The organism is Yoonia sp. 72 (genome assembly GCF_034652275.1).
GTDB lineage: Bacteria > Pseudomonadota > Alphaproteobacteria > Rhodobacterales > Rhodobacteraceae > Yoonia.
The window spans coordinates 1-55416 of record NZ_JAXIWG010000001.1; the positions used below are offsets into that span (position 1 = coordinate 1).

General features: G+C 61.7%; 60 protein-coding genes and 1 pseudogene (1 of these 61 only partly in view). 44 read left to right on the forward strand and 17 right to left on the reverse strand.

Features of this window, described 5'->3' with window-relative positions:
• The first annotated feature begins 22 nt into the window (after positions 1 to 22).
• The 3 genes from VCK47_RS00005 to VCK47_RS00015 all read left to right on the forward strand — a co-directional run bounded on the left by VCK47_RS00005 (position 23) and on the right by VCK47_RS00015 (position 1733).
• On the forward strand, positions 23 to 514 hold the full coding sequence (locus VCK47_RS00005) for a hypothetical protein (protein ID WP_322891275.1): 492 nt from the start codon (positions 23 to 25) through the stop codon (positions 512 to 514).
• A 328-nt stretch (positions 515 to 842) separates the two neighbouring features.
• The gene (locus tag VCK47_RS00010) at positions 843 to 1199 is read left to right on the forward strand and encodes a hypothetical protein (protein ID WP_322892032.1); all 357 of its coding nucleotides are present in this window, start codon (positions 843 to 845) and stop codon (positions 1197 to 1199) included.
• 63 nt (positions 1200 to 1262) lie between these two features.
• Complete coding sequence (locus VCK47_RS00015; protein WP_322892033.1) at positions 1263 to 1733, forward strand: DNA starvation/stationary phase protection protein; 471 nt, start codon at positions 1263 to 1265, stop codon at positions 1731 to 1733.
• Positions 1734 to 1735: 2 nt separating this feature from the next.
• Here the strand turns inward: VCK47_RS00015 and VCK47_RS00020 are convergent, their stop codons facing one another.
• The 6 genes from VCK47_RS00020 to VCK47_RS00045 all read right to left on the reverse strand — a co-directional run bounded on the left by VCK47_RS00020 (position 1736) and on the right by VCK47_RS00045 (position 7903).
• Positions 1736 to 1984, reverse strand: coding sequence for a DUF1289 domain-containing protein (locus tag VCK47_RS00020; protein ID WP_322892034.1), 249 nt, complete (start codon positions 1982 to 1984; stop codon positions 1736 to 1738).
• Positions 1985 to 2048: 64 nt separating this feature from the next.
• A complete protein-coding gene (locus VCK47_RS00025) occupies positions 2049 to 3005 on the reverse strand; it encodes an ABC transporter permease (protein WP_322892035.1) in 957 nt (318 codons plus the stop codon).
• Entirely contained in the window at positions 2998 to 4005 is a 1008-nt protein-coding gene (locus tag VCK47_RS00030; protein ID WP_322892036.1) for an ABC transporter permease, read from the reverse strand. The genes VCK47_RS00025 and VCK47_RS00030 overlap by 8 nt, the downstream gene beginning before the upstream one ends.
• 124 nt (positions 4006 to 4129) lie before the next feature.
• Positions 4130 to 5854, reverse strand: a complete 1725-nt coding sequence (locus VCK47_RS00035) for a peptide ABC transporter substrate-binding protein (protein WP_322892037.1) — start codon at positions 5852 to 5854, stop codon at positions 4130 to 4132.
• A gap of 23 nt (positions 5855 to 5877) precedes the next feature.
• Complete coding sequence (locus VCK47_RS00040; RefSeq protein WP_322892038.1) at positions 5878 to 6906, reverse strand: dipeptide ABC transporter ATP-binding protein; 1029 nt, start codon at positions 6904 to 6906, stop codon at positions 5878 to 5880.
• Positions 6899 to 7903 carry an ABC transporter ATP-binding protein gene (locus VCK47_RS00045; RefSeq protein ID WP_322892039.1) on the reverse strand — a complete coding sequence of 335 codons (1005 nt, stop codon included), beginning with the start codon at positions 7901 to 7903 and terminating at the stop codon, positions 6899 to 6901. The genes VCK47_RS00040 and VCK47_RS00045 overlap by 8 nt, the downstream gene beginning before the upstream one ends.
• Positions 7904 to 8111: 208 nt before the next feature.
• Here VCK47_RS00045 and argE point away from each other — a divergent pair, with 208 nt between their 5' ends.
• From argE to VCK47_RS00065, 4 genes are all read left to right on the forward strand, one after another.
• Positions 8112 to 9272 carry an acetylornithine deacetylase gene (gene argE, locus VCK47_RS00050; protein WP_322892040.1) on the forward strand — a complete coding sequence of 387 codons (1161 nt, stop codon included), beginning with the start codon at positions 8112 to 8114 and terminating at the stop codon, positions 9270 to 9272.
• A gap of 18 nt (positions 9273 to 9290) precedes the next feature.
• A complete protein-coding gene (locus VCK47_RS00055) occupies positions 9291 to 10454 on the forward strand; it encodes a M20 aminoacylase family protein (RefSeq protein ID WP_322892041.1) in 1164 nt (387 codons plus the stop codon).
• Positions 10454 to 11065 carry a class I SAM-dependent methyltransferase gene (locus VCK47_RS00060; protein ID WP_322892042.1) on the forward strand — a complete coding sequence of 204 codons (612 nt, stop codon included), beginning with the start codon at positions 10454 to 10456 and terminating at the stop codon, positions 11063 to 11065. The genes VCK47_RS00055 and VCK47_RS00060 overlap by 1 nt, the downstream gene beginning before the upstream one ends.
• A gap of 61 nt (positions 11066 to 11126) precedes the next feature.
• Positions 11127 to 12362, forward strand: coding sequence for an META domain-containing protein (locus tag VCK47_RS00065; RefSeq protein WP_322892043.1), 1236 nt, complete (start codon positions 11127 to 11129; stop codon positions 12360 to 12362).
• On the opposite strand, the gene moaA is transcribed toward VCK47_RS00065, so the two are convergent.
• Positions 12359 to 13363 (reverse strand): GTP 3',8-cyclase MoaA, encoded by a 1005-nt coding sequence (moaA, locus tag VCK47_RS00070; protein ID WP_322892044.1) that lies wholly within the window; start codon positions 13361 to 13363, stop codon positions 12359 to 12361. The genes VCK47_RS00065 and moaA overlap by 4 nt on opposite strands.
• A gap of 86 nt (positions 13364 to 13449) precedes the next feature.
• Between moaA and VCK47_RS00075 the strand changes: the two genes are divergently transcribed.
• A complete protein-coding gene (locus VCK47_RS00075) occupies positions 13450 to 13893 on the forward strand; it encodes a D-galactarate dehydratase (protein ID WP_322892045.1) in 444 nt (147 codons plus the stop codon).
• Here the strand turns inward: VCK47_RS00075 and VCK47_RS00080 are convergent, their stop codons facing one another.
• From VCK47_RS00080 to glmU, 4 genes are read right to left on the reverse strand one after another with little or no spacing between them, the layout of a single operon-like run.
• The gene (locus tag VCK47_RS00080; protein ID WP_322892046.1) at positions 13894 to 14568 is read right to left on the reverse strand and encodes a DNA alkylation repair protein; all 675 of its coding nucleotides are present in this window, start codon (positions 14566 to 14568) and stop codon (positions 13894 to 13896) included.
• Positions 14565 to 15107, reverse strand: a complete 543-nt coding sequence (locus tag VCK47_RS00085) for a pyridoxamine 5'-phosphate oxidase family protein (protein ID WP_322892047.1) — start codon at positions 15105 to 15107, stop codon at positions 14565 to 14567. Before VCK47_RS00085 ends, VCK47_RS00080 begins: the two co-directional genes overlap by 4 nt.
• Entirely contained in the window at positions 15107 to 16927 is a 1821-nt protein-coding gene (glmS, locus tag VCK47_RS00090; protein WP_322892048.1) for a glutamine--fructose-6-phosphate transaminase (isomerizing), read from the reverse strand. The genes VCK47_RS00085 and glmS overlap by 1 nt, the downstream gene beginning before the upstream one ends.
• A 1-nt stretch (position 16928) precedes the next feature.
• Positions 16929 to 18272, reverse strand: coding sequence for a bifunctional UDP-N-acetylglucosamine diphosphorylase/glucosamine-1-phosphate N-acetyltransferase GlmU (glmU, locus tag VCK47_RS00095; protein WP_322892049.1), 1344 nt, complete (start codon positions 18270 to 18272; stop codon positions 16929 to 16931).
• Positions 18273 to 18393: 121 nt separating this feature from the next.
• Between glmU and VCK47_RS00100 the strand changes: the two genes are divergently transcribed.
• From VCK47_RS00100 to VCK47_RS00210, 23 genes and pseudogenes are all read left to right on the forward strand, one after another.
• Positions 18394 to 19056, forward strand: coding sequence for an HAD-IA family hydrolase (locus VCK47_RS00100; RefSeq protein WP_322892050.1), 663 nt, complete (start codon positions 18394 to 18396; stop codon positions 19054 to 19056).
• Between the two features lie 90 nt (positions 19057 to 19146).
• Positions 19147 to 20310, forward strand: coding sequence for an isovaleryl-CoA dehydrogenase (locus VCK47_RS00105; RefSeq protein WP_322892051.1), 1164 nt, complete (start codon positions 19147 to 19149; stop codon positions 20308 to 20310).
• Entirely contained in the window at positions 20307 to 20789 is a 483-nt protein-coding gene (locus tag VCK47_RS00110; protein WP_322892052.1) for a lysozyme inhibitor LprI family protein, read from the forward strand. Before VCK47_RS00105 ends, VCK47_RS00110 begins: the two co-directional genes overlap by 4 nt.
• 8 nt (positions 20790 to 20797) lie before the next feature.
• Positions 20798 to 21079 carry a hypothetical protein gene (locus VCK47_RS00115; RefSeq protein WP_322892053.1) on the forward strand — a complete coding sequence of 94 codons (282 nt, stop codon included), beginning with the start codon at positions 20798 to 20800 and terminating at the stop codon, positions 21077 to 21079.
• Entirely contained in the window at positions 21076 to 22638 is a 1563-nt protein-coding gene (locus VCK47_RS00120; RefSeq protein WP_322892054.1) for a carboxyl transferase domain-containing protein, read from the forward strand. Before VCK47_RS00115 ends, VCK47_RS00120 begins: the two co-directional genes overlap by 4 nt.
• Positions 22638 to 24548: an acetyl/propionyl/methylcrotonyl-CoA carboxylase subunit alpha gene (locus VCK47_RS00125; protein ID WP_322892055.1), complete on the forward strand. Its 1911-nt coding sequence runs from the start codon at positions 22638 to 22640 to the stop codon at positions 24546 to 24548. The genes VCK47_RS00120 and VCK47_RS00125 overlap by 1 nt, the downstream gene beginning before the upstream one ends.
• A gap of 78 nt (positions 24549 to 24626) precedes the next feature.
• A complete protein-coding gene (locus tag VCK47_RS00130; protein ID WP_322892056.1) occupies positions 24627 to 25484 on the forward strand; it encodes a hydroxymethylglutaryl-CoA lyase in 858 nt (285 codons plus the stop codon).
• Positions 25481 to 26260 carry a crotonase/enoyl-CoA hydratase family protein gene (locus VCK47_RS00135; RefSeq protein WP_322892057.1) on the forward strand — a complete coding sequence of 260 codons (780 nt, stop codon included), beginning with the start codon at positions 25481 to 25483 and terminating at the stop codon, positions 26258 to 26260. Before VCK47_RS00130 ends, VCK47_RS00135 begins: the two co-directional genes overlap by 4 nt.
• Positions 26261 to 26330: 70 nt before the next feature.
• Entirely contained in the window at positions 26331 to 27254 is a 924-nt protein-coding gene (locus VCK47_RS00140; protein WP_322892058.1) for a hypothetical protein, read from the forward strand.
• A 150-nt stretch (positions 27255 to 27404) separates the two neighbouring features.
• Positions 27405 to 27737, forward strand: coding sequence for an NADH-quinone oxidoreductase subunit A (locus tag VCK47_RS00145; RefSeq protein ID WP_416236658.1), 333 nt, complete (start codon positions 27405 to 27407; stop codon positions 27735 to 27737).
• Positions 27728 to 28258 carry a NuoB/complex I 20 kDa subunit family protein gene (locus VCK47_RS00150; RefSeq protein ID WP_026352491.1) on the forward strand — a complete coding sequence of 177 codons (531 nt, stop codon included), beginning with the start codon at positions 27728 to 27730 and terminating at the stop codon, positions 28256 to 28258. The genes VCK47_RS00145 and VCK47_RS00150 overlap by 10 nt, the downstream gene beginning before the upstream one ends.
• 11 nt (positions 28259 to 28269) lie before the next feature.
• Positions 28270 to 28884 (forward strand): NADH-quinone oxidoreductase subunit C, encoded by a 615-nt coding sequence (locus tag VCK47_RS00155; protein WP_322892060.1) that lies wholly within the window; start codon positions 28270 to 28272, stop codon positions 28882 to 28884.
• Positions 28884 to 29780: a sulfotransferase gene (locus tag VCK47_RS00160; protein ID WP_322892061.1), complete on the forward strand. Its 897-nt coding sequence runs from the start codon at positions 28884 to 28886 to the stop codon at positions 29778 to 29780. The genes VCK47_RS00155 and VCK47_RS00160 overlap by 1 nt, the downstream gene beginning before the upstream one ends.
• Complete coding sequence (locus VCK47_RS00165; protein ID WP_322892062.1) at positions 29777 to 31015, forward strand: NADH-quinone oxidoreductase subunit D; 1239 nt, start codon at positions 29777 to 29779, stop codon at positions 31013 to 31015. Before VCK47_RS00160 ends, VCK47_RS00165 begins: the two co-directional genes overlap by 4 nt.
• Complete coding sequence (locus VCK47_RS00170; protein WP_322892063.1) at positions 31012 to 31227, forward strand: hypothetical protein; 216 nt, start codon at positions 31012 to 31014, stop codon at positions 31225 to 31227. The genes VCK47_RS00165 and VCK47_RS00170 overlap by 4 nt, the downstream gene beginning before the upstream one ends.
• A gap of 13 nt (positions 31228 to 31240) precedes the next feature.
• On the forward strand, positions 31241 to 31537 hold the full coding sequence (locus VCK47_RS00175; protein ID WP_322892064.1) for a hypothetical protein: 297 nt from the start codon (positions 31241 to 31243) through the stop codon (positions 31535 to 31537).
• A gap of 41 nt (positions 31538 to 31578) precedes the next feature.
• Positions 31579 to 31917, forward strand: coding sequence for a hypothetical protein (locus tag VCK47_RS00180; protein WP_322892065.1), 339 nt, complete (start codon positions 31579 to 31581; stop codon positions 31915 to 31917).
• Between the two features lie 117 nt (positions 31918 to 32034).
• Positions 32035 to 32952 (forward strand): annotated as a pseudogene (gene nuoE, locus VCK47_RS00185) (NADH-quinone oxidoreductase subunit NuoE); the annotation flags it as partial.
• A gap of 185 nt (positions 32953 to 33137) precedes the next feature.
• Positions 33138 to 33788, forward strand: a complete 651-nt coding sequence (locus VCK47_RS00190) for an NADH:ubiquinone oxidoreductase (protein ID WP_322892066.1) — start codon at positions 33138 to 33140, stop codon at positions 33786 to 33788.
• Positions 33789 to 33796: 8 nt separating this feature from the next.
• Positions 33797 to 34027, forward strand: a complete 231-nt coding sequence (locus tag VCK47_RS00195) for a DUF5337 domain-containing protein (protein ID WP_322892067.1) — start codon at positions 33797 to 33799, stop codon at positions 34025 to 34027.
• The gene (nuoF, locus tag VCK47_RS00200) at positions 34027 to 35313 is read left to right on the forward strand and encodes an NADH-quinone oxidoreductase subunit NuoF (RefSeq protein WP_322892068.1); all 1287 of its coding nucleotides are present in this window, start codon (positions 34027 to 34029) and stop codon (positions 35311 to 35313) included. Before VCK47_RS00195 ends, nuoF begins: the two co-directional genes overlap by 1 nt.
• A complete protein-coding gene (locus VCK47_RS00205) occupies positions 35310 to 35720 on the forward strand; it encodes a hypothetical protein (RefSeq protein WP_322892069.1) in 411 nt (136 codons plus the stop codon). The genes nuoF and VCK47_RS00205 overlap by 4 nt, the downstream gene beginning before the upstream one ends.
• A gap of 255 nt (positions 35721 to 35975) precedes the next feature.
• The gene (locus VCK47_RS00210; RefSeq protein WP_322892070.1) at positions 35976 to 36518 is read left to right on the forward strand and encodes a hypothetical protein; all 543 of its coding nucleotides are present in this window, start codon (positions 35976 to 35978) and stop codon (positions 36516 to 36518) included.
• Between the two features lie 77 nt (positions 36519 to 36595).
• Here VCK47_RS00210 and VCK47_RS00215 read toward each other — a convergent pair whose 3' ends face one another.
• Positions 36596 to 37144 (reverse strand): hypothetical protein, encoded by a 549-nt coding sequence (locus VCK47_RS00215; RefSeq protein WP_322892071.1) that lies wholly within the window; start codon positions 37142 to 37144, stop codon positions 36596 to 36598.
• A gap of 469 nt (positions 37145 to 37613) precedes the next feature.
• Between VCK47_RS00215 and VCK47_RS00220 the strand changes: the two genes are divergently transcribed.
• The 13 genes from VCK47_RS00220 (at position 37614) to VCK47_RS00280 (ending at position 51402) form a co-directional block, all read left to right on the forward strand.
• Positions 37614 to 38021, forward strand: a complete 408-nt coding sequence (locus tag VCK47_RS00220; RefSeq protein WP_322892072.1) for a DUF5333 domain-containing protein — start codon at positions 37614 to 37616, stop codon at positions 38019 to 38021.
• 135 nt (positions 38022 to 38156) lie between these two features.
• Positions 38157 to 40175, forward strand: a complete 2019-nt coding sequence (nuoG, locus tag VCK47_RS00225; RefSeq protein ID WP_322892073.1) for an NADH-quinone oxidoreductase subunit NuoG — start codon at positions 38157 to 38159, stop codon at positions 40173 to 40175.
• Between the two features lie 10 nt (positions 40176 to 40185).
• Complete coding sequence (gene nuoH / locus VCK47_RS00230) at positions 40186 to 41226, forward strand: NADH-quinone oxidoreductase subunit NuoH (RefSeq protein ID WP_322892074.1); 1041 nt, start codon at positions 40186 to 40188, stop codon at positions 41224 to 41226.
• 3 nt (positions 41227 to 41229) lie between these two features.
• Positions 41230 to 41730 (forward strand): NADH-quinone oxidoreductase subunit NuoI, encoded by a 501-nt coding sequence (gene nuoI / locus VCK47_RS00235; RefSeq protein ID WP_322892075.1) that lies wholly within the window; start codon positions 41230 to 41232, stop codon positions 41728 to 41730.
• Entirely contained in the window at positions 41727 to 42125 is a 399-nt protein-coding gene (locus VCK47_RS00240; protein ID WP_322892076.1) for a carboxymuconolactone decarboxylase family protein, read from the forward strand. Before nuoI ends, VCK47_RS00240 begins: the two co-directional genes overlap by 4 nt.
• Entirely contained in the window at positions 42122 to 42727 is a 606-nt protein-coding gene (locus VCK47_RS00245) for an NADH-quinone oxidoreductase subunit J (RefSeq protein WP_322892077.1), read from the forward strand. Before VCK47_RS00240 ends, VCK47_RS00245 begins: the two co-directional genes overlap by 4 nt.
• 85 nt (positions 42728 to 42812) lie before the next feature.
• A complete protein-coding gene (gene nuoK, locus VCK47_RS00250) occupies positions 42813 to 43118 on the forward strand; it encodes an NADH-quinone oxidoreductase subunit NuoK (protein WP_007205169.1) in 306 nt (101 codons plus the stop codon).
• A gap of 4 nt (positions 43119 to 43122) precedes the next feature.
• The gene (nuoL, locus tag VCK47_RS00255) at positions 43123 to 45192 is read left to right on the forward strand and encodes an NADH-quinone oxidoreductase subunit L (RefSeq protein WP_322892078.1); all 2070 of its coding nucleotides are present in this window, start codon (positions 43123 to 43125) and stop codon (positions 45190 to 45192) included.
• Positions 45192 to 46742, forward strand: a complete 1551-nt coding sequence (locus tag VCK47_RS00260) for an NADH-quinone oxidoreductase subunit M (RefSeq protein ID WP_322892079.1) — start codon at positions 45192 to 45194, stop codon at positions 46740 to 46742. The genes nuoL and VCK47_RS00260 overlap by 1 nt, the downstream gene beginning before the upstream one ends.
• 2 nt (positions 46743 to 46744) lie before the next feature.
• A complete protein-coding gene (gene nuoN, locus VCK47_RS00265) occupies positions 46745 to 48190 on the forward strand; it encodes an NADH-quinone oxidoreductase subunit NuoN (RefSeq protein WP_322892080.1) in 1446 nt (481 codons plus the stop codon).
• Positions 48180 to 48941 carry a biotin--[acetyl-CoA-carboxylase] ligase gene (locus tag VCK47_RS00270; protein WP_322892081.1) on the forward strand — a complete coding sequence of 254 codons (762 nt, stop codon included), beginning with the start codon at positions 48180 to 48182 and terminating at the stop codon, positions 48939 to 48941. Before nuoN ends, VCK47_RS00270 begins: the two co-directional genes overlap by 11 nt.
• 11 nt (positions 48942 to 48952) lie before the next feature.
• Positions 48953 to 49726, forward strand: a complete 774-nt coding sequence (locus tag VCK47_RS00275; RefSeq protein WP_322892082.1) for a type III pantothenate kinase — start codon at positions 48953 to 48955, stop codon at positions 49724 to 49726.
• Entirely contained in the window at positions 49723 to 51402 is a 1680-nt protein-coding gene (locus VCK47_RS00280; RefSeq protein ID WP_322892083.1) for a ribonuclease J, read from the forward strand. Before VCK47_RS00275 ends, VCK47_RS00280 begins: the two co-directional genes overlap by 4 nt.
• Before the next feature lie 75 nt (positions 51403 to 51477).
• On the opposite strand, the gene VCK47_RS00285 is transcribed toward VCK47_RS00280, so the two are convergent.
• From VCK47_RS00285 to VCK47_RS00305, 5 genes are all read right to left on the reverse strand, one after another.
• Complete coding sequence (locus VCK47_RS00285; RefSeq protein WP_322892084.1) at positions 51478 to 51780, reverse strand: DUF962 domain-containing protein; 303 nt, start codon at positions 51778 to 51780, stop codon at positions 51478 to 51480.
• 82 nt (positions 51781 to 51862) lie between these two features.
• Positions 51863 to 53374, reverse strand: a complete 1512-nt coding sequence (locus VCK47_RS00290) for a DEAD/DEAH box helicase (RefSeq protein WP_322892085.1) — start codon at positions 53372 to 53374, stop codon at positions 51863 to 51865.
• A 117-nt stretch (positions 53375 to 53491) separates the two neighbouring features.
• Positions 53492 to 53971: a hypothetical protein gene (locus VCK47_RS00295; RefSeq protein WP_322892086.1), complete on the reverse strand. Its 480-nt coding sequence runs from the start codon at positions 53969 to 53971 to the stop codon at positions 53492 to 53494.
• A 42-nt stretch (positions 53972 to 54013) separates the two neighbouring features.
• Positions 54014 to 54496, reverse strand: coding sequence for a glycosyltransferase family 2 protein (locus VCK47_RS00300; RefSeq protein ID WP_322892087.1), 483 nt, complete (start codon positions 54494 to 54496; stop codon positions 54014 to 54016).
• Positions 54493 to 55416, reverse strand: the 3' portion of a protein-coding gene (locus VCK47_RS00305) for a peptide chain release factor 3 (RefSeq protein WP_322892088.1). It continues 672 nt past the right edge of the window; 924 of the gene's 1596 nt are visible here — the last part of the coding sequence; its start codon lies off the right edge, out of view; its stop codon occupies positions 54493 to 54495. The genes VCK47_RS00300 and VCK47_RS00305 overlap by 4 nt, the downstream gene beginning before the upstream one ends.

Sequence of the window (55416 nt, forward strand, 5' to 3'; positions counted from 1 at the left end):
GTAACGGACGGGAGAGACCGCCATGTCACTTTGGAAATCATTTTTCCGAAAATCTGGGCCACCAGATTTTGCTGGCCCCGACCAGAGTAGTCCAGAAGCCTTCATACGAAGTTACTGTGCCGATTACACATTGTGGAACAATTATTGCAGCTACTTGGCAGAAGATGCCAAAGCATCCGCGAGGAAAACCCCGTTTAGCGAGTGTTCTCAGCTCTACGAGCTTTTTTTATCGCCCTTCATTACCAACGGCGTAAAGCTACAGCTTGTTGCATTCGGTTCAGACTCAAATTTCGACCCAAATAGGCTCTCGTTTGGCGATGCCGTAAATGAAGGCAGACTGCTCAAACAGCCATTTTTCATCACACGACCGGCACACCTATCTGGCAAAGATGAATACTATGCAGAACTTGAACCAAACCTTTTAGGTGGGTTCAGGCTAAAACAGATCTATTACATTGATCCGTTTCCGGAGGATCATGCAGACGGTAAAGATCTGATCTTACCTTGCCTCTAAACAGCAGGTTGCCCGCTCTCAAAAACCACCGTTTGTTTAACGGTTCGTCAGACCGGACATTGACGCACTTGCAGCGAAGGTCTGAAAAGTCCCGCAAACCGGACATCAGCTAGGCCCAAGAAGAGGCCCTCGTCAGCAACCACGGAACGACTCGCTGGTATCCAGATGCTGACCCTCATTACGCACACCCCCCATCCGCACACGCCACCGCCCACCGCACCGGCCCGCCATCACGGCTGGCCTTTTGCGTATTGGGCCAAGGGACAGGCGGGTTCCGGTTGCTATTGCGGATTTGACTGACTATATTTGTCGGGAATAGGAGTCGCTCATGTCATCCACCGCCCGCCGTCAGTCGCCCCCCGATCCTGCGCAGCATGTCGTGCGCACTGCAGGCCGTAAGGCGCGGCTCAGCGGCGTGACGACGGGTGACCCGATGCAGGACCTGCTGGCGGCCCTGCCAGAAGCGCTGGGGCGCAGGATGAAGTTCCACGAACCGGCAGCCTCCGAAAAATCGTTCGACGAAATCTGGCTGGAAAACCTGTTCGACGCCGTGCGCAAGGGTGACGAGGCGCGCTACCGCTTTGCGCTGCTCAGCCGGATGTCGCGCGAAAGGGCGTCGCGTCTGCATTTTCTTGTCTGCAAGGCTGCGCATGCGACGGGCAGCAATCCCGATGCAGACGGTTGAAGACCTATCAAGGAACGTTACCTAACAAGCAACGTTAGTCACACGACAAACAGGAGACCACCGATGACACAAACCGCCACAGACCTCAGCCCCTCTGCCCAGACCGCCATTGCGGACGCGCTCAACCAATGCGTCGCCGAAACCGCCGTCACCACGATGCTGGCGCAGAATTTCCATTGGAACGTCAAGGGCATGGCCTTTGGGTCACTGCATGCGCTGTTTCAGACGATCTATGAGGACCATTTCACTGGGCAGGACGATCTGGCCGAACGGATCAAGGCGCTGGATGCCCATGCCGAAGGCACGCTGGCCGGCATGATCAAACGCTCCAAGGTGGCGGAATTCGAAGGCCACGCCGACGACCGCACCATGGTCAAGACGCTGCAACTGGCCGAAGAAACGCTGGCCGCAACGCTGGCCGCGGCGGGTGAACTGGCCGCCGAACATGGCGATTCACTGACCGAGGATCTGTGCATCGCGCGCGGTCAGACACACGAGAAATTCGCCTGGATGCTCCGCGCGCATCTGGCCTGATCTCAACCGACCTCTTCGGGAAAAGATGCGCCTTTTTTGGCGCATTTTTTTTGATAGGCGCGCCGCCAGTGGCTGTATTTGCCCATGATCGCCTGCTGCGTCATCAGCATTGTGACAAAGGCCGACTTATGCGCGGGTTTCTTCAACCCCTTAAACATGGATTTCTGCGCCTTGGTCATCGAGCAGCCGATGCAATGGCCTTCGCGGCGGAATTTGCACACGTCGATACAGGGGGACGGGGTCTTGGCCATAAGATACTCGCTGCTGATAGCGAGTATCTGATAATTTCTGTCGGACTTGTCAATCGCCCCGCGGTCACAAACCCCTGATCTTGGGGTCAAGCGCGTCGCGCAATCCGTCGCCGATGTAGTTCACCGCCAGCACTGTCAGCGAGATCGCAAGACCCGGCCAGATCACCCGTTCGGGGAAGGCGGTCATGCGGTCCACGCTGTCGAACAGGATCTTGCCCCATGTCGGGAAATCCGACGGAAAGCCGAGCCCGAGGAAGGACAGTGCGCTTTCCGTGATGATCGCCGTCGCAAGGCCGAGGGTGGCCGAAACCATGATCGGCGACAGCACGTTAGGCAACAGGTGCCGCGTGATGATCCGGCGCGAGGGCGTGCCGATACTGCGCGCGGCCAGCACGAATTCACGTTCCTTCAGCGCCATCACATCGCCCCGCACGATCCGCGCGGTCTGCATCCAGCTGGTGATACCAATGCCTACGACGATCAGGATGAAAATCCCCTCTTCAGGACCGAAGGTTGCGCGCAGCGGATCGCGGAACAAGAGCATCATCACCAGCAGCAAAGGCAGCAGCGGCAGCGCCAGCACCAGATCGGTGAACCGCATCAAAAGCCCGTCGGCCTTGCGGAAGTACCCCGCCAGCACGCCGACCAGCGTGCCGATGAACACTGCCAAGATCATCGCGGTCCAGCCCACGGCCAATGAAATGCGCCCGCCCTGCATGATATTGGCCATGATATCGCGGCCCAGATTGTCGGTGCCCATCGGATGCGACCAGCTGACCTTGGCGTTGGCGTCGAACAGGATCTGGTAGATCGGCCGCACATCCTTGTTGCGGATGTCGAGCTTGCCGGGGTCCACCGTCCAGAGCCACGGGCCAATGGCGGCAAACAGCGTGATAAAGATCAGAAAGCCCAGCCCGAACACGGCGCCCTTGTGGGTGCGGAACTGCGCCCAGACGTCAAGCCACTGGCTGCGCGCCTTTGGGGCGGCCTCTGGCAGGGTGGTTTGTGCGGCATCAGTCATAGCGAATCCTCGGGTCCAGAATACCGTAAAGCACATCGGCGATCAGGTTCATCAGCACGATCAATACGGCCAGAAGGAAGGTGATGGTCATGACCATCGGAATGTCCGACCCCTGCAGCGCAAGGATCAGAAGCTGGCCCAAACCGTTCACCTTGAAAATCTGTTCGGTGATGATCGCGCCGCCAAAGATCGACGGGATGCCAAGTGCGATCACCGTCACGACCGGAATCATCGAATTGCGCAGCACGTGCTTGAGCACGACGGTGCTTTCGCTCATCCCTTTGGCGCGGGCCGTGCGGACATAATCCTGTGACAGGTTGTCGAGCATGGACGCGCGCATATAGCGGCTGACCTGTGCTGTGGTCTGCAAGGCCAGCACCATGACGGGCATCACCATCTGCATCAGTTGCTGTTTGAACGTGTCCCATGAGTTGACCACCAGCGTGGTGTCATAGATCGAGGGCAGCCAGCCCAGTTGCACCGAAAAGATCACGATCAGCAGCACGCCCGAAAAGAACGGCGGCACCGAAAAGCCGATCATAGAAACGAAGGTACCCGCTTGGTCAAAGACCGAATATTGTCGGTAGGCGCTGATGATCCCGATGGGCAGCGCGATCAGCACGCCCACGACATAGGACATGCCCACCACCCAGAGCGTCTGCGGCAGGCGCTGTGCGATGGTGTCGAACACGGGGCTGCGGGACTGAAAGCTGATGATGCGCTGCTTGCCATCGGCGAAATTGGTGCCAAAGGTCTGGTCGATCCAGTATTGCGGCTCCACGATGAAAAACTGGTTCAGCCAGAGCGGAAACCGCACATACCACGGCTCGCCCAGACCCAAGGCTTCGCGCATGCGTTCCTTGACCTCGGGCGGGATGGTCAGGGGCATTTGCGACATCGGATCGCCGGGGGCCAGTTCGAGCAACATGAAGATCACAAAAGCGATGAACAGAAGCGTCGGGATGGATATCAGCAATCTGCGAAAGGTGTAGATCAGCATTGCAACGCCTCGGGTCAGTGCTTTGGGGGAAATGAAAGAAGGGCGCGTCCCGGACTTGCTCCGGGACCTCTGTGCCTGACGGCGGCAGAGGCCCCGGAGCGGGGTCCGGGGCGCGCGTTAGCGCTTATTCGGTGATGCGGAACCAGTCAGCGACGTTCCACAGCTCGCTGTCCCATGTGTTCAGGACAACACCGCCGAGGCTGTTGGCATGGGCCGACACGCGACCACGGTCCACCAGCGGCACGATGACCATGCTGTCCTTGGTCAGCATGTCGTTGAGCTGGCGGGCAATCCGGCCACGCTCACCGATATCGGCGGTCTGCTGCAGTTCAGCGACCAGCGCATCATAGGCCGGATCACAGAAACGGTTGATGTTCTCGCCCTGCCACTGCGTTTCGGGACGTGGAGCCTTGTCGCAGGTGTACGCTGCCAGATAGGCCTGTGGATCGGTGCCGTCGAAGTTGTTGGCGTACATTTCCACATCGGCATAGAACTTTTCGAACGTGTCGGGCGAACCCGGGTCACCGCCGAAGAACACGGACGCGTCGATGTTGCGCAATTCGGTTTCAACGCCGATCTGGCTCCACATGTCCTTGATCAGGGCCTGGAAATCCTGACGCACGGCGTTGGTGGAGGTCTGGAACAAGATGTTCAGCTCCACGCCGTCCTTGTCGCGGATGCCGTTGCCGTTGCTGTCAACCCAGCCTGCTTCGTCCAGCAGGGCGTTTGCACCGTCAATGTCCTGCACGAGGCAGCCTGTGTTGTCGAGCGAGGCATAGATTTCCGGCCCGGGCACGAGGTTACAGGTCGCGCGGCCAGCCTGGCCGTAGCCCACCTCGACCAGCAATTCACGGTCGATCGCCATGGACAGCGCGCGGCGCACGTTTTCATCCGACAGGAACGGATGCGGATGCATCGCTGTCGAGCGTTCGCCTTCGGGCAGGGACGGGGACGGGTTGGTCAGGTTCATCTCGATCCGTTCGACCAGCGTGCCGAAGGCAGATACTGGCGTGCCGACACCGGCAGCGGCCATCGACTGGATCACATCGGGGGCAAGTTGCAGGTTCCACGCGTAATCGAATTCGCCGGTTTCCAGCACGGCACGACCCGCTGCTGTCGCATCACCGCCGCCTTTGAAGGTCACGGTCGCGAATGCTGGCTTGGCCGGATCGCGATAGTTGGGGTTGGCTTCCAGCTGGATCACGTCGTTGGTGCGGAAATCCGTCACAACGAAGGGGCCGGTGCCGATCGGGCCAAAGTTGGCCTCGGTGCATTCAGGGGCACGCGCGCCAAGGCAATCGGCAAATTGCGCTGCTTGCAGGATCGGGGACTGGCCACCGACCATCGGGCCGTATGGGTTGGGCTGGGGTCCGCTAAAGGTGATCTGGATTGTCAGATCGTCCAGCGCTTCGACGCTTTGCACGCCGTTGTATTTGGACAATTGCGCGCAGCCGCCTTCGGGATGCATGCAATATTCGGCGGTGAACACAGCGTCAGCCGCTGTCACAGGGGTGCCGTCGGACCACAGCAGGCCCTCTTTCAGCTTCCATGTGATCGTGGTCAGGTCTTCGGACACGCCGCCGTTTTCAACCGTCGGGATGCTTTCGGCCAGATAGGGGACCAGCGCGCCTGTGTTGTCATAGCGTGCCAGCGGCTCGAGGATGATCGAGGAGGCTTCGACATCCTTGGTGCCGCCCGACAGGAACGGGTTCAGGATGGATGGCGCCTGCCAATAGATGATGTTGAGGTGGCCAGAGCTGCCACGGACGCCATCATGCTCTTGGGCATAAGCCAAAGGCGTGAATGCGACCGCTGCGGCGGCACCCATCAGGGCTGTTTTCAGTTTCATTTCGTCTCTCCTTGTTGACGCTCTTAGGCCCCGGTCCCTGCCGTTGCATCGGCAGTGGTCGTGGTTTCGTTATACAGGTGGCATGCCACAAAGCGGCCGGGCTGGACCTGCCTGTAATCGGGTTCGACCTCCTTGCAGAGATCCATGACCGCCGGACAACGGGTGCAGAAATTGCAGCCCTTGGGCGGGTTCGATGGGGATGGCACATCGCCTTGCAACACGATCCGCCCCGATTTGCGCGCAAGCGCGGGGTCGGGTTCGGGGACTGCGGACAAAAGTGCTTTCGTGTAAGGATGCAGCGGGTCACGATAAAGCGCCTCGCGCGGGGCAAGCTCCATGATCTTGCCCAGATACATCACCGCCACGCGTGTCGCGATATGGCGCACCATCGACAGATCGTGGCTGATGAACAGATAGGTCAGGCCGAACTGTTCCTGCAGATCTTCCAAGAGGTTCACCACCTGCGCCTGAATGGACACATCAAGTGCCGCAATCGGTTCGTCGCAGACGATGAACTTGGGGTTCAGGGCCAGCGCGCGGGCGATCCCGATGCGCTGCCGCTGGCCACCCGAAAAGGCATGTGGATAGCGTTTGGCGAATTTGCGGTTCAGCCCGACGGCATCCATCAGATCGGCCACCTTGGCGGTCTTTTCGGCCATGCTCAGGTTCGTGTGTTCATCCAGCGGTTCGCGGATGATCGCCTCGACCGTCATGCGCGGGTTGAGCGAGGCTTGCGGGTCCTGAAATACCATCTGCATCGTGGGCCGGATCGGGCGCAGCTTGGTCTGCGACATCGTCCCGATCTCGCGGCCATCAATCGAAATCTCGCCCGAGGTGATATCGTAAAGCCGCAGCACGGCGCGCCCGCAGGTGGATTTGCCGCAGCCCGATTCGCCGACCAGACCCAGCGTCTCGCCTTCCATGACGTCGAAACTGACGCCATCGACGGCCTTTACCTCACCCACGCGACGGCGCAGCAGGCCCGCATGGATCGGAAAATGCATCTTGAGGTCGCGCACGCGCACCAGCGGTTTGGGTGTGTCGTCAAGCATGGCGCGGGGCCCCCGTGCGAGCGTCATAAAAACAGGCGGCGTCATGGCCGTGGCCCACGTCATAGCGCGGCGGGTTTTCCACCGCACAGCGCGCAAAGGCCACATCACAGCGCGCGCGGAACGGGCAGGCATCGGGGGCGGCCAGCATCAGGGGCGGTTGCCCTTCGATGACCGTCAGCCGTTTGGCGCGTTCGCCGCTGATCGAGGGAATCGTTTTCAACAGGGCGCGGGTATAGGGGTGCTGGGGGTCGCGGAACAGGTCCGCGACGGGCGCATGTTCGACGATCTGCCCGCCATACATGACCAGCACACGGTCCGCGATGCCCGCGATCACACCCAGATCATGCGTGATCCAGATGACTGCCATGCCCAGTTTTTCGCGCAATTCCTGCATCAATTCCAGAATCTGCGCCTGAATGGTCACATCAAGTGCTGTCGTCGGTTCATCCGCGATCAGCACTTTGGGGTCGCAGGCGAGTGCGATGGCGATCATCACGCGCTGCCGCATGCCGCCGGAAAACTGGTGCGGATAGTCGTCAAGCCGACGCTGCGCATCGGGAATGCCGACAAGCTCCAGCAATTCGCGCGCACGGGTGACGGCGGCGCGTTTGCTCAGCCCCAGATGTTTGCGTAAGGGTTCCATGATCTGCATGCCGACGGTGTAGACGGGGTTCAGCGATGTCATCGGGTCCTGAAACACGAATCCGATCTGCCCGCCGCGCACCGCGCGCAAATCCTGCGGCCTGATCTGCAACAGATCCTTGCCGTCGAACATGACGCGGCCATGCCGGATATCGGCGGGAGGCGATGGCAACAGGCCCAACAGCGACATCATCGTCACGGATTTGCCCGATCCGCTTTCGCCGACCACACCCAAAAGCTCGCCCGGTTTCAACGAGAAGCTGACATTATTGACGGCATGCACTTCACCGCCACGCGTTTTGAAAACGGTTTTCAAATCCTGCACATCCAGCACAGGCTGGGCCACATTGGGCATAGAGACCCTCCCCGGGCGGTCCATTTTTTGTTTTTTGCGTCAAGCCCGTAGTGGACCTGCGATTGACAGACGCTATCATTAAATTTTGTTCCCGCAAGTCGCTTTCTGTTTGAAGCCCGCTGCGGCGCGCGCAACAGTGCGGGTGCTGGCCGTTTGCGCGACGCAGGACGCAGATGGCGGATTAATCGGCATGAAAGGAAGGCCCCCGATGACCTTGACCGCACGCGAGCTGATGGACAGGCTGGTCGCCTTTCCCACGGTCAGCCGTGATAGCAATATGGAACTTGTTGATTTCGTTCAGGATTATCTGTCCGGGTTTGGTATCGACAGCACCATCGTGCCCAGTGACGACGGCACCAAGGCATCGCTTTACGCCCATGTCGGCCCTGCGGTCGATGGTGGCGTCGTGCTGTCGGGGCATACCGATGTTGTCCCCGTGGACGGGCAGGCGTGGGACACCGATCCGTTCACCGTGACCGAAAAGGACGGCCGCCTTTACGGGCGCGGCACCTGCGACATGAAAGGCTTTGACGCGCTGGCACTTTGGGCGATGGGGCAGGCGGCAACACGCGGGGTGAAACGCCCGCTGCAAATCGCGCTCAGCTATGACGAAGAGGTCGGCTGCATAGGTGCTCCGCCGATGATCGACCATATGGTCAGCCACGGTTTGCCGCGCGCGGATACTGTCATTGTGGGCGAACCGTCGATGATGAAGATCGTGACCAGCCACAAGGGGGCGGTCGGTTTCCGGATTCATGTGCGCGGATTCGAGGTGCATTCATCGCTCGCCCCCACGGGTGTCAGCGCGATCATGATGGCCGCACGCCTGATCGACTGGGCGAATCAGGTGAACGCCGAAAATGCCGCAGCCGCGCCCAGCGAACTGGCCGCGCAATTCTTTCCGCCCTACACGACGCTGCATGTCGGCACGATCAGCGGTGGCACCGCCAACAACATCACCGCCAAGGACTGCCGCTTCGTGCTCGATTTCCGGCTGGTCCCGGGCGAGGATATTGGCATGTGGGAAACCCGCCTGCACGCCAAGATCGCCGAGATCGAGGCTGATATGCAGGCCGTGCGGCCGGAGACCTTCATCACCGCCGAGAAATTCTTTCATGTTCCGGGCCTTGTCCCCGAACAGGATGGCAGTGCCGAAAATCTGGTCCGTCGCCTGACCGGTGAAAATGCCAGCAGCGTCGTCAGTTACGGCACCGAAGCCGGGCAGTTTCAGGACCGCGGCTATTCTGCCGTGATCTGCGGCCCCGGCGACATTGCACAAGCCCACCAACCCAACGAATATGTCAGCGTGTCACAGTTCCAGCAGGGCGAGGCATTCATGTCCCGCCTTGTCGATCTGCTCGCCGAATAACCCCCCTAGGAGAAGATGATGCCCGTCAAGAACCGCTTTGCCGAATTGCTGCCCGAAATCACCGCCTGGCGACGAGACCTGCACGAAAACCCCGAAATCCTGTTCGAAACGCACCGCACTTCGGCGCTGGTCGCGGAAAAACTACGCGAATTCGGCTGTGACGAGGTGGTCACAGGCATCGGGCGCACCGGCGTTGTCGGCGTCATCAAAGGCAAGTCGGATACCTCGGGCAAGGTGATCGGGCTGCGCGCGGATATGGACGCGCTGCCGATCCATGAGGCGACGGGGCTGCCCTATGCGTCGAAAACCCCCGGTGCGATGCATGCCTGCGGCCATGACGGGCATACCGCGATGCTGCTGGGGGCGGCGAAATACCTGTCCGAGACGCGCAATTTCGACGGGCAGGTCGTCGTGATCTTCCAGCCTGCCGAAGAGGGCGGCGGCGGCGGGCGCGAGATGTGCGAGGACGGCATGATGGACCGCTGGAACATCACCGAGGTTTACGGCATGCACAACTGGCCGGGCCGTCCGGTGGGCAGCTTTGCGATCCGTCCGGGTGCGTTTTTCGCCGCGACCGACCAGTTCGAGATCATCATCGAAGGCAAAGGCGGCCATGCCGCCAAGCCGCAGGAAACCGTCGACAGCACGCTGGTCGCGGCCCATGTCATCACCGCGCTGCAATCCATCGCCAGCCGCAATGCCGACCCCGTGGATCAGGTTGTCGTGTCCGTCACCTCGATTGAATCGTCGTCCAAGGCGTTCAACGTCATCGCCCAGCGTGTGCATATGAAAGGCACGGTGCGCACCATGTCCAAGGGCATGCGCGATCTGGCCGAGGTGCGGCTCAAGGCGATCAGCGAAGGCACGGCAAGCGCGTTTGGTGCTGTGGCCGAGATAAAATACCACCGCGGCTATCCTTGCATGGTCAACCACGAGGACCAGACCGCCTTTGCCGCCGAAGTCGCGCGGTCGGTATCGGGCGGTTGCGAAGATGCGCCCCTAGTCATGGGCGGCGAGGATTTCGCCTTCATGCTCGAAGAACGCCCCGGGGCCTATATCCTTGTCGGTAACGGCGACGGCGCGTCGGTGCATCATCCCGAGTACAACTTCAACGACGATGCGATTCCCGCAGGCTGTTCGTGGTGGGCCGGTATCGTCGAACAACGCATGCCCGCCGCCTGATGTGGGAAGAGCGCTACAGCGCCAGCGATGATTACCTGTTCGGTACCGCCCCTGCGGCGGTGCTGGCGGATAATCCGTGGCTGGCGCTGGCGGGGCAAAGCGTGCTCTGCGTCGCGGATGGCGAGGGGCGCAATTCCGTGCATCTGGCGCAAAGCGGCATGGAGGTGACGGCGTTTGATCTGTCTCCGACTGCTGTGGGCCGGACGAAGGCGCTGGCGGACAGTGCGGGTGTTGCGGTGCAGGCGCATGTGGCGGGCTGGGGTGATTGGGATTGGTCGCAGCAGTTCGACATGGTCGCCGCGATCTTCATCCAGTTCGCGGACCCCACTTTGCGCGCGCGCCAGTTCGCCGACATGACCCGCGCGCTGCGCCCTGGCGGGCGTTTGCTGCTGCATGGCTATCGCCCCGAACAGGTCGGGCGCGGCACGGGCGGGCCGCCTCATGTTGAAAACATGTATACCGAATCCTTGTTGCGTGATGCCTTTGCAGGCTGGCATGTCGAGCGCTGCGCATCTTACGAGCGCGACCAGCAGGCAGGCAGCGGCCATGTCGGGCCTGCCGCGCTGATCGATTTCATCGCCCGCAGGCCAGAGGCGTCACCGCCTGTCTGATCGCGCTTCCTGCGTCATGCCTTTGCCGCTATCTTGCGCCTGTCCCGACCGGAGAGAGCTCATGCGCTATCTACTCGCCCTGCTTGTTGCCACCCTGCCCATGACGGCGCTTGCGCAAGGCAGCCGCACTGTGTCGGGGCAGGTCAGCTATCTTGATCGCATGGCCTTGCCGGATGATGCGGTGCTGCTGGTCGAGGTGCTGGGCACAGACGGCCGCCTGATCGCCGATGCGCGGATGCCCACAGCGGGCCAGCAGGTGCCGGTGCCTTTCGCCATCGATATGGGCGCGCAATCCGATGTGATCCTGCGGGCGGGAATCATGCTGGGTCTCGATCTGGTCTGGCTGGGCGATCCGGTGATGGCCGTGGGCGATGCGGGCGTCGATCTGATGCTACGCCGCTACCAGCCGCTGGGGTTCACGGCCGCTTTCCGCTGCGGCGATCTGATGGTGCGCAGCGGTTTCGCGGATGACCGTTTGGTGATCGATACAGGCGCTGTGCGGAAGGTGCTTGACCCCGTGCCTGCCGCCTCCGGCGCGCGCTTTGAGGCGGCGGATGGTGGCGCGGTCTTCTGGAACCGTGGCGATACCGCGACGCTGACGCTGGACGGCACCGACCTGCCGGATTGCCGGATCGGCCTGCCAGAACCGCGCAGCCCCTATACTGCGCGCGGAAACGAGCCGTTCTGGACCGCTACGATCGATGAAGGTCAGATGACCCTGACCCGCCTTGGCATGGACGATCTTTCGCTGAACGCGACAGACGCGGCCTTGCAACCCGATGGCGCGTTGGTCGTGACCGCGACCGACACCGACCTTGCCCTGCGCGCGGTCCTGACGCGCGACGCGCTGATCTGCCGCGACAGCATGACGGGCCTGCCTTATCCCGAAACCGTCAGTCTCGCGATGGGCGACGAGGTGATCCGTGGCTGCGGCGGCAGCACGGCAAGCCTTTTGCAAAAGCGGACATGGGTTGTCGAAACCGTGCTGGACGACACGGTCCGCCCCAGCGACCGCATCACTCTCGGCTTTGATGCTGCGGGCCGCGTGGCGGGGTCGAGCGGGTGCAACCGCTGGTTCGCAGGCTACCAGCTGACGGGCGAAAGCCTGAGCATCCGCCAGTCGGGGGCAACAATGATGATGTGCAATGGTCCCGTCATGGCGCAGGAGCGGCTGTTCTTTGCGGCCATCGCACAGGTGACGGGCTTTGACCTCGACGACAGCGGCGCGCTGCTGCTGATGGGGCCGGAGGGGCCGGTCATCACTGCCCGCGCTGCCACCGATGGCAGCGCGCCTTAACCGCCTGTGTGACTCATGTGGCGGCTGACCTGCCCGTCGACCTTCTGGCGGGAATAGTCGAAATCGTGACCCTTGGGTTTCAGGGCAATCGCCGCCCGGATCGCGTTTTCCAGATCGTGATCCGCCTCTGACCCGCGTAAGGGCGCGCGCAGGTCGGAATGGCCTTCCTGCCCCAGACAGGTGTAAATCTCGCCGGTGCAGGTGATCCGCACGCGGTTGCAGCTTTCGCAGAAATTATGGGACAGCGGCGTGATGAATCCGATCTTCTGGCCCGTCGCATCCACGCGGACATAACGCGCTGGCCCGCCGGTGCGGTCGGGCAGGTCGGTCAGCGTGCCGCGCTGCGCCAGCCGCGTGCGCAGGTCTTTGAGCGACCAGTATTGCCCGATCCGGTCCTCGTTGCCGATATCGCCCATCGGCATCACCTCGATGAATGTCAGGTCCATGTCGCGGGACGCGCACCAGTCGGTCAGCGTGAACAATTCGTCCTCGTTGAACCCTTGCAGCGCGACGGTGTTGATCTTGACCCGCAGCCCCGCCGCCTGTGCCGCGTCGATCCCGCGCAAAACCTGCGGCAGTTTCCCCCAACGGGTGATCCGCGCGAATTTCGCCTCGTCGAGTGTATCGAGCGACACGTTGATCCGCCGCACACCGGCAGCGTAAAGATCGGTTGCGTATTTCTCTAACTGGCTGCCGTTGGTCGTCAGCGTCAATTCGTCCAGTGCGCCGCTGTCCAGATGCCGGCCCATCGCGCGAAAGAAGGTCAGGATATCGCGCCGCACCAAAGGTTCGCCGCCCGTGATCCGCAGCTTTTTCACGCCAAGCCGCACGAAGGCCGAACACAGCCGGTCGAGTTCTTCCAGCGTCAGCAGGTCCTTTTTGGGCAGAAAGGTCATGTTTTCCGACATGCAGTAAACGCAGCGGAAATCGCAGCGGTCGGTCACCGACACCCGCAGATAGGAAATGGCGCGCGCGAATGGGTCGATCAATGGGGCATTCATGCCACCCAAGCTAGGGGTGGGCGCCCCTTTGCGCAAGCGGCGCGAGAGGCGTTGCACCCCCGATCCGCGCACAATATCGTGGCGGCATGAAAAAACTCCTGATCCTGCCGCTTATCGCGCTTGCCGCCTGTGAAATGCCCGCTGTGGACGAACCTGTCGCAGAGGAGGTCACGACGATCCCGGCGATGACCCTGCCACCGCCGCCACCGCGCACCGCGCGCACGGTTGACCAGTTCGACACCACATCTGCCGCCGAACGGCAGGCGGCGACGCAGGTCTCGGCCGCGGGCGCAGAGATCGGGCGCACCATCGCCACCCTTGGCAGCCCGACCGAACCCGGTATCTGGCTGAAAACGCCGCTGGTGACCGCCTTGACGCAAGGCCGCATCCGCTATCAGGGCCGCACGATCAATATCGAACTGCGCCCCTCGGGCGGGGCTGCGGGATCGGGCAGCCAGATCAGCCTTGCCGCCATGCGGCTGATCGAGGCACCGCTGACAGGGCTGGTAGAGCTGACCGTCCTGCGCTGATTACCCCAGCCTGTGCCGCGCGGATTTGAGCGCGTAGGGCTTCAGCACCGTCGCGTGACGGTCGACAAAAGCCTGCGCTGTGGCGGGATCGTGTTTGGCAAGGCTTGCCAGCCAATCCACCAGTGCGGTCTGGATCACCTTGTGCGGATCACCGGCAAGCTGGCCCGCCCAGTCCAGCGCGCGGTCGCGCAGCGCCAGATCGGTGGCTTTGGGGTTGTTCTGCTTGGTCCATGGCAGGGTCAAGGCCAGCACCGCTGCGCGTGTCCACAGATGATCTGCCTTGACCCAAGGCGCCAGCGCATCAAAGCGGGCAGGGTCCGCGACCAGCCGTTTCTGCCCTGCGATGGCGACCTGGTCGGCAATAGCGGGTCCATCGCACTCCGGCACCCATGAGGCGATCATGTCCCATGCGGCGCTGTCATCCGGCCTGATCCGCGCCTGTGTCAGCAGTTTCGCCGCCGCGATCCGGCCTTCATGCACGTCGCTGGCCCAGAGATCCGCCGCCAGCGCCAACCGTGCCTCCAGGTCCAGCGTCTCGCGCCAGCCTTTGGCGACGGCGTCAATCGCGGGTGTTGTCACCCCCAGATAGGCGCGGTCCACCTTGTGATGGCGCGCCATCTCGGCGGCTTTTGCGGGGTCGGTGCCAAGGACGGCCAGAGCGTCGTCAACGGTCATTCGATCACTTTCGTCGGCAACCCGTCCAAAGTGGACTGGTTGCGGTCTTTCCAATAGGTGGCGATGCCGTCGGGGCCTTTGTCCTCGGTCCAGTGGCGCAATGTGTCGCGTTCGCCGATCTTTTCCATGAACGGGACGGCATAGCCGCAGGAGGTCTGCACCATGTCGATGGTCTGGACATAGATCTGCCGTGCGCCGGGCAGGTCGGGCAGGCAGGCAGCAAAATCGGGCCAATCCGGATCGCGCGGATGGATTGCACGCGCGGTGCCATAGGTGCGCAGGATCTGGGGTTTCTTGTCGAAACTGCACCACATCAGCGTCATGCGCGGATGGTCCAGCAGATGCCCCGCCGTTTCGTTCCCGCTGCCCGTGGCGTTGACATAGGCGATGGTGGTCGCATCCAGCACCCGTAGGCTGTCCATCCCTTTGGGCGAGATATTGACCTTGCCATCACGCGCCGCCGTGCCGGTAAAGAACAGCGGCTGTGCTGCGATGAAGGCCTGATGTGCCTCGGACAATTCCGCGAATTGCTTGCCCATCATTCCACCGTCACGGATTTCGCAAGGTTGCGGGGCTGGTCCACATCGGTGCCTTTGGCGATGGCCGTGTGATAGGCCAGCAGCTGCGCAGGCAGCGCGTAAAGGATCGGCGCAAGGAACGGATCAACGCTTGGCATCAGCAGGGTCTGCCAGACGCCATCACCGGCTTCGGCGGCCCCTTGGCTATCGGTGATCAGCAGCACCTTGCCGCCGCGCGCCATGACTTCCTGCATGTTCGACACGGTCTTTTCAAACAGGCTGTCGCGTGGGGCCATCACGATCACCGGCACATGCGGATCGACCAGCGCGATGGGGCCGTGCTTCAACTCTCCTGATGCATAAGCTTCGGCATGTATGTAGCTGATTTCTTTCAGTTTAAGCGCGCCCTCCAAGGCCAAGGGATACATCGCCCCGCGCCCAAGAAACAGGATATCGCGCGCCTCGGCCAGATCGCGGGACAGCGCGATGGTGCGGTCCTCGATCCCCAGGGCGGTGTTCATCAACCCAGGCAAGCCACGCAGGGCGGCGAGTTTGCCTGCCAAGGCCGCATCGTCGATCCGGCCCCGCTGGCGGGCGGCATGCAGCACCATCGCGGCCAGCGTCGTCAACTGACAGGTGAACGCCTTGGTCGAGGCGACGCCGATTTCCACCCCCGCAAGGATCGGCAGCGCGATATCGCTTTCGCGCGCGATGCTGCTTTCGGGGACGTTGACGACCGACACGATCTTGCTGGCCTTGCCCGCCATATAGCGGAGTGCGGCGAGCGTATCCGCCGTTTCCCCCGACTGGCTGACGAAAATCGCCATGGTGCCGTCGGTCACAGGCGGTTCGCGATAGCGGAATTCGGATGCGACATCGACCTCGACCGGCAACCCCGCCACCTGTTCGAACCAGTATTTCGCGACCATGCAGGCATAAAATGCCGTCCCACAAGCGACCATGGTCAGGCGGTTGACGGCGGTGAAGTCCAGCCCTTCGGGCAGGGTCATCGCGGTCGCATCGGCGTTGATGTAGTGGTTCAAGGCCCCTTGCAGCACTTGCGGCTGTTCGGCGATTTCCTTGGCCATGAAATGTTTATAGCCGCCCTTGTCCACCTGTGCTGCGTCGATATGGATCTGGCGCAGGTCGCGGTTGGCAAGGTTGCCCGCCGCATCGCGGATTTCCAAGCTGTGCCGCGTGATGATCGCCCAGTCGCCTTCTTCCAGATAGGTGATCCGGTCGGTCATGGGCGCAAGCGCGATGGCATCTGAGCCCACGAACATCTCGCCATCACCATGCCCGATGGCCAAGGGTGATCCTTTGCGCGCGGCGATCAGCAGGTCGTCATGCCCTTCGAACAGGAAACACAACGCATAGGCCCCGTGCAGGCGGGCGATGGTCGCCTGTGCCGCGTCGCGGGGCGACATGCCTTGGCCGATGTAGTGATTGGCCAACAACGCCACGGTTTCGGTATCGGTGTCGGTTTCATGCGCAATGCCAAGGGCCGCCAGATCGGCGCGGAGTTCGCGGAAATTCTCGATGATCCCGTTGTGCACGACCGCGACACCGCCCGATTTATGCGGATGCGCATTGCCCGCATTGGGCACGCCATGCGTGGCCCAGCGGGTGTGGCCGATGCCGGCCTTGCCTGCGAGCGGGTCATGGACCAAGAGGTCGGACAGGTTGACAAGCTTGCCGACCGCCCGCCTGCGGTCCAGCACATCGCCGTTGATGGTCGCGATGCCCGCGCTGTCATAGCCGCGATACTCTAACCGCTTCAGCGCTTCGACCAGCAGGGGGGCGGCTTCGTGATTGCCCAGAACGCCAACAATACCGCACATCTTAGTGACCCTTCGTCTTTTTTGCGCGCAGTTTTTCGAACAGCCGCACGGCAAATCCTGCCTTGTTGTCCTGCCGCGTCCGCGCGACGGCCAGATCGCCCGCTGGCACATCGCGGGTGATGACCGACCCGCTGGCCGTCATCGCCGCATCGCCCACGCTGACGGGGGCAACCAGCATGGTGTTGGACCCGATGAACACATCCGCGCCAATCGTCGTGTGGTGCTTGGACACGCCGTCATAATTGCAGGTGATCGTGCCTGCGCCGATATTGCTGCGCGGCCCGATCTCGGCATCGCCGATATAGGACAGATGGTTGACCTTGGCGCCTTCGGCGATCACGGCATTCTTGACTTCGACAAAATTGCCGACGCGGGTGTTCTCGGCCAGTTCCGCACCGGGGCGCAGGCGGGCGTAGGGGCCGACGATTGACCCACGTGAGACATGGCAACCTTCCAGATGTGAAAAGGCGCGGATCGTGGCACCGGATTCGACCGTCACACCGGGGCCGAACACGACGTTGGGTTCGATAATTGCATCGCGGCCGATTACGGTGTCATAGGCGAAATAGACGGTTTCGGGGGCCACCAGCGTGACACCATCGTCAAGCGCGGCCATCCGCGCGGCGTTCTGGAACACGGCTTCGGCCTGTGCGAGTTCGAACCGCGAATTGATGCCCAAGGTTTCCGCCTCGGCGCATTCCACGACAGTTGCGGTCAGACCACGCGCACGGGCGATGGCGATAATGTCGGTCAGGTAATATTCGCCCGCCGCATTGGCATTGCCGACTGCGGCGACCAGATCGAAGAGCGTCGCACTATCGGCGGCGACTACACCGGAATTGCACAGCGTTACCGCGCGTTCATCCTCATTCGCGTCCTTGAATTCGACGATCCGGTCAAGCTGCCCGTCCTTCAGGATCAGACGGCCATAGCGCCCTGGGTCCTCCGCCTCGAACCCCAGCACCACGATGTCATGGGTCTGGCGGGCCTCCATCATCGCTTCCAGCGTATCGGGGCGGATGAAAGGCGTATCACCATAAAGCACCAGCGCATCGCCGTCGAAATCCGAAAGCGCCGCCTTGGCCTGTGCCACCGCATGGGCCGTGCCCAGCTGTTCGCTCTGCACCACGACCGTTGCATCGGGATCATAGGCAAGGGCAGCCTTTTCGACCTGTGCGGCCTCATACCCCGCCACAACGACGCGGCGCGCAGGGTCCAGCACCATCGCGGCCTGCATCGCATGGACCAGCATCGGCGCGCCCGCGATGGGGTGCAGCACCTTGGGCAGGTCCGAATTCATGCGCGTGCCAAGCCCCGCGCCAAGGATAATCACTGCATTCGCCATATCTGCCCCATTCTTTGTTGCCTGCGTTCTACTGGCCTTTTCGATTATCACAAGGGCAGGGGCTTCACATCAGTTTACAGCGCGTTACAGATGGCAGGACCGCAGCATTGAAAGGCCGCCCATGCGCACCGTGATTTTCGACCTCGACGGCACGCTTGCCGATACCAGCGGCGACCTGATCGCTGCGGCCAACCATTGCTTTCGCGGGCTGGGGCATGGCGATCTGCTGACGCAGGCGCAAGATGCGGCCGTCTCGCTGACCGGCGCGCGTGCCATGCTGCGGCTGGGGTTTTCGCGGCTGGGTAACGTCGACGAGACGTTGGTTGATGCGCAATATCCCGTTCTGCTGGCCGCTTACGGCGAGGCGATTGCCACACATACCACGCTTTACCCCGGTGCGATGGACGCGGTTGAGGCTCTGAAATCCAGCGGTTACGCCGTGGGGATTGCCACCAACAAGCCCGCCGCCCTGGCCGAAACCCTGATGCAAAGCCTTGGCGTACGCGACCAGTTTGCATCGCTGATCGGGGCCGATACGCTGAAGGTGCGCAAACCCGACCCCCTGCACCATATCGAGGCCGTGCGCCGTGCTGGCGGTGATCCCGCACGGTCCTTGCTGGTGGGCGATACGATCACCGACCGCGACACGGCGCGCAATGCGGGCGTGCCGTCTGTGCTGGTGACCTTCGGGCAAGGCAGAGAGACTGTGCTCGCACTCGAAGCTGACGCCATCATCGACGATTTCGCCGACCTGCCCGCCGTCGTCGCGCGGCTGATCGGGTAGTGCCCATAAACCGTGCAGAAATGACTCGACACAGCGACGGCGACATGGCTACAACTGAACAAGCGTTCAATTAACCGCAGGAGCAGGCCGATGTTTCACGCCTCCATGAGCTTTGATCTGGGCGAGGATGTGAACGCCCTGCGAGAGATGGTCCATGACTGGGCGCAGACCCGTGTCAAACCGATGGCCGCGCAAATCGACCGCGACAATCTGTTTCCTGCCGCCCTTTGGCGCGAGATGGGCGATCTGGGGTTGCTGGGTGTGACGGTGGATGAATCTTATGGCGGCGCGGGCATGTCCTACCTCGCCCATACGGTCGCGATCGAGGAAATCGCGCGCGCCAGCGCCTCGGTCAGCTTGTCTTACGGCGCGCATTCCAACCTTTGCGTCAACCAGATCAAGCTGAACGGGACCGAAGCGCAAAAGGCGAAATACCTGCCGCGCCTGATCTCGGGCGATCATGTGGGTGCCTTGGCCATGTCCGAAGCAGGGGCAGGGTCCGACGTTGTGTCGATGTCGCTGCGTGCGGAAAAGCGCAACGATCATTACCGACTGAACGGCAACAAATACTGGATCACCAACGGGCCGGACGCCGACACGCTGGTCGTCTATGCCAAGACCGATCCCGCCGCAGGGTCCAAAGGCATCACCGCTTTCTTGATCGAAAAGGAAATGACCGGCTTCAGCACGTCTCCGCATTTCGACAAGCTGGGGATGCGCGGGTCCAACACGGCCGAGCTGATCTTTGACGATGTGGCGGTGCCGTTCGAGAATGTCTTGGGCGAGGAAGGGCGCGGCGTTGCGGTCCTGATGTCCGGCCTTGATTACGAACGCGTTGTGCTGGCGGGGATCGGGCTGGGGATCATGGCTGCCTGTCTGGATGAAATCATGCCCTATCTGGCGTCACGCAAACAATTCGGCCAGCCTATCGGCAATTTCCAACTGATGCAGGGCAAGATCGCGGATATGTACACCGCGATGAACTCTGCCCGCGCCTATGTCTACGAGGTGGCGAAAGCCTGCGACCGTGGCACGGTCACCCGTCAGGATGCGGCGGCCTGTTGTCTCTATGCCTCCGAGGAGGCGATGAAACAGGCGCATCAGGCCGTGCAGGCGATGGGTGGCGCGGGGTTCCTGAACGACGCCCCCGTTGCGCGGCTGTTCCGTGATGCCAAGCTGATGGAAATCGGCGCCGGTACTTCCGAGATTCGCCGCATGCTGGTGGGCCGTGAATTGATGGGGGCGATGGGATGAAAAATGTTGCACTGGTTCTGGCGCTACTGCCCTGTGCGGCTGCGGCACAAACCAACTGGCTTTATGCGCCGATGGTCGAGGCGTGTTTTGACAGCGGTGAAACCAGTTGCACCGGCACTGCCGCGACGATGTGCATGGCGGACGAACCGGGCGGCGACACCACGATGGGGATGACATCATGCCTGATGGCCGAACACGAGGTTTGGGATCAGTTGCTGAATACCCAATACGCGCTGGTGCTGGATTATGCCGCCGAGATGGACGTCAACGCGCAATTTGAAGCGCCCGAATATGCCGTGCGCGCGGATCAGGTGCGCGCGGCCCAACGCGCGTGGATTGCATTTCGTGATGCCAATTGCACCATGCAATACGGGCTTTGGGGGTCGGGTTCTGCGCGCCATGTGGCAAAGGCCGAATGCCTGATGTTGATGACCGCCACGCAAACACGCGCGTTGCACGACTATTACATCATGCCATGAGGCGCTGGATGCTCTTTATCCCCTTTGCGGGGCTGGTCGTGGTGGCAGGCATCATCGGCTATCGCATGGGCCAACTGCCGTCCGAGACGGATATCATCAACCGCTATGCCGCGACCTACCTTGGCATGGCGGGCGAAGGCGCCGCCCTGACCGATTGTGCCGCCACCACCCACCCTGACCCTGCCATCCGGATGGTCATCAACTGCGCTAACACGAATGGGCTGACCACAACCTTCTATGTCGGCCCGCGCGGAGAGGCGCTGCCCCCACCCCAAGGACCCGCCACATGACCGACCGCGCTTTGCATGAAGCAGCCCTTGCGCAGGTGCGTGATGCCGCAGCCGCCGCCGCCTTGGGCGGCGGGCAGGTCGCGCGCGACCGTCATATCGCCCGTGGTAAGATGCTGCCGCGCGACCGTGTGGCGGGCCTGCTCGACCCCGGCTCGCCGTTTCTGGAAATCGGCGCGACGGCTGCGCACGGGCTTTACGACGGCGCTGCCCCCTGCGCGGGCGTGATCGCGGGCGTGGGGCTGGTGGGTGGCGTACAGGTCATGGTCGTGTGCAACGACGCCACCGTAAAGGGCGGCACCTATTACCCTATGACGGTGAAAAAGCACCTGCGCGCGCAAGAGATTGCCCAAGCCTGCCGTCTTCCCTGCGTCTATCTGGTCGACAGCGGTGGTGCCAACCTGCCCAATCAGGACGAGGTCTTTCCCGACCGCGACCATTTCGGGCGCATCTTTTATAACCAGGCGCAGATGTCCGCGCTGGGCATTCCGCAAATCGCCGTGGTCATGGGGTCTTGCACCGCAGGCGGGGCCTATGTGCCCGCCATGGCCGATGTGTCGATCATTGTCCGCGACCAAGGCACGATCTTTCTGGCGGGCCCGCCGCTTGTGAAGGCCGCGACAGGTGAAGTGGTCAGTGCCGAGGCTTTGGGCGGCGGCGATGTGCATACCCGCCTGTCCGGTGTCGCCGATTATCTGGCCGAAGATGACGCTCATGCGCTGGCGCTGGCACGGCAGGCGGTCGCGTCATGCGAGGTACGAAATGTGTGCAACGTCAATCGCTTGGCGTCCGAACCTCCTGCACTTGATCCGGCGACTTTGTTCGACGCGATCCCCGCAGACCTGCGCACGCCTTACGACATCCGCGAGGTGATCCGCCGCATCGTGGACGGATCACGCTTTGATGAATTCAAGGCGCGGTTCGGCGAAACGCTGGTCACGGGCTTTGCCCATATCGACGGCTGGCCTTGCGGGATCGTGGCCAACAACGGGGTGCTGTTTTCGGAAAGCGCGCAAAAGGGCGCGCATTTCGTGGAACTGTGCAGCCAGCGGCGCATCCCTTTGGTGTTCCTGCAAAATATCACCGGCTTCATGGTGGGCCAGAAATACGAGAACGAAGGCATCGCGCGGCATGGTGCCAAGATGGTCACAGCGGTGGCCACAACGAAGGTGCCGAAGATCACGATGGTCGTGGGCGGATCGTTCGGGGCGGGGAATTATGGCATGGCCGGAAGGGCTTACAGCCCCCATTTCATGTGGTCTTGGCCCACCAGCCGGATCAGCGTGATGGGCGGCGAACAGGCCGCAGGTGTGCTGGCGACTGTAAAACGCGATGCGATTGAACGGGCAGGCGGTGAATGGTCGGCAGAGGAAGAAGCTGCCTTCAAGCAGCCCACGATTGACATGTTCACCGAGCAGTCCCACCCTCTCTATGCCTCGGCCCGCCTGTGGGATGACGGCATCATCGACCCGCGCAAATCGCGCGAAGTGCTGGCGCTGTCATTGGCTGCGGCCTGCAATGCGCCCATAGAGGAGACACGTTTCGGCGTGTTCCGGATGTGATGTTTACCAAGATCCTCATCGCCAACAGGGGCGAGATTGCCTGCCGTATCATTCGCACAGCGCGTGCGATGGGCGTGCGCACGGTCGCGGTTTATTCGGATGCCGATGCAGGCGCGCTGCATGTGCAGCAGGCGGATCAGGCGGTCAGGCTGGGGCCTGCGCCTGTCGCGGACAGCTATCTGCGCGGCGATCTGATCGTGCGGGCCGCGCTGGAGACAGGCGCGCAAGCCATTCATCCGGGCTATGGGTTTTTGTCCGAAAACCCCGATTTCGTGGATCAGGTGACGCAGGCGGGGCTGGTGTTCATCGGCCCCTCGGCAGATGCGATCCGCGCGATGGGGCTGAAGGATGCGGCCAAGGCGCTGATGGTCAAGGCAGGCGTGCCGGTCGTTCCGGGCTATCATGGCGCGGAACAGGATGGGGCGTTTCTGGCACAAGAGGCTGCGAAAATCGGCTATCCGGTGCTGATCAAGGCCGTGGCGGGCGGCGGCGGCAAGGGGATGCGGCTGGTTGAAAAGCCTGCCGATTTTGCAGAATCGCTGGCATCGGCGCAGGCCGAGGCGCGCAACGCTTTCGGCAACCCCGCCGTCTTGATCGAGAAATACATCACCACCCCGCGCCATATCGAGGTGCAGGTGTTCGGTGACGGCACTGACGCCGTGCATCTGTTCGAGCGGGATTGTTCGTTGCAACGCCGCCACCAGAAGGTGATCGAGGAAGCGCCCGCCCCGGGCATGACGCCGGAGCTGCGCGAAGCCATGGGGCAGGCGGCGGTGACGGCGGCCAAGGCCATCGGCTATGCCGGTGCGGGCACCATCGAATTCATCGTTGATGGCGCAGGAGGGCTGCGGCCGGACGGCTTCTGGTTCATGGAAATGAACACGCGGCTGCAGGTGGAACATCCGGTGACCGAGGCGATCACCGGCGTCGATCTGGTGGAATGGCAATTGCGCGTCGCGGCGGGTGAACCGCTGCCCTTGCGGCAGGATCAGTTGGCGATCAGCGGCCATGCGTTCGAGGCGCGGCTTTATGCCGAGGACGTGCCGGCGGGGTTTCTGCCCGCGACAGGCAGGCTCGACCATCTGGCGTTTCCTGACGGCGCACGGATCGACAGCGGTGTCGTCGCAGGGTCCGAGATCTCGCCGTGGTACGATCCGATGATCGCCAAAGTCACGGTGCATGGGCCAGACCGCGCGAGCGCTTTGCGCAAGCTGCAGGCCGCCATGGACGCGACCGAGGTGGCGGGAACGGTCACGAACCTTGATTTCCTGCGCCTGCTTGCCCGCGATACGGAATTTGTGGCGGGTGAGGTTGATACCGGCCTGATCGCGCGCGGGCAGGACAGGCTTTGCGCGGCACCGGTGCCGGATGCGCAGGCGATTGCTGTGGCGGCGGTGGTCGCGGCGGATATTCCGCAAGGGCCGCTTGTTGGCTTTACGCTCTGGGAACCGCTGGTGCGGCGGATCGTGCTGGGGCAGGGCGACGCGGTGCATGAGGTGCGCTTGCAGGTGCTTGGCCCCGACAATGTTACCGCCGATGTGGCGAGGGCGCAGGTCACTCTGCGGCGGCATGGGGCCGTTTGGGGTGCACGGGCGCTGCGGCACGGGGTGCGGCAAGTCAGTGTCTTTGGCGCGCAGACAATCACGTTCAGCATCGTCGATCCGCTGGCACGGGGGTCCGATGTCGCAGGTGGTGACGTGGTGCTGGCACCCATGCCGGGGCTGGTGCGCGAAGTTGCCGTGCAGGAGGGCGATCATGTCGTGCAAGGCGACCGGATCATCGTGCTGGAGGCGATGAAGATGGAACATGTGCTGCGTGCACCGCGTGATGGTGTGGTCGCCAGTGTGTCCGTAAAGCCGGGGGATCAGGTCGCGGCAGGCGATCTGATGGTGGCCCTTGCCCCGATCTGACGCAGGGGGCGCTGCCCCCGCCCCGGACGTTGTCCGGTGCTCCCCCGGGGTATTTGGGCTCGAACGATGGGGGTGTCGGTGACATTCGTCAGATTGCATGAGGTCGGCCCGCGTGACGGGTTGCAGAACGAAAAGCGCATCATTCCGGTGGCCGAAAAAGTGGCGCTGATCGACCTTCTGGGCCGATCAGGGCTGTGCGATATCGAGATCGGCAGTTTCGTCAGCCCCAAATGGGTGCCGCAGATGGCCGACACCCCGCAGGTCATGGCGGGGATCCTGCCGGTGGCGGGGGTGCGGTATGGCGTGCTCGTGCCCAATATGCGCGGCTGGGACGGGTTCATGGCGGCGCGTGTGCCGGGGGTGGTCTATGAGGTGGCGGTGTTTGTCGCCGCCTCCGAAGGGTTTTCGCACAGCAATCTGAATTGTTCGGTGGCAGAATCGGTGGAACGGCTGGTCCCGGTTGTGGCAGCGGCGCAGGCGGCGGGCGTGGGCTTGCGCGGCTATATTTCATGCGTGACGGATTGCCCCTTTGACGGACGGGTTGCACCCGAGGCGGTGGCAAAGGTCGCGGCCCTGCTGCGCGGGCTTGCACCGATGCCACTGTCGCTGGGCGATACGATTGGCAAAGGCACGCCCGCGACGGTCGCCGCCATGCTCGATGCGGTGCTGGAGATCGTTCCGGCAGCAGAGCTTGCAGGTCATTTTCATGATACGGGCGGGCAGGCGCTGTCCAATATCGAAACCGCGCTCGACAAAGGCCTGCGCGCGTTCGATTCGGCGGTGGGCGGGCTTGGCGGCTGTCCTTATGCGCCGGGGGCACCCGGGAATATAGCGACGGAAAAAGTGCTGGACCTGTTGCATGGCGCAGGGTTCGAGACCGGCATCGACGCGGCGGTCATCGCCGAGGCCGCAGCACTGGCAAGGAGGATGCGATGATCGATCTGGTGGTGGATGCGCGCGGGGTGGCGACGCTGACGCTGGCGCGCGCGGACAAGCATAATGCGCTGTCGCAGGCGATGATCGACGCACTGACGCAGACAGCCGCAAGGATCGCGGCGGACCGGCGCATTCGTGTCGTTGTGCTGGCGGCAGAGGGGCCGACGTTTTGCGCAGGGGGTGATCTGGGCTGGATGCGTGACCAGATTGCGGCGGATACCCCCACGCGGCGGGCGGCGGCGACATCGCTGGCGCGGATGCTGGGGGCGCTCAATACCTTGCCGCAGCCGCTGATCGGGCGCATCCATGGCAATGCCTTTGGTGGCGGGGTCGGGCTGGCCTGTGTCTGCGATGTGGCGATCGGGGTGGAGGCGGCCAGATTCGGGCTGACCGAAACGCGGCTGGGCCTGATTCCCGCGACTATCGGCCCCTATGTGCTGGCGCGTATGGGCGAGGCCAAGGCGCGGCGGGTGTTCATGTCGGGGCGGGTTTTTGGGGCGGAGGAGGCTGTGGCGCTGGACATTCTCGCGCGTGCCGTGCCGCCTGCCGCACTGGACGACGCGATTGAAGTCGAGGTTGCGCCCTATATGTCCTGCGGGCCAAAGGCGGTGGCCGCGGCCAAGGCCTTTGCCCGATCCTTGGGTCCGGTGATCGACGAGGCGACGATCGCGCGGTCCATCGATGCGCTGGTCGCCTGTTGGGACGGGGACGAGGCGGCCGAGGGGATATCGGCGTTTTTCGACAAACGTTCGCCACAATGGCCGGGTTTGACCTGACGAAAGGTCCGATTTCGGTCGCAGTTTAGGCGGAATTGGCGGGTCTATTGGCGGGGCAGGAGAGATGCCCATGCCCTTTGAATGGCCCGATGCGGAACAGATGACCTACCGGCTGTGGCGGTTGCGGCGGCTCTGGGCGCTTTGCGTCTTGCTCCCCGCCGCGGTGATTATGGCGTCGGGCGTGCCGCCTGTGTTGGGCAGTGTGGCCATTCTGGCTGTTGCCTGTCTGGTGACGCTGCATATCTGCCTTTTGCCCAATGTCGCGCATGAAACGCTGGCCTTGTCGCTGTCGCTGACAGGGCTCGTTGTGGTATTGCCGTGGGTGCAAGGGCTCGCCGGGGTGGTTCCGGTCGAGCATGCGCAGGCGGCACTGATGCTGGCAACCGCCCTTGCCGTGGGCGGGGCCGTGGTAGTGATGGCGCTGCTGGGGCAGGTGATCCGGGTGTTGGTCCATCTCGGCCCTGCGGTGCGCCTGCGCCTGCAATCGCAAACCGACCTGCCTTGTTCTGCTGCGGTGGCGCAGCGGCATTACGCCTTGCAGCCACAGACCCGCAGAGGCCGTATTCTGACGGGGCAGGCCGATGCGCAAGGCATGTTCGAGGTGGCTGTCGCATCCGCGCAGATGGCCGATCCGGCACATCCTGACCAGCCCTTGGTGGTACGTGTGGCGGCCAAGGTGTTGCAGGCAGAGCCCGGCCTTCATGACGTGCTGCTGGTCTTGCCGTGTGGTGCTGTCACGGTCACGGCCCTGCGGTTTCAGACCGCGGCGTCAGGATGCCGTGTCACCGTGTCGGACATGCCGGGGGATTTCACGCTTGGCATGTATCTGCAGTACTGGCTGACCGACCAGCAGGGGGACGCCCTGCAGGAAACAGCCGACATCATCACCGGCGCGGGCGAGCGTGCGAATGGCCTTGCGCATGGCGCATCCTTTCTGTCGCTTGCAGGGCTTGTTCTGTCCCCGTCAGCGCCTTTGGCCGACCGCGCGAAATAGCGCAGGTCACGCTGCTGCGACACCGCACTCGGTTGACCCTTGCAGGGTGCAGCGGTATGGAGCGGGTAGCCAACGAAGGGCGCGCCGGACGATGCGCCTTTTTGAAAGGAACGCACCTTGCCTGATATCGTGTCCAACTATTTGCCGATCATGATTTTTCTGGGCCTCGCCATTGGGCTGGGCTTGCTTTTGATCATCGCGGCAGCCGTGATTGCCGTGCGCAACCCTGACCCCGAAAAAGTGTCGGCCTATGAATGCGGGTTCAACGCGTTCGACGATGCGCGCATGAAATTCGACGTGCGGTTCTATCTTGTGTCGATCCTGTTCATCATCTTCGATCTGGAAGTCGCGTTCCTGTTTCCATGGGCCGTGGCCTTTGGGGACATCAGCATGACGGCCTTCTGGTCGATGATGATTTTCCTTGGCGTGCTGACGATCGGCTTTGCCTATGAATGGAAGAAAGGGGCGCTCGAATGGGAGTGATGACCGGAACGGCCGTAGGGGCCGACAAGGAACATGGCGCGCAACTGCTGAACGCGGAATTGCAGGACAAGGGTTTCCTTGTGACCAGCACCGCCGATATCATCAACTGGGCACGCACCGGCAGCTTGCACTGGATGACCTTTGGTCTGGCCTGCTGTGCGGTGGAAATGATGCACACCTCGATGCCGCGCTATGATCTGGAACGGTTCGGCACCGCGCCGCGCGCATCCCCGCGCCAGTCCGACCTGATGATCGTCGCGGGCACGCTGACCAACAAGATGGCACCCGCGTTGCGCAAGGTCTATGACCAGATGCCCGAGCCGCGCTATGTGATCTCGATGGGGTCCTGTGCCAATGGCGGCGGCTATTACCACTATAGCTATTCGGTGGTGCGCGGCTGCGACCGGATCGTGCCGGTCGATATCTATGTGCCCGGTTGTCCGCCCACGGCAGAGGCGCTGCTTTACGGTATCCTGCAGTTGCAGCGCAAGATGCGCCGCACCGGCACCATCACGCGCTGAAGGAACGACACATGACCGAAGCCTTGCAAGAACTGGGCGCGCATCTGGACCTCAAGCGCACCGATTGCGTCCAGTCATGGGATGTCGCCCATGACGAACTGACCGTGACCGTGGCACCATCGTCGCTGGTCAGTTTTGTGGAATTCCTCAAGACCGATGCGAATTGTCTGTTCTCCTCTCTCGTGGATATCACAGCGGTGGATTACCCCAGCCGCGCCAAGCGGTTCGACGTTATCTACCATTTCCTGAGCATGTATCAGAACCAGCGCATCCGCGTGCGGGTCCAGATCCGTGAACAGGATATGATGCCGTCGATCATCGGGGTGCATCCGTCGGCCAACTGGTTTGAACGCGAAGTCTTTGACATGTTCGGCATCCTGTTTTCCGGCCATCCCGACTTGCGCCGCATCCTGACAGACTACGGCTTTCGCGGGCATCCGTTGCGCAAGGATTTCCCGACAACGGGTTATACCGAAGTCCGCTATGACGAGGTGCAAAAGCGGGTCGTTTACGAACCCGTCAGCCTTGTGCAGGAATACCGGCAGTTCGATTTCATGTCCCCTTGGGAAGGCGCGAAATACGTCCTGCCCGGTGATGAAAAGACCAAGCCGGAGGCCAAAGGCTAGTGCCGGACCCAGCCATCCTTTACTGCGTCGGTGCGACCAAGGCGGGAACGTCGTGGTTTTACCGTTTGCTGCACGATCATCCCGATTGCGCGCTGCCCGCAGTGAAAGAGGCGCATTACTGGGACACATTCGCCGCCCCTGACCGTGACAAGCAGCTGGCCGCCTTCGCGCTGCGCCTGCAAGAACTGCGCACAGCCAAAGCCGTGGCAGAGGCCGAAGATCGTGGCTGGCAGGTGCGCAACCTCGACCGGCGGATCGCGGATATGACCGGGCTGATTGACGTGCTGGCCGCTGACCGCAGCGATGACGCCGCCTATCTGGCGTGGCTGGCGACAGGGCGGGGCGCGGCGCGGCTATATGCCGACATGACCCCCAATTACGCCACCTTGCCAGATGCGATGCTGGACCGGATGGTCAAGGCCGCGCCTCTGACCAAGGTGATCTACCTGATCCGTGATCCGCTTGACCGGCTGTGGTCGCATATCCGCATGCAGGCACGCCGCCAGCGGCAAAGCCATGAGGTCTATGAAAAGAAGGCGAACAACATCCTTTACCGGATGTTGAACCGTGGGGAAGAGGCACATATCCTCGCGCGCGGGGATTATGCGGGCGTGATCCGCAAGCTGCGCCGCGTGGTGCCTGCCGACCGGCTGCTGGTGGCCTTCGCGGAAACGCTGCTGACGGCTGAAGGTCTGGCGCGGGTCTGTGCCTTTCTGGGGATCGGGCCGGTCGAAGTGCCGCCGCAGGCGGTGCATGATGGTCAGCCTGTGGGGATGCTTGAAAAGCTGCGCCCGCGTGCGCAAAAACTGCTTTTTGAACAATATGACTGGGTCGCGCGCAACGTCGGCCCCTTGCCAGCGAACTGGCAGAACAATTGTGTAAGGATGACAGCATGATGGACGGCGATATCCGCGTGAACACCTATGACGACGGGTCAACCGACGCGCTGACCGGCGAACAGAAGATCCGCAACTTCAACATCAACTTCGGCCCGCAGCACCCTGCGGCCCACGGCGTGTTGCGGCTGGTGCTGGAGCTTGACGGCGAGATTGTCGAACGTTGCGATCCGCATATCGGCCTGCTGCACCGTGGCACCGAAAAGCTGATGGAAAGCCGGACCTATCTGCAGAACCTGCCTTATTTCGACCGGCTGGACTATGTGTCGCCGATGAATCAGGAACATGCCTGGTGTCTGGCCATCGAAAAGCTCACCGGCACTGTCGTGCCGCGCCGCGCCAGTCTGATTCGTGTGCTCTATTCCGAAATTGGCCGCATCCTGAACCATCTGATGAACGTCACCACCCAGGCGATGGATGTCGGCGCGCTGACCCCGCCGCTGTGGGGGTTCGAGGAACGTGAAAAGCTGATGGTGTTTTACGAACGCGCTTGCGGGGCGCGTTTGCATGCTGCCTATTTCCGCCCGGGTGGCGTGCATCAGGACCTGCCCGACCAGTTGATCGAGGATATGGATGCCTGGGCTGTGACCTTCCCGACCGTGCTGGACGACATCAACAGCCTGCTGGCTGAGAACCGCATTTTCAAACAGCGCAACTGCGACATCGGCGTTGTGACCGAACAGGACATTCAGGACTGGGGCTTTTCCGGCGTCATGGTGCGCGGTTCGGGGCTGGCGTGGGATTTGCGCCGTGCGCAGCCCTATGAATGCTATGACGAATTCGAATTCCAGGTGCCGGTCGGCAAGAATGGCGATTGTTACGACCGTTTCCTGTGCCGGATGGAGGAAATGCGCCAGTCCACCCATATCATCCGCCAAGCCTGCGCCAAGCTGCGGGTGGAAAAGGGCGATGTCATGGCGCGCGGCAAGATGACACCGCCCACACGCGGTGAGATGAAAACATCGATGGAAGCCTTGATCCATCATTTCAAGCTCTACACCGAAGGGTTCCACGTCCCCGCGGGCGAGGTTTATGCCGCGGTCGAGGCTCCCAAGGGCGAATTCGGCGTCTATCTGGTGGCCGATGGCACCAACAAGCCCTACCGCGCCAAGCTGCGCGCGCCGGGCTATCTGCATCTGCAGGCGATGGATCATATCGCCACCGGCCATCAGTTGGCCGATGTGGCAGCGATCATCGGCACGCTGGACGTTGTGTTCGGGGAAATCGACCGATGACCATGGAACAGGTCGTCCTTGGCGCGGTTGTCGCGGTCGGCTTTTTCCTGTCGGCGGCGGTGTCGCGCTGGTTTCGGCGGCCTGTCGCCGGTATCGTTTTTGGCGGCGTTGCGGGGATTGCCTTGTCCGTTGCAGTGTTGAGTTATGGGTTGACCGAGATCATGGGATCGGCACCCGTGGTTGTCGAAGATCCGGCTGAGGTTGCCGAATAAAAGGAACGTGACGATGTGGCGGATCGCAGGGGTGGGGCTGGTGACGCTTGCGGCATGCGGTGAACCTGCACCGCCCAGTGCGGCGCTTGTCGCCTCTGCATCAGAGGCGCATGTCGCCCGTGTGACGCAGGTGTTCCTAGATATGGACTGTGCGATCAACCCGATCCTGTCGGGCGGGCGTGCCGAGACTGCCGCAGGGCTGACCACGCAGGAATTTTCCGCCGCTGTTGCCGCGCTTGAAGCGCGCGGTGACGTGACCATGCAACGCGGAACGATGACGTTTCGCCTGAACCACCCTGACTGCGGCTGATGGCGCGATCCGTCAAAGCCACGAAATAAAAGGATAAAACCATGATCCGCCAGCTTTCCCTTGTTGCTTTCGTCGGCCTGTCGGCCTGCGCCTATCCGATGGCCATGCCCGCACCCGCGCCACGCCCCGTGGCGACCGTTGCCCCGCCACCGCCGCTGCCGCCCGTGGTCAACCCCGGATCGGCCAAGGACCGGTTCATCGCCGCCGTCACCGCGAACGGCTGTGAACTGACGACCGCAAACACCCAGACCGTGCTGGCAAGTGCCACCCTGTCCCAACAGGACGTGGCCCGCATCATGACCGAATTGCGCGCCGAAGGCCGGGGCGAGATCGGGGCTGATGGCCGGTCGTTCCGTGTGACGACAGGCGCTTGTATCTGATCGCAAACGCCTTGCCCGCCGTGGTGCTTGTGCTAATGGGTGGGCTGAACTCCGGCGGGATGCGTCCCGCCGCCCTGCGCCGCCCGTCGGCGCTGCCACGATGACAGGGATGACCTGATGCTACGCCGCCTTTATCACGACCAGCCCGCAACCTTTGCCTTCACCGATGCCAACCTCGCTTGGGCCAAGGCGCAGATGAAGAAGTTCCCCGAAGGCCGTCAGGCCTCGGCGATCATTCCGCTGCTTTGGCGTGCGCAGGAACAGGAAGGCTGGCTGACACGGCCCGCGATCGAATATGTCGCCCAGATGCTGGACATGGCCTATATCCGCGCGCTTGAAGTCGCGTCGTTTTATTTCATGTTCCAGCTGCAGCCCGTGGGCTCGGTCGCTCATATTCAGGTCTGTGGCACATTGTCGTGCATGATCTGCGGGGCCGAGGATCTGATCGGCGTCTGCAAGGACAAGATCGCCCCCAAGGCGCATGCCTTGTCGGCGGATGGCAAGTTTTCGTGGGAAGAGGTGGAATGCCTCGGGTCCTGCGCCAATGCGCCGATGGCCCAGATCGGCAAGGATTACTACGAAGACCTGACCGCCGAACGCCTGAGCGAGATCATCGACGAACTGGCCGCAGGCCGTGTGCCGACACCGGGGCCGCAGAATGGCCGCTTTGCGGCGGAACCCAAGAGCGGGCTGACCTCGCTGAAGGATTTCACATCCGGCAAGGCGCAGTATAACGCAAGCGTGCAGGCCGCTGTCGATATCGGCGACACGGTGAAGCGGATCGACGGGACCGAAGTCCCGTTGTTGACGCCTTGGATCACGGATGCGGCAAAGCCCAAAAAACCCGCCGCCACCAAAGCCCGCAAGGACCCCAAACCGTCCGCAGATGTGCCTGCCGATGCCAGCGGTGTGACCAAACAAGAAGCGCAAGCCGCGTCCAAGGGGCGGCCCGTGTCCAAGTCCAACCCCGAACTGGCAGGGGCCGAGGAAAAGGCGGTCGAGAAAAAACCGCGCGCCAAGCGCACCCCGAAAAAGCCCTCCGAATAGGCGCTTTGGCGAGGTGACAGTGGCAAGAACGGGCAACTTGCACAAAAAATTTACGCAAAGCCGCCATTTCAGGTAGAAGTTGCAGGATAGCCCGTGCTGTGGTCATTTGACGCAGAAACGGACCAGCAGATGCAGAATTGCATGACGGACCACCTGAAGGGAGAATTGAGAAGATGAACAACACTGCACCGATCTGGATGGGGATCGCCGCGATTGCGGGCCTTGTCTTTGTTGTCGCACTGGGCGTTTCCTATGTGCTCTACGACCTGGGCTTGAACGGGTCCGTTTTCGTGGCCGTCATCGTGTCGGGAGTCGCGGCCGTTGCGCTGGCGCTTGGCTGGCGTCCGGCGCGCAACGATCCCGATGCCGCCCATTCCAAGGGCAGTGAAACGGTCGATATGACAAAAGCCGCCCCTGCCACACCTGCCGCCGCCGCCGTGCGCGATGCCGCCCCCGGCCACGAGGCCGAAGCCGAACGCAAAGCTGTCGCCGAGGAAGAAGGTATGCAGCAGGTCACGACCGAGGCCGAAGTCACCCCGACACAGCCCACGCCCGCCCCGCCTGTGACGCCAAGCCCCGGCAAGAAGCCGCCTGTCCTGGCTGCCGCTCGCGACAACCGCCCCGATGATCTCAAGCTGATCAGCGGTGTTGGGCCAAAGCTGGAACAGACGCTGCATGGCATGGGCATTTTCCATTTCGACCAGATCGCCGCTTGGGGCCCTGATGAGCTTGCGTGGATGGATGACAACCTCGCTGGCTTCAAGGGCCGCGCCAGCCGTGATAACTGGGTTGCGCAGGCCAAGACGATGGCCGCAGGCGTATAAAGATCGGCATGGCAAGGCACGGTGACACATCAGAGGCGAAGGCCGGACAACGCGTCGCGTTGACGGTCGCCGCCGTTGGTGTTCTCTGGATGTTGGCCACCATGATCGGGTCCGAATACGGCTGGTCCAACCGGACGCGCGCCGTATTTGACCTTGCAGCGCTGGCCGGATTCGGCTTTGCGCTGTGGCAGACATTTCAACTCTGGCGTACGCGCCGGAACGACAAAGGCGAGAACTGATGCTCAAGGATCAAGACCGGATTTTCACCAACCTCTACGGGATGCACGACCGCACGCTGAAAGGCGCACAGGCGCGCGGCCATTGGGATGGCACGGCTGACATCATCAAGAAAGGCCGCGACTGGATCATCACCGAGATGAAAGCCTCCGGTCTGCGCGGGCGTGGTGGTGCGGGTTTCCCCACGGGTCTGAAATGGTCCTTCATGCCCAAGGAAAGCGACGGTCGCCCGTCCTATCTGGTGGTCAATGCCGACGAATCCGAACCGGGCACCTGCAAGGACCGCGAGATCATGCGCCACGACCCGCATACGCTGGTCGAAGGCTGCCTGATCGCGTCTTTCGCGATGAATGCCCATGCCTGCTATATCTACATCCGCGGCGAATATATCCGCGAGAAAGAGGCGCTGCAGGCTGCCATCGACGAAGCCTATGCCGCAGGGTTGGTGGGCAAGAACGCCTGCAAATCTGGCTGGGATTTCGACATCTATCTGACCCACGGGGCAGGGGCCTATATCTGCGGTGAAGAAACCGCGCTGCTCGAAAGCCTTGAAGGCAAAAAGGGCATGCCGCGGATGAAACCGCCGTTTCCGGCCGGTGCGGGCCTTTATGGCTGCCCGACAACGGTGAACAACGTCGAATCCATCGCCGTGGTGCCGACGATCCTGCGCCGTGGCGGCGCGTGGTTCAGCGGTTTTGGCCGCCCGAACAACGCGGGCACCAAGCTTTTCGCGATCTCGGGCCATGTGAACAACCCCTGTGTCGTCGAAGAGGAAATGTCGATTCCCTTCGAAGAGCTGATCGAAAAGCATTGCGGCGGCATCCGTGGCGGCTGGAACAACCTCAAGGCCGTGATCCCCGGCGGGTCATCCGTGCCCTGCGTGCGCGGTGAAAACATGCGCGACGCGATCATGGATTTCGACGCGCTCAAGGAAAAGGGTTCCTCGCTTGGCACCGCGGCGGTCATCGTGATGGACAATTCCACCGATATGATCAAGGCGATCTGGCGGCTTTCGAAATTCTACAAGCACGAAAGCTGCGGCCAGTGCACCCCTTGCCGCGAAGGCACGGGCTGGATGATGCGCGTGATGGCGCGTCTGGTCGAAGGCAATGCATCCGTGGACGAAATCGACATGCTGTTGGACGTGACAAAACAAGTCGAAGGCCATACGATCTGCGCATTGGGTGACGCCGCCGCCTGGCCGATCCAAGGGTTGATCAAGAATTTCCGGGACGAGATCGAGGACCGGATCAAACATAAACGTATCGCGGGGATGGCAGCAGAATGATGATCCGGGGTTTGATGATGGGGGCGGCGCTGACGCTGGCCGCCTGTGCGACAGGCTCCGGCCCCGCGCGTGAACTTAGCGATCCTGCCGTGCAGCGCCTGCTGAACATGCCGACGCCCGAGTATTACGCGACGCTGACCCTTGCCACGCGGGTCGCGCAGAACTGCGCGCGCTACCGCTATGACGCGGAGCTTGATTCCCTGATGAACGAGCGCCGCAACGAACTGGGGCGCGGGTCGCTCTCCGCCAATTCGCAGCGCAATGCGATCGAGCTGGAAACCGACGTGATCCAGCGCAGTTTCGGCGTCAAGCACGGGGTCGAGATGACGGGCTCCGATCTGTGCCCCGCCGCCGATGCCGAAGTGCTGGAAGGTTCCGCGCTGAGCGCGATGCTGGTGCCGGTCTGATCTGCTGACAATTCGTGACGCTTTTGAAAAGGTCGCGCCCCGGCGCGGCCTTTTTTCTTGCCAATCCCGTTGCAAAAGGCTTCGTCACAGGTCGGTTTGCGGCGCGGACCCCTGCCGTCGGATTGCCGGATGCGAAAAGCGGATCTTGCCAGGTTCTGCGTGTTCCGACTTGGCAGGTAGATCCGAGCGTGTATCTTCGATCCTGAGGGCTGCGCGTTTGGCATGGTAAGGCGATATCGACAGATGATGTTCAAAATGTTCGCTGGCCTTGTTGCGCTGATCGGCCTGTCGCTGTTTGCCAGCTGCGCCGCGCAGACAGCGGCGCAGGGCACCTATATCGACGTCACGCGGGCCGAACTGGACGCGGCGCTTGCAAGAACCCTTGCCGAAAGCCGCGACGTTGATTTCCCCGAAAAGACCCGCTTCACAGAGTTGCGGTTCGTCCATGAGGCGGGCCTCGGGATCGCAGGGCAGGCGCGGTTCTTTGACCCGCGGTCAGGGGACTATCCACCGCCAGACATCGCGTTTTTCGGGATGGTGCCGTTAGGGTACTGGCGGGTGGAAAACGGTGCACTGACCTTCCGGCTGGTCGCTGTTGACGGCATTGCGCCGGTCCCGCGTGGTGAATCTGCCGACAGTGACCTGGCAGAGGCGATCCGCGACAGTCTCAGCACCGGTGTCGGCGATTTAATGTCGCGCATGTCCTTCCCGACAGGTCTTGACCCGGACCGCCGTTGGATCATTGGCAGCGCCGAGGTGACGCCTGAAGCGATAAGGTTCGAACTGCGCGCGCGCTGACGCGAAGCTTGCGCGCTCATGAAAGAGCGCTGTGATTAACTGGGTCGCGGATCACGGCAGGCCCGTCGCGCTGGCCCCTAGCTGTGGTCGGTTTTGTCGACCGCAGCATCCCCCGCGAGAATCCGCTGGCGGATCATTTGCATGATCTTCTTTCTTGTCGCTTCCTGAGACGGCATCGTCACGCTTGAGGCATGACGCGCACGCACCTTTCGCGGGCGGATAACAGGGGCAACCTCGACAGGCTGTTCTGCGGTTTCTCCGGCAATCAAAACCAGAAAATCTTTGGGCTGGCGACATTCGAAATATTCGACCCACAGCTCGTCTTGTCCGTTTTGCTGCAAAAGCGGAATCAGCCTCAGATCAAAATCGGACCCGAGCGCAAAGCGATCCCATGTCTTGTGCAACGTATCTGATTTGGCGAGATGATCACTGACGGTATTCAGGACGACCATGGACAAGGTCAGATGATCGTAAATGGCCGACTCGTCGCCGGAAAGATTTTGTTCGCCCTCATAGCGCTGCATCACCGCACGCGTGGCACGTCGCAGGACTTTCAGCTTTGCGACCACATCGACCTTATGATGCGGCTCAAGCTGGATACTCTTGGAAACTGGCTTGATACTCATAACGTTCCATCTTCAAAAAACCGCAAGACAGTTAAAAATTGAGCCTCTCGACACTGAAGGTCCGGCGTCTGCAGCCGCTCTGGCTCAAACAAAAACGAGCTGCGGCATTCGAGAGTTAGCCTATTTTGGGTGTTCGGTCGATACTTTCATATGGTTATCCGAATTCCGTTACTACTTTGAAAAGAACGCCCCAAAGTAATGCTGTATTTAGAACTACAATCATTGCGCGAATGCGGGTTCGGGCCGTGCACAGGACTGCGCCTGTAGCCAAAATCGCCTTGTTGCGCGCGACAGTCATTCGCCGCACCACATGGTTCAGGCGACCCGCTTGGGAACATTCAGGCCACAGTGGTGTCCTTCATGCGCGGAAAATCCCCGCTCGCGGTGTGTTGATATTGAATAACGCGTCCCTTGGCGCAATCTGTTGCCCAAGGGTGCCGTTCCGAGCGCCCAAGCAAGAGGCATGACAATGACAAGAACAACAATAGCAATCATGGTGGTGTTGCTGGCGACCGTCAGCTTTGCGGGCACGCTGTCGGCGCAATCCGCGTTGAAAGACGAAGCAGCGGTGCGTGACGGCATCATCGACGTGGGCATCGCCTATGAGATTTCGCAGAATTGCGACAGTATCCGCGCGCGCACCATTCGCGGCATCACCTATCTGCAATCCCTGCGCACCACCGCCCGCGATCTGGGCTACAGCGACGCCGAGATCGACGCCTATATCGACGACCGCGCCGAAAAGCGGCGGCTGGAAGGTATCGCGCGTGCGCAGCTTGCTTCGCTGGGGGCAGTCACGGATGATCCGGCCAGCTATTGCGCGGTCGGGCAGGCGCAAATTGCTGCAAATACACGCGTTGGCTGGCTTCTGCGCTGACCGCAGGTCAGCGATCACAAATTGCGGTCTTTTTTGCCGTTCGCACTGGCGTCAGGTGGACTTGCGCGTTAGAACGCCCCCAACGCGCCTACCCCTAATGCGGCACATGGCGCGACGGGAACAAGAAGGCACGCCATGTCTGATCTGCGCAAAGTCATCATCGATGGAAACGAGGTCGAGGTGGATGGGGCAATGACCCTGATCCAGGCCTGCGAAATCGCAGGCATCGAAATCCCTCGGTTCTGTTATCACGAACGCCTGACCATCGCCGGCAACTGCCGCATGTGTCTGGTCGAGGTTGTGGGCGGCCCGCCGAAACCCGCCGCCTCTTGCGCGATGCAGGTCAAGGACCTGCGGCCCGGCCCCGATGGTGCGCCACCCGTGGTGAAAACCAACAGCCCGATGGTGAAAAAGGCCCGCGAGGGCGTGATAGAATTCCTGCTGATCAACCACCCGCTGGATTGCCCGATCTGCGACCAAGGCGGCGAATGCGATCTGCAGGATCAGGCGATGGCCTATGGCGTCGATTTTTCCCGCTACCGCGAACCCAAGCGCGCGACCGAGGATCTGAACCTTGGCCCGCTGGTCGAAACCCACATGACGCGCTGCATTTCCTGCACCCGCTGTGTGCGTTTCACGACAGAGGTCGCGGGCATCAGCCAGATGGGCCAGACCGGCCGTGGCGAGGATGCAGAGATCACAAGCTATCTGGGCGAAACGCTCGACAGCAACCTGCAAGGCAATATCATCGACCTGTGCCCCGTGGGTGCGCTTGTGTCCAAGCCTTACTCCTTTACCGCGCGGCCTTGGGAACTGACCAAGACCGAATCCATCGACGTGATGGATGCGCTGGGGTCCAATATCCGCGTTGATACCAAGGGCCGCGAAGTGATGCGCTTTCTGCCGCGCAACCATGACGGCGTGAACGAGGAATGGATTTCCGACAAGACGCGTTTCGTCTGGGACGGCCTGCGCAAGCAGCGGTTGGACACGCCTTACATTCGCGAGGCCGGAAAACTGCGTAAAGCCACATGGCCAGAGGCGCTGGCTGCTGTCGCCGCCGCGATGAAGGGCAAGAAGGTTGCAGGCTTGGTCGGTGATCTGGCTCCGGCCGAGGCCGCCTTTGCGCTGAAGCAGTTGATCGAGGGGCAGGGCGGGAATGTCGAATGCCGCACCGATGGTGCGAAACTGCCCATCGGCAACCGGTCCGCCTATGTCGGCACCGCCGCAATCGAGGATATCGACACGGCGCAGATGATCCAGCTGATCGGGACTGATCCGCGTAACGAAGCCCCCGTGCTGAACGCGCGTATCCGCAAGGCCTGGGCGCGCGGCGCCACGGTCGGCTTGATCGGGCCGAATGTCGATCTGACCTATGATGTCGTGCATGTCGGCACCGACCGTCAGGCGCTGGTCGATACAGCCGCCAAGGACATGGGCAAAGTCACCGAGATGGACAGCCTTGTCATCATCGGCATGGGCGCCCTGCGTGAAGCCGATGGCGAGGCCGTGCTGTCTCAGGCGATGGCGCTGGCAGACAAGACCAAATCGCGCTTCCTTGTGCTGCACACCGCCGCTGGCCGTGTCGGTGCAATGGATGTGGGTGCTGTCACCGAAGGTGGGATGGACGCCGCATTGGACGGGGCCGAAGTCATCTACAACATGGGTGCCGACGAGATCGACATCAAACCGGGTGCTTTCGTGATCTATCAGGGCAGCCACGGCGACCGCGGCGCGCATCGCGCCGATATCATCCTGCCTGCTGCCGCCTATACCGAAGAAAACGGCCTGTTCGTGAACACCGAAGGGCGGCCACAGCTTGCGCTGCGCGCCAGTTTCCCGCCGGGCGAGGCCAAGGAAAACTGGGCGATCCTGCGCGCCTTGTCGGCTGAACTGGGCGCGACTTTGCCCTACGACAGTCTTGCGCAACTGCGTCAGGCGCTGGTGGCAGCCCATCCGCATCTGGCAGCCCTTGACGAGGTGGTAGAAAACGACTGGCAGCCACTGCCGCTGGCAAAACCCGGCAAGGCCGATTTCGTGCTGGCTGTCAGCGATTTCTACCTGACCAACCCGATTGCGCGCGCATCCAGCCTGATGGCCGAACTGAGCGCCAACGCCAAGGCACGCAAAGCCGCACCTCTGGCTGCGGAATAAGGACGACACCATGGTCGAGTTTTTTACCAATACCAACCTTGGGATTGTCCTGCTGATCCTTGGGCAATCGCTGTTGCTGCTGATCCCGCTGCTTTTGGCGCTGGCCTTCCTGATGTATGCCGACCGCAAGGTCTGGGCCGCGGTCCAGATGCGGCGGGGGCCAAATATCGTGGGGCCCTTCGGGTTGCTGCAATCCTTTGCGGATTTCCTGAAGTATATCGTCAAGGAAATCGTGGTGCCTGCGGGGGCCGATAAATTCGTCTTTTTCCTTGCCCCGATGATCACCTTTGTCGTGGCGGTGATTTCATGGGCTGTGATCCCGTTCAACGATGGCTGGGTGCTGGCCGATATCAATATCGCGATCTTCTACATCCTCGCGATCTCGTCGCTGGGCGTGTATGGCATCATCATGGGCGGCTGGGCGTCGAACTCCAAATATCCGTTTCTCGGTTCGCTCCGGTCGGCAGCGCAGATGATTTCCTACGAAGTTTCGATCGGCCTCATCATCATCGGCGTGATTATCTCCACGGGTTCGATGAACCTGACTGATATCGTGAACGCGCAGCGTGGCGATGCGGGGCTGTTCAACTGGTATCTGATCGCGCATTTCCCGATGCTGTTCTTGTTCTTCATCAGCGCCTTGGCCGAAACCAACCGCCCGCCGTTTGACTTGCCCGAGGCGGAATCGGAACTGGTCGCGGGCTATCAGGTCGAATATTCGTCCACACCGTTTCTGCTGTTCATGATCGGCGAATTGATGGCCGTGGTGCTGATGTGCGCGCTGGTCACGTTGCTCTTCCTTGGCGGCTGGCTGTCGCCGATCCCCGGCCTGCCAGACGGCATCCTGTGGATGGTCGGGAAAATGATGCTGGTGTTCTTCGCCTTCGCGATGGTCAAGGCGATCACTCCGCGGTACCGCTATGACCAGTTGATGCGCATTGGCTGGAAAGTGTTCCTGCCGCTGTCGCTGGGCTGGGTCGTGCTGGTGGCGTTTCTGGCGAAATACGAAGTGCTGGGGGGCTTTTGGGCCCGCTGGACGATCGGAGGCTAAGCTATGTCCAAGACCAATATGGATTACACCCGCGCGGCCAAGTATTTCCTGCTTCAGGATATCTGGGCCGGTTTCCGGGTTGGTATGAAATACTTTTTCGCGCCCAAGGCGACGCTGAACTATCCGCATGAAAAAGGGCCGCTATCGCCCCGTTTCCGTGGCGAACACGCGCTGCGCCGCTATCCCAACGGCGAGGAACGCTGCATCGCCTGCAAATTGTGCGAGGCCGTGTGTCCTGCGCAGGCGATCACCATCGACGCCGAACCGCGTGACGACGGGTCGCGCCGCACGACGCGTTATGATATCGACATGACCAAATGCATCTATTGCGGTTTCTGTCAGGAAGCCTGCCCCGTGGATGCCATCGTCGAAGGGCCGAATTTCGAATTCAGCACCGAGACGCGCGAAGAGCTTTACTATGACAAAGCCAAACTCTTGGAAAACGGCGACCGCTGGGAATCCGAGATCGCGCGCAATCTCGCTTTGGACGCGCCCTACAGATGAGCGACCAGAACCCCTTTGAAGCGATGATGAAGATGAGCCAGGACTGGGCCAAGTCGATGAATTTCGACATGGAGGCTTTTACCCCCAAAGGCTTTGAAAACCTCTGGCCGACCATGCCCAAAGAAGCGATGGAGATGTTCTTTGGCAAAGGCATCAACCCTGACGGGCTGGACGCCAAGACGCGGCTTTTGCTGACGCTGGCGGGGCTGACCGTGCTGGGCGCGCAGGCCGAGGCGCAGATCCGCCTGACGGTGCGGCATCTGGTCGAGGCGGGGGCCACCAAACAGGAAATCGCCGAAACCATCGCGCAGATGGGTATGTTCGCGGGCGTGCCTGCGATGACCAAGGCCATGGAACTGGCCAACGAAGTCTTGCAAAAGGACGATGACGCATGAGTGTGTTCGCCTTCACCTTTTACCTTTTCGCGATCAGCACCGTCACAGGTGGGCTTTTCACCGTGATCAGCCGCAATCCGGTGCATTCGGTGCTGTGGCTGATCCTTGCGTTTTTGTCGTCGGCGGGTCTGTTCGTGACGCTGGGGGCGGAATTTGTCGCCATGCTGATGATTATCGTCTATGTCGGCGCGGTTGCGGTGTTGTTCTTGTTCGTCGTGATGATGCTCGACGTGGATTTCGCCGGGCTGAAGGCGGAGATGACCAAGTATCTGCCGCTCGCCCTGCTGATCGGGGTCGTGATCCTGATGCAGCTGGCGATGGCGCTGGGGGTCTGGGGCTTTTCCGAAGGTGTCGAAGGGCGCATCGCCGCTCCCGTGGGCGAGATGGAGAACACCCGCGCCTTGGGCATGCTGCTTTATGACCAGTACTTCCTGCTGTTCCAGCTGTCGGGTCTGATCCTGCTGGTCGCGATGATCGGGGCCATCGTGCTGACTCTGCGCCACCGCGTCGATATCAAGCGGCAGAACGTGCTGAACCAGATGTACCGCGATCCCGCCAAGGCGATGGAACTGCGGGATGTGAAGCCGGGGCAGGGGCTGTGATGAAAAATTTTTCGCGAAAAATTTTGGCAGGACAAGAAATTTTGACAAAATTTCTTGTGGCTGACCCTGCGACAAAGGTGACGGCATGATCGGACTTGAACATTATCTGACGGTGGCAGCGGCGCTGTTCATCATCGGCATCTTCGGGCTGTTTCTGAACCGCAAGAACGTGATCATCCTGCTGATGAGCATCGAATTGATGCTGCTGGCTGTGAATATCAACCTTGTCGCCTTTTCCAGCTTTCTGGGCGATCTGGTGGGGCAGGTCTTCACGCTTTTCGTGCTGACCGTCGCCGCGGCCGAGGCCGCGATCGGGCTTGCGATCCTTGTGTGTTTCTTCCGCAACCGCGGGACCATCGACGTTGAAGACGTCAACGTGATGAAGGGCTGACCAGATGGAAAGTATCATTCTTTTTGCTCCGCTGGTCGGTGCGATCATTTGCGGCTTCGGTTGGAAGATCATTGGCGAGACTGCCGCCCAATGGACCGCGACCGGCCTGTTGTTTCTGGCGGCGATCCTGTCCTGGGTCGTGTTCCTGACCTTTGATCCGTCGCTGCATGACAATGGCCGCTACAGCGTGTCGATCCTGCGGTGGATCGACAGCGGCACGCTGACATCCGACTGGGCGATCCGCATGGACCGTCTGACCGCGATCATGCTGATCGTGATCACCACGGTGTCCGCGCTCGTCCACCTCTATTCCTTCGGCTACATGGCCCATGACGAGAATTTCAAGGAACACGAAAGCTATCGCCCGCGGTTCTTTGCCTATCTGTCGTTCTTCACCTTCGCGATGCTGATGCTGGTGACGGCCGACAACCTTGTGCAGATGTTCTTTGGCTGGGAAGGCGTGGGCGTCGCGTCCTATCTGCTGATCGGCTTTTATTACCGCAAGCCGACCGCCAATGCCGCCGCGATCAAGGCTTTTGTGGTCAACCGCGTGGGCGACTTTGGCTTTCTGTTGGGGATTTTCGGTCTTTATCTGCTGGCTGACAGCATCCAGTTTGATGATATCTTTGCCGCCGTTCCAACGATTGCCGACACGACGATCACGTTTCTCTGGCGCGACTGGAATGCCGCAAACCTGATCGCGTTCTTGCTGTTCATCGGTGCGATGGGCAAATCGGCGCAATTGTTCCTTCACACATGGCTGCCCGACGCGATGGAAGGGCCGACCCCTGTGTCCGCCCTGATCCACGCGGCAACCATGGTCACGGCGGGTGTGTTCCTTGTCTGCCGCATGTCGCCCTTGATGGAATATGCCCCCGAGGCGATGAGCTTTGTCGTCTTCCTTGGCGCCACGACGGCGTTCTTTGCAGCGACCGTGGGTCTGGTGCAGAACGACATCAAGCGCGTGATCGCCTATTCGACCTGTTCGCAGCTGGGCTACATGTTCGTGGCCGCAGGGCTCGGCGTCTATTCGGTGGCGATGTTCCACCTGCTGACACATGCGTTCTTCAAGGCGATGCTGTTCCTTGGCGCGGGGTCCGTCATTCACGCGATGCACCATGAACAGGATATGCGCAACTATGGCGGTTTGCGCCACAAGATCCCGCAGACCTATTGGATGATGATGATCGGCACGCTGGCGATCACCGGCGTGGGTATTCCGCTGCTTTATGTGGGCTTTCCAATCGGGTTTGCAGGTTTCGTGTCGAAGGACGCGATCATCGAGAGCGCCTATGCCGCAACCTCGGGTGGCTATGCCTTCTGGATGCTGGTGGCCTCTGCCGCGATGACGAGCTTCTACAGCTGGCGGCTCATGTTCCTGACCTTCTTTGGCACGCCGCGCGGCGACAAGCACACGCATGACCATGCGCATGAATCCCCCCGCAGCATGCTGGTGCCACTCTATGTGCTGGCCATTGGCGCGATCTTCAGCGGGATGGTCTGGTATGGCAGCTTCTTTGGTACGAACGCCAAGGTTGGTGCCTTCTTTGGCGTGCCTTACGCGGCCGAGGAAAGTGCTGATCCTGATGCCTATCCACATTACAACCTGACCGGCGCGCCGGGCGAAGGGGCGATCCATGCGCGGGAAGGCAATCATGTGCTGAACGATGCGCATGAGGTCGCGACTTGGGTCCGCCTTGCACCGTTCATCGCGATGCTTTCGGGGCTCGCGCTGGCCTGGCAAATGTATATCCGGCGGCCTGACCTGCCGGGCCGGTTGGCGCGCCAGCATGCGCCGCTCTATAACTTCCTGCTGAACAAATGGTACTTCGACGAATTGTATAACTTCATCTTTGTCCGGCCCGCGCTCGCCCTTGGCCGCATCCTGTGGAAACAGGGCGATACCAACACGATCGACGGCGGGATCAACGGCGTCGCCATGGGGATCATCCCGTTCTTCACCCGCCTCGCGGGACGCGCACAGTCGGGCTATGTGTTCACCTATGCCTTTGCGATGGTGCTGGGGATCACGGTGCTGCTGACCATTGTCACCCTGAGCGGAGGGTGGAACTGATGGGCAATATCCTGACACTGACGACCTTCCTGCCTGTTCTGGGCGCGGTCATCCTGGCGCTTGGTCTGCGCGGCGATGACGCGGCCGCACAGCGCAATGCCAAATGGGTGGCCTTGGTCACGACCGTTGTCACTTTTATCTGTTCGCTGTTCATCCTGACGAATTTCGACCCCAACAATACCGACTTCCAGATGGTGGAAACCGCCGACTGGATCATGGGTCTGCAATACAAGATGGGCGTGGACGGCATTTCGATCCTGTTCGTGATGCTGACGACCTTCCTGATGCCGCTGGTGATCGCGTCCTGCTGGACCGTGACGACACGGGTCAAGGAATACATGATCGCCTTCCTGATCCTTGAGACACTGATGCTGGGCGTGTTCCTCGCGCTTGATCTGGTGCTGTTCTACCTGTTCTTCGAGGCAGGCCTGATCCCGATGTTCCTGATCATCGGGATCTGGGGTGGCAAGGACCGGATCTACGCGTCGTTCAAGTTCTTCCTTTATACCTTCCTTGGGTCTGTCCTGATGCTGGTCGCCATGGTGGCGATGTTCAGCCAGGCGGGTACCACCGATATTCCGACGCTGATGACCTTCACCTTCGGGACCGAGAATTTCAGCCTTCTGGGTGTGCAGATCGTGGGCGGGATGCAGACGCTGCTGTGGCTGGCCTTCTTCGCGAGCTTCGCGGTCAAGATGCCGATGTGGCCGGTCCACACATGGTTGCCCGATGCGCACGTGCAGGCCCCGACGGCAGGGTCCGTGGTGCTGGCGGCGATCCTGCTGAAAATGGGCGGCTACGGTTTCCTGCGCTTCAGCCTGCCGATGTTCCCGGTGGGCTCCGAGGTCATGGCGCCGCTGGTCCTGTGGCTGTCGGCCATCGCCATCGTCTATACCTCGCTGGTGGCCTTGGTGCAGGCGGATATGAAAAAGCTGATCGCCTATTCGTCCGTGGCCCATATGGGGTTTGTGACGATGGGGATTTTCACCTTTAACCAGCAGGGGCTGGACGGGGCGATTTTCCAGATGATCAGCCACGGCTTTATCTCTGGCGCTCTCTTCCTCTGCGTCGGCGTGATCTACGACCGGATGCACACGCGCGAGATCGACGCCTATGGTGGACTGGTCAACCGCATGCCCGCCTATGCGCTGGTGTTCCTGTTCTTCACCATGGCGAACGTGGGCCTGCCGGGGACATCGGGGTTCGTGGGCGAATTCCTGACGTTGGTCGGCGTGTTCCAGGTCAACACCTGGGTGGCACTGGTGGCAACATCGGGCGTGATCTTTTCGGCGGCCTATGCGCTGTGGCTTTATCGCCGTGTGGTGCTGGGCGATCTGATCAAGGAAAGCCTGCGCTCCATCACCGATATGACGCGGCGGGAACGTCTGATCTTTGCACCGCTGGTGGTGATGACGCTGCTTTTGGGTGTCTATCCCGCCTTGGTGCTGGACATGATCGGGCCAAGCGTTGCGGCGCTGATTGACAATTACGACGCGGCCTTGGCGGCCTTTGACGCCGCCAGCCAAGTCGCTGCGAATGAAGGAAGCTGACCATGATCGGCGCTGATATCCAGATCCTGATGCCCGAGGTCGTGCTGTCGGTCTATGCGATGGTGGCCTTGCTGGGGGCCGTCTACACGACAAAGGACGGTGCCGCATCCTTGCTGACATGGATGACCGCCGGGTTGTTCGTGCTGGTCGCCATCGCCATCGGCGTGAACGGGCAGGGCACCAATATCGCCTTTGGCGGTATGTTCGTCGATGACGGTTTCGCGCGTTTCGCCAAGATCACGATCCTGATCTCTGCCGCCGCCGTGCTGTTGATCAGCGAAGGCTACATGCTGCGGCGCGGGCTGTTGCGGTTCGAATATCCGGTGCTGATCACGCTGGCCGTGGTGGGCATGATGGTCATGGTCAGCGCAGGCGACCTGATGGCGCTGTATATGGGGTTGGAACTGCAATCTCTGGCCATGTATGTCATCGCCTCCCTGCGCCGCGACAGCGCCAAATCCACCGAGGCCGGGCTGAAATACTTTGTGCTGGGCGCGCTGTCGTCGGGTCTTTTGCTTTATGGCGCGTCGCTGACCTATGGCTTTGCTGGAACGACCCTGTTCACCGGGATCATCGCCGCTGCGGAAGGTGGCGCATCGCTGGGCCTTTTGTTCGGCATGGCCTTCCTGATCGCGGGTTTTGCGTTCAAGGTCTCTGCAGCACCTTTCCATATGTGGACACCCGACGTCTACGAAGGTGCGCCAACCCCGATCACCGCCTTTATGGCGACAGCGCCCAAAGTTGCGGCTATCGCGCTGTTCGCCCGCGTGGTGCATGACGCGTTCGGCGGGATCATCGGCGACTGGCAGCAGATCGTCGCCTTTCTTGCGCTGGTGTCGATGTTCCTTGGCGCGATTGCGGCCATCGGGCAGAGCAATATCAAACGGCTGATGGCCTATTCCTCGATTTCGCATATGGGGTTCGCGCTGATGGGCCTGGCCGCAGGCACGGTTGGCGGTGTGCAGGCGATGCTGGTCTATATGGTGATCTATGTGACCATGAATATCGGCACTTTCGCCCTGATCCTGTCGATGGAAAAGGACGGGCGGCCCGTCACGGATATCGCAGCCCTCAAATCCCATGCAAAGCGGCAGCCGCTGATGGCGCTGGTGATGCTGGTGATGATGTTCAGCCTTGCGGGCGTGCCGCCGATGCTGGGGTTCTTCGGCAAATATGCCGTGCTGCTGGCCGCCTATCAGGGCGGGCTGGGCTGGCTGGCTGTGGCGGGTGTGATCGCCTCGGTGATCAGCGCCTTCTATTACCTGCGCATCGTCTACTACATGTATTTTGGCGAAGACACGCAGGCGCTCGACGGGCGCACACCGCCTGTTCTGTGGCTGACGGCGGTGGTCACGGCGGGGATCGTGGGGCTGGCGTGGATACCGGGTGTCAACCTCTTCGGGCTTGACCCGATGGCCGCTGCCGCGGCTGCGACGCTTGTCAACTGACCGCAGCAGCCACGGGCACTGGCCCGAAGGCTATGGCCGGATCATGCTTGATACTGTGGACAGCACCATGGCCGAAGCCGCGCGCCGCGCGGGCGACATTGACAAGCCGACATGGATCATGGCACGGCACCAGACCGCCGCACGCGGGCGGCGGGGTCGCGCATGGCAGGCGCCTGCGGGCAATCTGAACGCCACGCTGATCTTCAGACCCGACGCTACCCCCGCCGAGGCTGCGCGCCGGTCTTTCCTTGCCGCCAATGCGCTGTTTGCCGCTTTGTCGATCTATGTGCCGTCCGAAAAGCTCGCCCTGAAGTGGCCCAATGACGTGCTGCTGTCAGGTGGCAAGGTCGCGGGCATCCTGCTGGAAAGCAGCGGGCAGGGGCATTTCATCGACTGGCTGTCCATCGGGGTCGGCGTCAACCTGCGCCACGCGCCCGAAGGCGTGACCGACGCCGCCTTTCCGCCTGTCAGCCTGACGCAGATGGGCGGTTGGGAGGTCGAGCCTGCCGATTTCCTGACCACGCTGGCCGATGCCTATGCCACGCAAGAGGCCAAGCTCAAGCAGCTTGGGTTCGCCCGCATCCGTCAGGATTGGCTGGGCCATGCCGCAAGGTTAGGCGAGATCATCACCGCCCGCACCATGCGCGAAGAGATCAGCGGCATTTTCGACACGATCGACGATGACGGCAATCTGGTGCTGATCACTGGCACCGGACCACGCAGCATTTCGGCGGCTGATGTTTATTTCTAAGGGGGTGGCCCATGCTTTTGGCGATTGACTGCGGCAATACCAATACCGTTTTCGCGATCTGGGACGGGGATCATTTCCTGGCCACATGGCGCACCAGCACCGAATGGCAGCGCACGGCGGATCAGTACTACGTTTGGCTATCGACCCTGATGCGGTTGCAGAACCTTGATGTGGTGATCGACGAGGTCATCATTAGCTCGACCGTGCCGCGTGTGGTGTTCAACCTGCGTGTGCTGGCCGACCGCTATTTCAACTGCCGCCCGCTGGTCGTGGGCAAGCCCGACTGCGCGCTGCCCGTGCCGCCGCGCGTCGATATCGGCACGCAGGTGGGCCCTGACCGGCTGGTCAATACCGCTGGCGCCTTCAACCGGCATGGCGGCAATCTGATCGTGGTGGATTTCGGGACGGCGACGACATTCGATGTGGTGGAACGCGACGGGGCCTATGTCGGCGGCGTGATCGCGCCGGGCGTCAACCTCAGCCTCGAGGCGCTGCACAATGCCGCTGCCGCCTTGCCGCATGTCGATATCAGCAAACCGCAATCCGTGGTCGGCACCAACACCGTGGCCTGCATGCAGTCCGGCGTCTTTTGGGGTTACATCGGTCTGGTCCGTGAGATATGCGCAAGAATTAAAGCTGAACGCGGCAGTGACATGCCGGTGATCGCGACGGGGGGCCTTGCAGCCCTGTTCCAACAAACGGAAACCCTGTTCGACGTGTTCGAAGATGATTTGACGATGCACGGCCTGACCGTCATCCACCGCTATAACAAGGAAATTGCATGAGCAACGCCAAGACCGCCAACCGCCTGATCTATCTGCCTCTCGGGGGTGCCGGTGAAATCGGCATGAACGCCTATGTCTATGGCTATGGCCCTGCAGGGAAAGAGCGGTTGATCGTGGTCGATCTGGGCGTGACCTTTCCCGACATGGACTCCACGCCGGGCGTTGACCTGATCCTGCCCGATATCTCGTGGCTGATCGCGCGGCGCAACCAGATCGACGGCATCTTCATCACCCACGCGCATGAAGACCACGTTGGCGCTGTCGGCCATTGCTGGCAGCAGTTGGGCGCGCCGGTCTATGCGCGGCCATTCACCGCCAATATCGCGCGGCGCAAGCTGGAAGAGCACGGCGGGTCGCCCAATGTGGTCAAGGTCGTGGACCCGTATCCGCATGTCATCACCTGCGGGCCGTTCAAAGTGTCCTATCTGCCGATCAGCCATTCGATCCCCGAAAGCGCGGGTCTGCTGATCGACACACCGGACGGGCGGCTGGTCCATACCGGCGATTTCAAGATCGACGAAAACCCCGTTGTCGGCGATCCGTGGAATGCCGCACTCTGGGAAGAAGTGGCCAAGCCCGGCGTCAAGGCGCTGATCTGCGACAGCACGAATGTGTTTTCCGAACACGAAGGCCGGTCCGAGAGCACCCTTGCCCCCGCCATCACCGAGATGATGAAGAACGCGGCCGGTATGGTCGTGGCGACGACATTCGCCTCCAACGTCGCGCGGCTGAAAACGCTGGCGCTGGCAGCCAAGGATGCGGGCCGGTCGGTCGTGCTGCTGGGCCGCGCCATGCGTGCGATGGTCGAGGCTGCGACGAAAGAAGGCCTGCTGACAGACTTCCCGACTGTCGTCTCGATCGAGGATGCCTTGTCCCTGCCGCGCCAGAACCTGATGTTGCTGGTGACGGGGTCGCAGGGCGAACGCCGTGCGGCCTCGGCGCAGCTGGCGCAGGGGTCCTATCTGGGGATGAAGCTGAAGGAAGGCGACACCTTCCTGTTTTCCTCTAAAACCATCCCCGGCAACGAACGCGGTGTCATCAAGATCATGAACCAGCTGTCCGAACTGGGCGTCGATGTTGTCGATGATGCGGGCGGCAAATATCACGTCTCGGGCCATGCCAACCGCCCCGATCTTGTGCGGATGCACCAGATCATCAAGGCGCAGGTCCTGATCCCGATGCATGGCGAACACCGCCATCTGCGCGAACATGCCAAACTGGCCGAGGCGAGCGGGATGGTAGGTATCGTCGCCGTCAACGGCATGATGATCGATCTGTCCGGCAACCGCCCCAAGGTTGCGGAGTATATCGAAACCGGCCGCACCTATCTGGACGGGTCGGTGCAGGTCGGCGCGCTTGATGGTGTAGTGCGTGACCGTATCCGCATGGCGCTGAACGGGCATATGATCGTTACGGTTATCATCGACGAAGACGGCGACATGCTGGGCGATCCTTGGGTCGAGATCATGGGCCTGCCTGAGATGGGCCGCAACGATGTGCCGCTGGTCGATGTCGTGGAAGAGGATCTGGCGCAGTTCATCGGACGCGCGCATCCCAAGACGCTGGCAGATGACGACAAGCTGGAAAAAGAGCTCAAGATGATCGCGCGCAAATCCGCGCAGGGCGAAATCGGCAAAAAGCCCGAAGTGACGGTGATTATCAGCCGGCTGGCGTAAGGTCGCGGGAGTCGGGCTGAAGCCCGACCTACGGAATGAAAAAGGCCTCTGCGCGATGCAGGGGCCTTTTGTGTGTCAGACCTTGCCGGTGACTTTCGCCAGCCACCAGCGGGTGCCGACCAGCAGGAAACGCCAGTCTTTGAGGAATTCCGGCGGTTTGCCTTCGATGGCATGGCCCACGAATTGCAGCACCCAGCCGATCACGAACAGCCATGCGGCGGCGACCCACAGGCCAGCGCCGAACAGGCTCGCCAGCCCGAGCACGATCGACACCACGATCATCGGGATCCCGATGGTGTGGGTCAGCTGGTTCAGCCGGTTCTGGTGGCTTTCCTGATACTGGGCGATCCAGTGATCCCAGCTTTTGCCTTTCAACATCGCAAATCCTCCCCTTTGGAGGAAGGTGGGACAGCGATGGCGTGCCTGTCAAGAATGACGCAAGGTCGGATGCCGCGCGGGGTTAACCCTTGGCGCGTTCCTCGAAGCTTTTGGCGATGAAGCTGGGGGTGTCGTCGCCCATGCCCACGATGCGCGGACCATTGTCGCGGCGGTCCTGATGACGGGGGCGGGGCTGTTCCTCGCGTGGCTTTTGCGGCTCGCGGGGCGGACGCGGGGCACGGTCCTGCTGCGCTTCGCGTGGCGCACGGTCCTGCTGCGGCTCGCGGCGCTTTTCGGCGGGTTTTTCGACAGGTTTGGCAACGGGTGCTTCTACTGCGTCGGCCTCTGCTGGCGCTGCGGCGGGGGCATCCTTGCCCCGGCGGCTACGGGTGCGGCTGCGCTTTGGTGCGTCCTCGGTCGCGTCATCTGCCACGGGGGCGGTGACACCAAGCGGATTGTCCAGACGCGGGATCGGGTTTTGTACCAGACGTTCGACGTCTTCGAGGTTCTTCTCGTCGCGGCCCGAGCAGATCATGATCGCAACACCGGACCGTCCGGCCCGACCCGTACGGCCGATGCGGTGGACGTAATCTTCGGCATGGCTGGGCACGTCGAAGTTGAACACATGGGTCACGGCCGGAATATCCAGCCCGCGGGCGGCCACGTCAGAGGCCACAAGGAACCGCAGCTTGTTGTCGCGGAAGGATTCCAGCGTGCGCGTGCGGTGGCTTTGTTCCAGATCGCCGTGGATCGGGGCGGCGTCATAGCCGTATTTGTTTAGCGACTTGGCCACCACATCGACATCGGCCTTGCGGTTGCAGAAAATGATCGCGTTGGAACAGGCCTCGCCCTCGGCATTGATGAGCGCGCGCAGCAGGGCGCGTTTCTCGGTCGCTTCGCGCACCTTGGCGCTGGCGCGGAACATTACGACGCCTTGTTTGATGTTCACGTTGGTCGTGGCGGCGCGGGCGACTTCGATCTTGGCGGGGTTCGACAGGAAGGTGTTGGTGATCCGCTCGATCTCCGGTGCCATGGTCGCGCTGAAAAACAGCGTCTGGCGGGTGAAGGGCGTGCGTTTGAAGATTTCCTCGATATCGGGGATGAACCCCATGTCGAGCATGCGGTCCGCCTCGTCCACGACCATGATCTTGACGTCGGTCAGGATCAGCTTGCCGCGTTCCAGATGGTCGAGCAGGCGACCTGGGGTCGCGATCAGCACATCGACGCCTTTATCGATCAGCTTGTCCTGATCCTTGAAACTGGTCCCGCCGATCAGCAGCGCCTTGGTCAGTTTTGTATATTTGGCATAGGTGTCGAAGTTTTCGGCGACCTGTGCCGCCAGTTCGCGGGTCGGTGCCAGCACAAGGCTGCGCGGCATCCGCGCGCGCGCACGGCCACGGCCCAGAAGCGTGATCATCGGCAGGGTAAAGGCCGCCGTCTTGCCGGTGCCGGTCTGGGCGATCCCCAGAACATCGCGCCCTTCAAGGGCGGGGGCGATTGCGCCTGCCTGAATGGGGGTAGGGGTGTCATAGCCGGTTTCGGCCACCGCCTGTAGAACCTTGGGATCAAGGTTCAAATCGGAGAATTTGGTCATATGCGTCCTGTGGTTGCGGATCGGTCCGCAAGAAATGAAAGGACGCGATTTTCCGGCGTCCCGGCGTCGTGGGCCGATAATGGCCTGTGTGGCAGCTAACGGAAATGTGGCCGATCGTCAAGGCAAAGGCGCGGCCAGCGCGTCTGGCGGCAGTTGGCGCAGGGCGTGGTCATGCCACTGCCGCAGCGTGTTATCCGCCAGCAGGCGTGCCATCTGCGCATCCGTGGCAGGCAAATGCCGCAGGATGCGGGGGTCGTGGTGGCTGTAAAGGTTGTAGGTGGCGAAATACGCGTCCGAATGGCGGTGGGCGAGGTCAATGTAGGCGGCGTTGGTCGGATCTGCGGGAACACCAATGTTGCCGCGACCGCGCGTGCGACGCATTTGCGCGAATGCCGGATGCCGGATTGCATAGTGGTTGACCTGGGCCCAGCCATGCTGCGGTAGGCCCGACAGGACGGCTTCGCGCCCTGCCTCGAACTTGATGCGCTTGCGTGGCCAAGCGCGGCGGCGCAAGGGTTTGCCGTTGCCACCGCGCCAGTCAGGTTGAACGGCAAGCGCCTCTTGGCTAAAAACCGGCCCATGATGGAAAAACCGCAAGCCATCACCATGTTTGTAAAGCGATTTGAACGTCCCGTGGTCCTACCGCCCGCCCAGCGTGAACCCTTCGGGCGCACATTGACACAAATCCGCATGCAATTGCCGTCCGGGCCAAGCCACCCCTGGTGGCACGCCAAAGAAGCGCCAGTTGATCCTGATCCCGTCGGCCTTGCCCAGATCACGGATCAGCGCCTGCACGGTGCTGTCGCCACGATGGACCAGCAGGAATTCATCCAGATCCAGCCACGCCACCCATTCGCCAGCCTTGACATGGCCTGCGGCTGCTAAAAGATCGGCAAACTGATATTGCGCGCCCTTCCCAGCCGGGTCACGGCTGAAGGGCAGATATGTCACCTCGCCCATGTCCGTCAGCCGCAACAGCATTTCATGCGACCCGTCGGTGCAATCATTCGCCCCGATGATGAACCGGTCAAACCCGATGGCGCGGTGATAGGCGAGCCATTCGATCAGGAACGGCCCTTCATTGCGCAGGCAGGTGATCATTGTCGCGGTCGGGCGCGTCACACCATCATTTCTTTCGTCGCGGTCAGTGTGATGGCGGGATAATCGCGGCCCACGCGGTCGATGTCCCATTGCAAACGGGTCAGGAACACGGTGTCGCCGTCGTTGTCGGTCGCGATATGCTGTTTATTGGCGGCGACAAAAGCCTCCACCGCCGTCTTGTCACCTGCGACCCAACGGGCGGAGGTGAACTGCGACCCTTCGAACCGGACGGGCAGGCCGTATTCCAGCTCGATCCGGCTGGCCAGCACTTCGAATTGCAAGGCCCCCACGACGCCGACAATGAAACCGGACCCAAAGGTCGGTTTGAACACTTTGGCAGCACCTTCTTCGGCGAATTGCATCAGGGCTTTTTCCAGATGCTTGGCCTTCATCGGGTCGCCCGCGCGACAGGTCTGCAGCAATTCGGGTGCGAATGACGGGATGCCCGTCACACGGATCGCCTCGCCCTCGGTCAGGGTGTCGCCGATGCGCAGCTGGCCGTGGTTGGGGATGCCGATGATATCGCCGGCCCAGGCCTCTTCGGCCAGTTCGCGGTCGGCGGCAAGAAACAGCACCGGATTTGTGATCGCCATCTGCTTTTTGCTGCGCACATGGGTCAGTTTCATGCCGCGTTCAAAATGCCCTGACGCCAGCCGGACGAACGCCACGCGGTCGCGGTGCTTGGGGTCCATATTGGCCTGCACCTTGAACACGAAGCCGGTCACGGCGGGTTCTTCGGGGGCGACGTTGCGGGGCTGCGCCGATTGTATCTGCGGTTCGGGACCATAGGTCGCCAGCCCGTTCATCAGTTCCTTCACGCCGAAACTGTTCATCGCAGAGCCGAACCAGATCGGCGTCATCGACCCGTTCAGCACGCTGGCGGGGTCGAGCGCGGGCAGCAATTCCTTGGCCATCTCGATTTCTTCGCGAAACTTCGCCAG

Bases quoted from the DNA above. Each gene is read 5' to 3' on its own strand.
- VCK47_RS00015 (WP_322892033.1), top strand. From the start codon at position 1,263: ATGACACAAACCGCCACAGACCTCAGCCCCTCTGCCCAGACCGCCATT.
- VCK47_RS00155 (WP_322892060.1), top strand. From the start codon at position 28,270: ATGACCGAAGCCTTGCAAGAACTGGGCGCGCATCTGGACCTCAAGCGC.
- VCK47_RS00110 (WP_322892052.1), top strand. From the start codon at position 20,307: ATGAAAAATGTTGCACTGGTTCTGGCGCTACTGCCCTGTGCGGCTGCG.
- VCK47_RS00115 (WP_322892053.1), top strand. From the start codon at position 20,798: ATGCTCTTTATCCCCTTTGCGGGGCTGGTCGTGGTGGCAGGCATCATC.
- VCK47_RS00170 (WP_322892063.1), top strand. From the start codon at position 31,012: ATGACCATGGAACAGGTCGTCCTTGGCGCGGTTGTCGCGGTCGGCTTT.
- VCK47_RS00280 (WP_322892083.1), top strand. From the start codon at position 49,723: ATGAGCAACGCCAAGACCGCCAACCGCCTGATCTATCTGCCTCTCGGG.
- nuoN (WP_322892080.1), top strand. From the start codon at position 46,745: ATGATCGGCGCTGATATCCAGATCCTGATGCCCGAGGTCGTGCTGTCG.
- VCK47_RS00010 (WP_322892032.1), top strand. From the start codon at position 843: ATGTCATCCACCGCCCGCCGTCAGTCGCCCCCCGATCCTGCGCAGCAT.
- VCK47_RS00080 (WP_322892046.1), bottom strand. From the start codon at position 14,568: ATGACCGTTGACGACGCTCTGGCCGTCCTTGGCACCGACCCCGCAAAA.
- VCK47_RS00195 (WP_322892067.1), top strand. From the start codon at position 33,797: ATGGCAAGGCACGGTGACACATCAGAGGCGAAGGCCGGACAACGCGTC.
- argE (WP_322892040.1), top strand. From the start codon at position 8,112: ATGACCTTGACCGCACGCGAGCTGATGGACAGGCTGGTCGCCTTTCCC.
- VCK47_RS00215 (WP_322892071.1), bottom strand. From the start codon at position 37,144: ATGAGTATCAAGCCAGTTTCCAAGAGTATCCAGCTTGAGCCGCATCAT.
- VCK47_RS00035 (WP_322892037.1), bottom strand. From the start codon at position 5,854: ATGAAACTGAAAACAGCCCTGATGGGTGCCGCCGCAGCGGTCGCATTC.
- VCK47_RS00175 (WP_322892064.1), top strand. From the start codon at position 31,241: ATGTGGCGGATCGCAGGGGTGGGGCTGGTGACGCTTGCGGCATGCGGT.
- moaA (WP_322892044.1), bottom strand. From the start codon at position 13,363: ATGAATGCCCCATTGATCGACCCATTCGCGCGCGCCATTTCCTATCTG.
- VCK47_RS00150 (WP_026352491.1), top strand. From the start codon at position 27,728: ATGGGAGTGATGACCGGAACGGCCGTAGGGGCCGACAAGGAACATGGC.
- VCK47_RS00085 (WP_322892047.1), bottom strand. From the start codon at position 15,107: ATGGGCAAGCAATTCGCGGAATTGTCCGAGGCACATCAGGCCTTCATC.
- VCK47_RS00075 (WP_322892045.1), top strand. From the start codon at position 13,450: ATGAAAAAACTCCTGATCCTGCCGCTTATCGCGCTTGCCGCCTGTGAA.
- VCK47_RS00260 (WP_322892079.1), top strand. From the start codon at position 45,192: ATGGGCAATATCCTGACACTGACGACCTTCCTGCCTGTTCTGGGCGCG.
- glmS (WP_322892048.1), bottom strand. From the start codon at position 16,927: ATGTGCGGTATTGTTGGCGTTCTGGGCAATCACGAAGCCGCCCCCCTG.
- VCK47_RS00275 (WP_322892082.1), top strand. From the start codon at position 48,953: ATGCTTTTGGCGATTGACTGCGGCAATACCAATACCGTTTTCGCGATC.
- VCK47_RS00210 (WP_322892070.1), top strand. From the start codon at position 35,976: ATGTTCGCTGGCCTTGTTGCGCTGATCGGCCTGTCGCTGTTTGCCAGC.
- VCK47_RS00045 (WP_322892039.1), bottom strand. From the start codon at position 7,903: ATGCCCAATGTGGCCCAGCCTGTGCTGGATGTGCAGGATTTGAAAACC.
- VCK47_RS00005 (WP_322891275.1), top strand. From the start codon at position 23: ATGTCACTTTGGAAATCATTTTTCCGAAAATCTGGGCCACCAGATTTT.
- nuoF (WP_322892068.1), top strand. From the start codon at position 34,027: ATGCTCAAGGATCAAGACCGGATTTTCACCAACCTCTACGGGATGCAC.
- nuoI (WP_322892075.1), top strand. From the start codon at position 41,230: ATGTCCAAGACCAATATGGATTACACCCGCGCGGCCAAGTATTTCCTG.
- VCK47_RS00055 (WP_322892041.1), top strand. From the start codon at position 9,291: ATGCCCGTCAAGAACCGCTTTGCCGAATTGCTGCCCGAAATCACCGCC.
- VCK47_RS00180 (WP_322892065.1), top strand. From the start codon at position 31,579: ATGATCCGCCAGCTTTCCCTTGTTGCTTTCGTCGGCCTGTCGGCCTGC.
- VCK47_RS00290 (WP_322892085.1), bottom strand. From the start codon at position 53,374: ATGACCAAATTCTCCGATTTGAACCTTGATCCCAAGGTTCTACAGGCG.
- glmU (WP_322892049.1), bottom strand. From the start codon at position 18,272: ATGGCGAATGCAGTGATTATCCTTGGCGCGGGGCTTGGCACGCGCATG.
- VCK47_RS00285 (WP_322892084.1), bottom strand. From the start codon at position 51,780: ATGTTGAAAGGCAAAAGCTGGGATCACTGGATCGCCCAGTATCAGGAA.
- nuoL (WP_322892078.1), top strand. From the start codon at position 43,123: ATGGAAAGTATCATTCTTTTTGCTCCGCTGGTCGGTGCGATCATTTGC.
- VCK47_RS00105 (WP_322892051.1), top strand. From the start codon at position 19,147: ATGTTTCACGCCTCCATGAGCTTTGATCTGGGCGAGGATGTGAACGCC.
- VCK47_RS00245 (WP_322892077.1), top strand. From the start codon at position 42,122: ATGAGTGTGTTCGCCTTCACCTTTTACCTTTTCGCGATCAGCACCGTC.
- nuoG (WP_322892073.1), top strand. From the start codon at position 38,157: ATGTCTGATCTGCGCAAAGTCATCATCGATGGAAACGAGGTCGAGGTG.
- VCK47_RS00060 (WP_322892042.1), top strand. From the start codon at position 10,454: ATGTGGGAAGAGCGCTACAGCGCCAGCGATGATTACCTGTTCGGTACC.
- VCK47_RS00020 (WP_322892034.1), bottom strand. From the start codon at position 1,984: ATGGCCAAGACCCCGTCCCCCTGTATCGACGTGTGCAAATTCCGCCGC.
- VCK47_RS00190 (WP_322892066.1), top strand. From the start codon at position 33,138: ATGAACAACACTGCACCGATCTGGATGGGGATCGCCGCGATTGCGGGC.
- VCK47_RS00220 (WP_322892072.1), top strand. From the start codon at position 37,614: ATGACAAGAACAACAATAGCAATCATGGTGGTGTTGCTGGCGACCGTC.
- VCK47_RS00125 (WP_322892055.1), top strand. From the start codon at position 22,638: ATGTTTACCAAGATCCTCATCGCCAACAGGGGCGAGATTGCCTGCCGT.
- VCK47_RS00065 (WP_322892043.1), top strand. From the start codon at position 11,127: ATGCGCTATCTACTCGCCCTGCTTGTTGCCACCCTGCCCATGACGGCG.
- VCK47_RS00165 (WP_322892062.1), top strand. From the start codon at position 29,777: ATGATGGACGGCGATATCCGCGTGAACACCTATGACGACGGGTCAACC.
- VCK47_RS00040 (WP_322892038.1), bottom strand. From the start codon at position 6,906: ATGCTTGACGACACACCCAAACCGCTGGTGCGCGTGCGCGACCTCAAG.
- nuoH (WP_322892074.1), top strand. From the start codon at position 40,186: ATGGTCGAGTTTTTTACCAATACCAACCTTGGGATTGTCCTGCTGATC.
- VCK47_RS00145 (WP_416236658.1), top strand. From the start codon at position 27,405: ATGATTTTTCTGGGCCTCGCCATTGGGCTGGGCTTGCTTTTGATCATC.
- nuoK (WP_007205169.1), top strand. From the start codon at position 42,813: ATGATCGGACTTGAACATTATCTGACGGTGGCAGCGGCGCTGTTCATC.
- VCK47_RS00030 (WP_322892036.1), bottom strand. From the start codon at position 4,005: ATGCTGATCTACACCTTTCGCAGATTGCTGATATCCATCCCGACGCTT.
- VCK47_RS00205 (WP_322892069.1), top strand. From the start codon at position 35,310: ATGATGATCCGGGGTTTGATGATGGGGGCGGCGCTGACGCTGGCCGCC.
- VCK47_RS00135 (WP_322892057.1), top strand. From the start codon at position 25,481: ATGATCGATCTGGTGGTGGATGCGCGCGGGGTGGCGACGCTGACGCTG.
- VCK47_RS00240 (WP_322892076.1), top strand. From the start codon at position 41,727: ATGAGCGACCAGAACCCCTTTGAAGCGATGATGAAGATGAGCCAGGAC.
- VCK47_RS00025 (WP_322892035.1), bottom strand. From the start codon at position 3,005: ATGACTGATGCCGCACAAACCACCCTGCCAGAGGCCGCCCCAAAGGCG.
- VCK47_RS00100 (WP_322892050.1), top strand. From the start codon at position 18,394: ATGCGCACCGTGATTTTCGACCTCGACGGCACGCTTGCCGATACCAGC.
- VCK47_RS00140 (WP_322892058.1), top strand. From the start codon at position 26,331: ATGCCCTTTGAATGGCCCGATGCGGAACAGATGACCTACCGGCTGTGG.
- VCK47_RS00120 (WP_322892054.1), top strand. From the start codon at position 21,076: ATGACCGACCGCGCTTTGCATGAAGCAGCCCTTGCGCAGGTGCGTGAT.